This is a genomic window from Paenibacillus sp. 22594 (genome assembly GCF_052044425.1).
Classification (GTDB): domain Bacteria; phylum Bacillota; class Bacilli; order Paenibacillales; family Paenibacillaceae; genus Paenibacillus_AQ.
In genome coordinates this window covers 382,894-434,975 of sequence record NZ_JBQENA010000005.1, presented here as the reverse complement: position 1 = coordinate 434,975, position 52,082 = coordinate 382,894, and the positions used below count along the sequence as shown (strand labels likewise).

Sequence of the window (52,082 nt, the reverse complement as noted above, 5' to 3'; positions counted from 1 at the left end):
GTTGGAGATGTCAGTATGGTCTTGCGAATCGCAATTACAGGAAGAGGTAATACTCCTGATCTATACGAGGTTATTCAGGTATTGGGACATTCGAAAGTAAGATCACGGTTAAAAATATAAGGATACCTTCATGTATTACAACAATATCATTATATGGAGATGTGAAGATGAGCTTAGCAACGATTATTATTCCCTCACATGACAGAGCTATGTTTTTGGATAATACATTAGCAGGGTTTTTATTGCAGACAGAACAAGATTTTGAAGTAATAGTTTCTGATAATGCTAGCACAGACTGTACAAAAAATGTCATTGATAAATATGTAGATAAATTAAAAATTAAATATCTGTATCATCATGAAAAGGGGGCTGCCGCAGCGAGAAATAAAGCTGTTGATATCGCTGAAGGCAAGTATTGCATACACATAGACAGCGATAGAATTCCTTGTCCAGTTTTTATTGAAGAACATATTAAAACCATTCAAACTAAACCGGGGACTGTTAGCATTGGATTTAAGCCGCTTATTTTGTCTAGATTCAGTAGAAACCTAAGAATATCCTATCCAGTAATGCTTGATTATCTTAAAAAAAACCCTTCTCTTCAAGAAGCAATCTTAACAAAAGAAGAATTCTCGATTTTTGATGCGGAGCATTTAATAAGTGATTTTAATGAAACAATTGAAAAAGCATATCTTTCCGAAACCCGTGACAATTATCAAGATGTAATAAATGTGTACTCCGAAAATCTTGTAAACTTTCACTTTCCGTGGATTTTGGCAACTACCGGAAATATGGGATATGAGAGAGAATTGGTTTCTAATATAGTGTTTGATGAAAAGTATTTAGGCTGGGGACTGGAAGATACGGATTTTTCATATCAACTTTATTTAAGCAACCATCAATTTATCTTCAATAAAAAAGCAATAAATTATCATCAAGCCCATGAACGTGGTGAAAATGAAAGTAAGGAACTAGCCCGGAATTTCTCTTATTTTCTAGAAAAGTATCCGACAATTGAAATTTTCCTATTTCTGAGATATTTTAAAGATCAGATCACCCTTTTTGAAGCAAATGAAATAATGGGTCAATTCTTCGAAAATAAAAACCCTCTTTTAATGAACGATTATATTGCATTAATGAAGGCTTTGCTTAAGGGATAAGCTGAATATCATTACAGATTACGCATTATAAATTGAAAATAGAATCAAAAAATGTTCAATAATGGTTCGCTAAAGACACGCCTCATCTATGTTTAGGTGTATTTATTCATCGGGAATCTTTGACCACACTTTGTGCCCATTATTGTTACAGAAATCAACGGCTTGTGCCAAGACAAACTATGCCAAAAGAAAAAAAGTGAATTACAACTCACATTCATTTTCAAATAAACTGTCCAGGAATAAAATTAGCGTCCACAAGAAGACCAAAGACTGGAGAAGATCGATTCTTTCCTCGATCGAATTCCCAGTCTTTTTGTCGTTGCGGCAGAACATAAATCTGGATTTTTAGCCTGTTTCTCGAATGATTGGACTTGTCGTACAAAGCCACTCCGGGAATAAGGCGGTTATTTCTGTCGATAGGGAGATTAGCGAAATAGTTCCTCTTTACTTGTGCTTTCACTGGCTTTCTCTGTTTGTATTTACTCGTTATGACTTTCCCGTTACTGTCCGATTCACAGCAATTTAATGATGTTATCAAAAGCTTGCCCCAGAGTGTAATGGATGCATTCGGAATCCAAGGGAATTTGACCAATGCAGTGGAATATATGGCTATGATTTTTTACAATTCTATCTACCTGTATTAACTGATGGCGTACACGATTCTGACAGCTTGCCAGTTAGTCAGTAGATTTGTAGATCGAGGATCAATGGCTTTTCTATTATCGACCCCAGTAACGAGAAGAAAGGTGATTAATGCTCAAGCAGCAGTTCTTGTAACCGGGCTTGTTGTATTGTGTCTATTCACCTATCTTGGAGGGTATTTCGGAGTACTTTCATTCGTTAATAACGGTGCATTTGATCTAGGTGTTTTTACGGAATCTAATAGTCCTGCTGATATTTCTTTTCATTGGATCTTATTCTTTCTTGTTCTCCTGTATATTCGATGAAGAGAAGACAGCCCTTGGAGCAGGTTTTGGGGTTACGCTATTATTCTATGGACTTGATATGGTCAGCAAATTGTCTGGGAATCTGTCATGGCTCAAATATTTACAACTCCCAACACAGCATTTTTGGGATCGGAATTCCAATAATCGTAATACCACTCCACCGTTTTTCTGATTCCTTCTTCAAGAGAAGTTTCTGCAGACCAATTGAGTATAGATCTTGCTTTTTCCGGTGAGAGGTGCTGGTGCAAGATTTCACTGTTTATTTGATGTTCGTACAGCGGTTCGATATGTTCAAGATTCGTGGCACGCTGAATGATTTCGATAACTTTTTTAATGTCCCACAACTTGCCTGTTCCAAAATTAAAAACGTCACCTTCTCCTTCTTTATCAACATAATCGTACATAGCCATGTAAGCGGCAATCAAGTCTTGAATATACAAGAAATCTCTCATGTATATTCCGTTTGAAGGGATTCTAATAACTGGGGGTAGTTTTGCATATAGCCGTTGTACGGTGCCGGGAATTAACCGACGATAATTCAAGTCGCCGCCTCCATAAATATTGCCGAAACGGCCTATTGCTATAGGCAAATTAAAGCTATGTCTATAACTTTGTGAAATAAGATCGGAACAAGACTTAGATACATCGTAGGGATTTCTGCCTTGGATAGGCAAATTTTCATCATAGGGGAGAATGGCACTGTCACCGTATACCTTGTCACTGGACGCGACTATTATTTTCGATATCTGGTATTGGTGAACACGGCAAACCTCTAGTAGATTATAGGTGCCCTTTACATTTGTTTCAAAAGTTTGCCATGGGATCTGGTAGGCCAAATCTTGAAGGGAAACGGCAGCGAGGTGAAAGACAGTGTTTATTTTTCCGTCTGTAATTGCACGTTCAATCAAGTTGTAGTCGGCAATAGAACCATAATAGCAACGAATCTCCTTGTCCAATCCCAGTTGTGCAAACTGGCTCCGCGGGTTGAACTCGCTCAAGATAGTGGTTACTTCTGCACCTTGATCAACGAGATGATGAGTTAGCCAGGCGCCTACAAATCCGGAAGCCCCTGTGACTAAAGCCCGGCAATCCGATAAAGAGTATTTCATTGTTAGAACCTCCCAAGTGTTATTGATAAGTCAAGAACGGGGGGTGAAATATCCATTTTTGTAGATAATATACCTCTTGCTAAGTAATTACAATATTTTTTTGAACCAATTAAATTCCATACATAGCCCAAAAGCGTATTGCTATTTCTAGGAAAATATGTATACAATAGCGACGAAATCAAATATGCCCTGGAGCTCACTTATAGGGATGTACAGCAACGGCAAATTCTCCGATGAGACTGAGTTCAACTGAGGTGGAATGAATGAAATTACAGTGAATAATGGAACTATAAATTTATAATCTGGAGATAAACAACGAGGATTAGTTTTAGCTTTCTGAGAGGTATTGTTAAAATGCCGAGTTTTATTGCCCTAGTCTTCACCATAACCATGTTAGGAATCAATGTTTCAGCAACCAATCCCTTTTTGTCTCTTTATTGTATTCAGCAGACGGGTATGAGCCCTTTGTCGTATGGTGTCCTGATGTCAATTACAATGATCTGCGGATTAATTATCAGTACAATAATCGGAAAAGCATCCGATTACAAATGCTTTATTCGCTTGGCTGGATCGCTGGGCCTTCAATCGGTTCACTGTTGGTCAACAAGTATAATTTTCATTCTCTTTTCCTTATAGTTGCAACTACTTATGTCTTTGTAAGCCTGTTAGCTTTAATTCTATTTCGTGGCGATAAAAAAACAATAACTGAAAAAGAAGTAAAGCAACCTGTTCATCTGGGGATATTTGTAAAGCAGCCGCAAATCTCCTCTGTTCTAAGCACATTTGTGCTGCTAAGCATTGCCTCTTCCATGAGTACTATCGTTTTGCCATTGTTTTTTTCAACTACTCTGCATGGTAATAACCAGCGGTTAGGTATAATCAGCTTCCCCGGAAAGCGATTCCCAAGTCTTACGTTTGTGTAGTAACGCTCCTGCGTATTGTGTCATAAGTCAGCACGTCCTGTGACCAAGGTATTCTTGGTGAACAGGGCGTTTTTTATTTATATATGGAATGTATATGTTTCATGCACTAAATGGTCTATTAATTTCTCGCTGTAACGAACGGATACCCGAAAGCGATACGTAGTATCGCTGCTTCGGAAGCATAAGCATTTAGTAGGAGAATAAAACTGTTTCCACTTGTATATTAAATTTTAACTTTGACATTCAAAGTAATCCCATATATTATAGCTAATATAATTAAAAATGATAATCATTATCACTACAACGATAACGATTATCAGGGATGCGGCTTTGATTACTATACATACAGGGGGATTTACAAAGTGAACAAAAGGTTATTGAGCTTAGTTATGCTTATAGTTGTCGTACTGGTTGCAGCAGGCTGTGGATCCAACAACACGAATAATTCAGCAGCTGATGGAGGAGCAGCCAACAATGCAGCCGCTACCAATGCTGGGGCTACCAATGCGCCAAGTGAAGCCGCAGCCGGACCGATTGTAGTTAAGGATTCCAAAGGTGAGGTAACTCTAGACAAACCTGCGCAAAAAGTTGTAGTACTGGAATGGACATTCACGGAAGATGTGATTGCGCTCGGTGTACAGCCGGTGGGCAATGCGGACAACGGAAACTATAAACTGTATGTGACCTCTGAAGCACCACTCGATGCTAGTGTAACTGATGTGGGCACACGCGGAGAACCGAATCTGGAGACGATTGCTGCCTTGAAGCCGGACTTGATTATTGCCAATACCGATAGCCACGAAGCCATCTATGAACAATTGAAGGGCATTGCGCCAACGCTGATTTTTGGTCTGTATCCGCCCGAAGGGCAAGGCGATCAATATACACAGATGGAAGATATCTTCAAAAACATTGCAGCAGCTCTAGGCAAAACAGCGGAAGGCGATAAGGTGCTCGCAGATTTGGATGCACATTATACAGATGCAAAGACCAAGCTGGCCGCAGCAGGCAAGGAAGGCTTGAATTATGTACTGACCCAGGCATACAGCTATCAGAATGCAGCGACGATGCGTCTTTTTACAGACAACTCCCTTGCTGTACAAACATTGGACCGGATTGGCCTGAAGAACGATTGGAAATCGGAAAAATTCGAGGCTTACGGATTCAGTACATCAACAGTTGAAGCTTTGCCGGCGGTTCAGGACACGAATCTCCTCTATATCGTCCAGAAGGATGATGATATTTTCTCGAATGAGCTGAAGGACAATTCCGTCTGGAAGGGCCTCAATTTTGTAAAAGAAAAACGCACCTACGGATTGGATAGCACCACATGGGTCTTCGGCGGTCCGGTATCCTCCAAAGTCCTTGTGGATCAAGTAGTAAATACATTGACGAAATGAGCAATTTGATGAATACCACAACGGGCAAAAGAAACTCACCCGGGATGATCTGGCGGCTGATTGGAATATTTGGGGGCGGCTTTGCCGCCCTCTTCGTTGTATTTATGCTCAGCCTCTGCTTTGGGGAGGCCAAGATCCCGGCAGCTACCGTATGGGATGGCCTGCTGCACCGCCAGGATATGATGGAGCATAATCTGCTCTGGGATATCCGGATGCCGCGTACAGTAATTGGTATTTTGGCCGGGGCCGCCCTTGCTGCGGCTGGTGCTTTACTGCAGACGATAACGAAAAACCCGCTCGCCTCCTCAGATACACTCGGGATCAATGCCGGGGCTTACTTTATGGTTGTGCTGGGCATGGTTGCTTTTCCGGCTATGCAGCAACAGTATCCATTACTGCTGGCGGCAGCGGGGGGATTGCTGGCAGCACTCGCTGCCTATGTCCTGAGCGGAGGACGTAAGGCCACACCTGTCCGCCTGGCTTTATCAGGTATGATCGTGTCCATGGTGCTCGGAGCGTTCACATCGGCTCTTCATATTTTCTTCCAAACGGAAACACAAAATTTATTTTTGTGGGGTTCAGGCTCTTTAATTCAGCTGGACTGGGACGGGGTGCGGTATGCCTGGCCTTTTGTCATTATACTTCTAGGAATTTCGGTGCTTGCAGCAAGGCAGTTCGATGCGCTTGAACTGGATGAATCTACCGCCCGTTCACTCGGTCAGCGGGTAGGCTTAACCCGGGCGGTGGGCCTTGGCATATCGGTGCTTATGGCCGCGATTGTGGTCAGTGTGGTTGGACCCATTGGCTTCGTCGGACTGGTCGCCCCCCATCTGGTCCGGCTTAGCGGGATCCGCAAGCATCGTCTGCTCATTCCCGCAAGTGCACTCTGGGGAGCACTGCTTATTACAACAGCAGATACTCTGGCCCGTATGGTGCGGAGCAATCTGGGGGAAATGCCTGTCGGTGCAGTGATGGCGATTATTGGAGCACCGTGGCTCATTTGGCTTGTGCTCACCAAGATGAAAAATATATCCGGTTCAGGCGCTGGTCAGGCATCGATGAATATAGGAGGGGCAGCGCTGCGTGTGCGTTTTGCTCCGACTGCGATATTTATGACCCTGCTGCTCGTCCTGACCATCCTTGTAAGCCTGTCACTTGGGGGAACCAGAATCCCAGTTTCTGATTTGCTGGAAAGTCTGGTGGGCGGAGGAGATCAAGCGTATTCCGTCCTGCTCCATTTACGGCTTCCCCGTACACTCGTGGCCGCTTGCGGCGGTATAGCATTGGCCATCAGCGGTGTTTTAATTCAAAGTGCTGTGCGAAATCCGCTCGCGGATGCCTCTATTATCGGGGTAACCTCTGGTGCAGGCTTTGGTGCACTAGCCGTGCTGGTGGTGTGGCCGGGACTCTCCATATTGGCCCTACCGGTTGCTGCTATAGCGGGTGGTGTTATCGCTGCAGCCTTTGTATTTACGCTGGCTTGGCGCAAATCCTTGAATCCTTCTGTTCTGATCCTGCTCGGAATCGCAGTCTCTGCCATCGGTTCAGCAGGAATACAAGCCATGATCGTCAAAGCAAGTCTGTGGAACAGTGCGGCTTTTATCTGGTTGACTGGTTCTACATATGGCCGGAGCTGGCAGCAATTTAATAGTCTATTTGTACTGCTGCTTGTACTTGTTCCTATAGCATACTATTTGGGCAGGAAGTTTGATTTGCTGGCCTTTGGTGATGAAAGTTCGACAGGCTTTGGGCTGCCGGTTCGCGGAACGAGGCTGTGGGCGATGATTATCGGTGTTTTGCTTGCTGCAGGAGCTGTTGCAAGCGTAGGAACGATCGGTTTTCTCGGACTCATGGCGCCGCATGCGGTGCGGATGATGATCGGGCATCACACCAGACGCTCCATTATTTTGTCAGGACTGCTTGGCGGCTTGCTGCTTGTCGTTGCTGATACGGTTGGGAGAACGGTCATCGCGCCGACAGAAATTCCGTCAGGCCTGATCATTATGCTGATCGGAGCACCGTATTTCCTGTTTCTGATGTACCGGTCGCTTGTTCATAAGTAAAGAAAAGAGCTGTCCGCGCACCAGACCTTATTCTATCCGGTAACGCGGCAGCTCTACAATAACGGAAGTGCCTTTGGTGAACTCACTCTCGATCCGTAACGTCCCGCCGTGCAGTTCGACAATTTCTTTGCAGATCGCAAGGCCGAGTCCGCTTCCCGATTGGCGTGATTTTCCTTTGAAGAATTTGGTCCCCAGCTTCTCCAGGTCGTCTTCTTCAATGCCTTCTCCGTTATCGGCAACGGTAATGATAATATGTGCTTCATTGGAAATGGCAGAGAGCCGGATTTCCCCTTGAGCCGGAGTGAATTTGAAGGCGTTGTCCAGCAAATTGACAAATACCTGCTTCAGGCGGTTGAAATCCCCGTCTACGGGCAACGGCTCATCCGGGATATCGGCATACAGGCGGATCTGTTTGGTGGACCCCCGGTATCTGAACTGCAGCAGCAAATCCTCCAGCAGCCCCCGCAGATCATAAGGTGTAAGCGTAAGCTTCATCTCACCAGCCTGAAACTTGGAGAAATCCAGCAGGTCCTCTACAAGTCCGATCAGGCGGTCCGTTTCACCGGTCATAACCTCAAGCCCCTGAAGCGTTTCTTCTGTTTCCGATAAATCCCCCACAAGCAGCGTTTCGCCCCAGCCCTTAATGGAAGTAAGAGGAGTGCGCAGCTCATGCGTGACGGAGGAGATGAAGTCGTATTTGATTTTTTCGCTTTTGACCATTTCCTCTGCCATGTAATTGAGAGTAACGGCCAGGGTGCCGACTTCATCGTCGTGCTGCTTGGTCGCTCTAACGGCAAAGTTGCCGGTAGCCATTTCTTTGGCGACAGTGGTCAACTGCTGAATCGGACCTACAATTCGTTTGGCGATAATGACACTCAGCAGGAAGCCGAAGGCAATGACCAGCAGTCCCACCCAGGCAGCGTTGATGAGTATCTTTACAATCACACTGTATAAAGGTTCTGCCGAGACAGAATAACGCAGTACGCCAATATTCGCTCCGGATTCTTTCAAGGCAATGGAAATGGCCAGAATCCGTTCTCCATTGCCCGGCGTCAGGCTCTGATAAGTCCCTTTGCCGCTGGCCAGAGCCGCTTTGACGTCGGGAGTGTCAATCCGCTCGGAGCTTGCGAAGCCGAAGGAATTGATAATCACATTTCCTTCCGGACTCAGTACTTCAACCTTGCTGCTCTCGTCTGGCGAGAGGTTCTCCAGTATATATCTGGCCCGTTCATTGATGGAGTAGCCCTCCAGATATTTATTGAAAAAGGTGGCAGAGGTTGTCGCCCGCGACGTTAGTGTCTCCATGGCGCTGCCCAGATAATAATAATGGACAGCCACAATAAATACCCCCTCCAGCAGGAGGACAATCAGGAGCAGAACAAGTGTGATATAGACTATTAGGCGGGACCGGATTCCCTTCAGCACGGTTGTACCCTCCATAAATAGCCGAATCCCCATACCGTTTCGAGGTATTGGGGTCCGGAAGCTTCCTGTTCGATCTTCTGGCGGATCCGGCTGATATTAACGTCTACAATCTTAAGCTCACCCATGAAATACTGACCCCACACGGAGGTCAGTATTTCATCACGGTTGACAGCTTTGCCCGGCTGCTCCATGAGCAGCTTCACAATGGAGTATTCCGTAGGGGTGAGGGGGATATCGATTGAATTCTTCAGTAATTTGCGTTCATCCAGCAGCAGTGTGAAGGGGGCCAGCTCAATATGGTTCTGTGGCAGGGGAGGCTCCTCCGGATACATGCGCCGGTACAGCGCCCGGACCCGTGCTGTGAGCTCAACGGGGCTGAACGGTTTCACAACATAATCGTCAGCGCCGGACTCTAGTCCCATAACCTTGTCAACCTCCTGGCTTTTGGCGGTCAGCATGATGATACCAAGCCGGGGAAACTGCCTGCGCAGTTCATCACACACTTGGAAGCCGCTGATTCCGGGAAGCATCAGGTCCACAATGGCAATATCGAAGTTTCTCTGTTCTCCGGCAATTGTCAGGGCTTCTTCGCCTGTGGCGGCTTCAACAACCTCCAAGCCCGCACGCTTCAAATTGATGCGCAGCAGATCGCGTATGGGCTTCTCATCTTCCAGTACGAGCACCTTCATGACTCCACTCCTTGTTATGGCCGGGGCTTCTGCGGCGTGCCGGCCAGCTGCTGTACTTCCTCCAGGGTCAGCTTCAGCTGCTCATACTCCTGGGATGCAGGTCCAGTCAGCTTGCTGCCTGCATTCGGTGATGGCAGCACGGCAACGAGCACCGTAGGCTCTGTTTCATCACTTGTATCTTGCAATTCGTATAGCAGCTTGTAGGAAGCCTTTGCCCCAATCAGCTCTGCTTCTGCCTTCTGCCAATCTTTCCGTGTCAGCAGGCGCAGCTCCAGCAGAGGGGCCTTTTCCCCGGAATTTGCGTTCTTGTAGATAAAGTTTATATGCTCCCATGGAGCAGGAGATTCCCTCGTAGGATCCAGCAGGTATTTGCCGGTCCAGGACCCTGGAATATGGAAATTGAATCCCCACCGGTCGAATTGCTCCTGCACGAGCTTAAGTCCTGTTTGGCCGTCCCATTGATAATATTTGGTGATAAAAGGAGTAGCCAGCGGCGCGAAGTTCTCTGAACCGGTTGGAGGGACAAGGAAGCCGATTTCAACGATTCCGTCTCCGTTCACATCCTCGCTGTACAGCGGATAATCTTTGATAGACAAGCTGCCTTCACCAAGTAAGCTGTCCGGTCCAGGAGCCCGGGGCTTCAGTACAAGGTTCTTGCTGCCCTCAAGTGCCGAATGCTGATAATCATCTGTTGCAAGTATATCAGTAAAAGCTCCATTCGCCCAAGTCAGGAGAGAGGTATAGGAAGCATGTGCGCCAACTGCAGCATCGATAATCAGTGCGTTTGCTGTAGGAGAGGCCTTGGCATACATCATTTGGATGACCGTTCCGCTAATCTTTTGGTCGGATAAACTCTGCTGCTTGCCTCCGTGTAGCCGTAATAACTGGAGACGGGATAGCGGCTGGTTATCTGTATCGACTGTGGACTGGAGCAAAGCGATATCCGTCTTCCCTTCGTTTGTCATATCCCCAACTGCCAGATAGTCATAAGGCTGCTTCAGAATCTCCGATAACTGGCCGCCGCTAAGACTATAGACTGACAACTCTCTGCTTAGGCCTTGACCCCCACTGAATCCTAACAGTACATCCGGCGCTCCGTCCGCTGTGACATCCGCATACTTTACATAGTCCAGCTCGCTGCCGACTCCGGTAATGTTGGTCAGCTTTTTCCATTCACCACCCGTCTTGGAAAGTACCAGGGTGTTGATTTCGTAGTCGGTTTTATCTGTTTTGTAAAAGGCCAGGATTTCTTCCTGCCCATCCTTGTCGAGATCCTGCAGCTGGATGGCACTGCTGGATTCGGAATGAACAGGTACGGTCAAGTGGGAGCCTGCAGGCAGGAAAGGCTGGACAATGCTTGTTATTGTTCCGTCTGCGTTTCCCTGGGAAGGAGCCTTAAGCAGGTCACTGGGAGTTTTCATTTCACTGCAGCCTGCCACCAGAACAGTGAATCCAAGAAGAGCGCTTAGCGCTGATTTTTTCATAACGTATAATCTCCTTTGTTAGGTCTGAGGCTAGTATATCCCAGGCCCTTCGCAAAGTAGTATCAAAATGGTAAAGGCTGCCTAACCTTCATTGTACACCCGCCTGTAACTCTGGGACCCTTGTCCATAATATTTCTTAAACGTTCTGCAGAAGTAGCTCGAATCGGCAAAGCCTTGCTAGCTCGGCTACGTTCAGGCGGCTGCCTCTTCGAGCTGTTAGTACGCAGGAAAAAATTCCTTATAATGAAAAAATAATAAAGTAAAAGAAGGAAAATACTTCCTTGTGTCGAAATTTGATAAGGGGAGGTGATTTCATGGCATATTATGCTGTTGAGGCTTTTGAAGCTCAAAATATTACGGAACTCAGTGATATGATCGATGAATTCATATCGGCAATGGTACAGGGGCAGCTTATAGATATCAAATATCAAGTGGTTCCCACTGCTGTAACAACAAATTCTGAGCACGGTGTTGGCTCAGATAGCAAGTACACGGCTCTGGTCATCTTTACAAAATAATAGACCATCCTGTAAATAAGCCGCCTCAGTTATGAATATAACTGAGGCGGCTTATTTATATGGATCAGCGGGGAAGCCCCTTCGTCTAAGCAATCGAAGCGTGGGGCTGGTACAGACTATTTTGACGAAGCGGAACGAGCTGTTTATAATTAATCGATAGATCAGCGCACCGGATAAGGGGACCCGAAATGGATATACATAATGAGGAATTAGGCTACATGATGTGGAGATTGACGAATAATTGGCAAAAGCTGATGAAGCAGAAGCTTCAGGAGGTGGACCTGACACATGTTCAGTTTGCTTTGCTGCGTTCATGCCATTCAATTAACGAACGGGGCGGTTCGGCTGGTGCCACACAGGTTCAGATTGCCCACGAATCCTACATGGACCCAATGATGGCATCAGAGGTACTGCGGACATTGGAGAAAAAAGGCTATGTCAACCGCGTGCCGCATCCCCAGGATACCCGGGCGAAACTGATCCGGCTTACGGAGCCGGGTGAAAATGTGATGGAACGGGCGAACCAAATTGTGCTGGAAGCGGATAAGACGTTTTTTTCGAAGCTGGGACCGGAGCTGGAAGGATTCATTAAACAATTGAGGCTGTTGATTGGATGAGCTGTAACCGGAAATGTCTTGACTCTAAATAATAAGTGAACATATAATAAATGAACATATTAAATATAAAGCTATATGGATAGGAAACTGGAGAGGAGCCCGTTTGTTAATGAATGAAGCAACACAAATTAAGGTTAAGTATAAGGTTATTCCCGTGCTCGTATCCTTGCTGCTGGGAGGATTCATCGGTCTGCTTAGTGAGACTATGATGAATGTGGCACTGCCCGTGCTGATGGAAAAATGGGGTCTTACAGCATCTACAGCGCAGTGGATTACAACAGGATATATCCTGGTGGTCAGTATTATTATGCCGGTTTCGGCGCTGCTTCTGCAGTGGTTTACGACCCGCCAGCTCTTCGGAACAGCGATTACACTGTTCATTGCAGGTACGCTCGCTGCGGGTTTTGCACCCGGATTTGAAATTCTGCTTGTGGGACGTCTCATTCAGGCGGCAGGAACCGCGATCCTGATGCCGGTCATTTTCAACACGGTACTAACGATTATTCCGCCAGCCAAAAGAGGGGCAGCGATGGGGATGGTCGGACTTGTCATGATGGTTGCACCTGCGCTTGGGCCCACCGTATCGGGACTGATTATAGATAAACTAAGCTGGCAATGGATGTTCTGGGGACTTATTCCGTTCCTCATTATCGACCTGGTAGTTGGACTGCTTAATATTGAGAATGTCGGCAAAATTACTAAACCGAAAATGGATGTCTTATCGTTAATCCTGTCGACAATTGCCTTTGGAGGAATCGTGTATGGACTCAGCAGTGCGGGTGAAGGCGAAGGCGGCTGGGGCAGCCCGGTAGTTATTGCGTCACTCGGGGCCGGAATGGTGGCACTCGTACTGTTCATCTGGCGTCAACTGACGATGAAGCAGCCGGTTATGAATCTGCGTGCATTCAAATATCCGATGTTCACGGCAGGTGCATTATTTATTGTTATCGGCTTTCTTACCATCTTCTCAACCTCGTATCTGCTGCCGATCTTTATGCAGGGTTCCCTGGCATTATCTGCTCTGTACGCCGGACTTCTGATGCTGCCTGCAGGGCTTATCAATGCGATTCTGTCCCCAATCATTGGGCGCAGCTTTGACAAAGCGGGTCCAAGGGTACTTGTCATTCCCGGTGTGATTATCCTCTGCGCAGCGATGTGGATGTTCACAGGAATCAGTATAAATACACCGATCTACCAGATTGTGTTACTGCATTGCTGTATGACCGTGGGAATCGCACTTACCTTGATGCCTGCCCAGACGAATGGCCTGAACCAGCTGCCCCGCGAACTGCATCCGCATGGTACAGCCATTATGAATACACTGCAGCAGCTTGCCAGTGCAGTCGGCACAGCTCTGATTGTAAGTGTGATGACCTCTGGTCAGAAGGATTATCTGCTTGCTCACACTGAAGCCACAGGACAGGAGCTTGCGGCTAACAGTCTGGCGGCAGGCGTGCATAATGCATTTATTCTGGCGGCAGCTATTACTGTATTCGGGCTCTTTGCCGGGTTCTTTGTCCGGCGGAGTATTATTCCGGGCCACCATCAGTCAGCGGAGGCGGCAACCGGAACGAAGAAGAAAGCAGCCGTCTAAACCGTCTGGTTCAGCCTCAGCTTTATTGCCTTACTTTAACTAGGAGCTTCGAGAACGATCTAAACATGCAGGGGCTGTCCAAAGTCATCAATTGACGGGGCAGCCTCTTTGTTGAACGGAAAAGAAGCGAAACCGTCATTGACATAGAAGTGTATAATAAGGAACTGAGATTATTATTTATTTTCAAGGGTAATATAACTTTAAAAAGTGATGGGTGAGGTTGATGATGTCTTCGGTAAAAAGATTTCTAATTGGACGGCCGCTGAAATCGGAACAGCTCGGCGAGCAGAAACTGAACAAAACCAAAGCGCTGGCGATTCTCTCTTCGGATGCTTTATCTTCGGTCGCTTACGGTCCTGAGCAAATTCTCCTGGTGCTGGTGACTCTCAGCGCTGCGGCATTCTGGTATTCAATCCCTATCGCGGCAGGGGTCCTCGTACTGCTGCTGGCTCTGATTTTATCTTACCGGCAGATTATTTTTGCTTATCCCCATGGTGGCGGAGCTTATGTGGTGTCTAAGGAAAACCTGGGGAAGTATCCGGGGCTTGTGGCCGGCGGCTCGCTGCTTGTGGACTACATATTAACGGTAGCTGTCAGCGTCTCGGCGGGAACAGATGCAATTACATCGGCTTTTCCAAGCCTGCATCCGTACAATGTAGTGATTGCCATTGTTTTTGTACTGCTTATTACCACCCTGAATCTGCGCGGGGTTACGGAATCGGCGTCCTTCCTGGCCTATCCGGTATATTTGTTCGTGCTTGCTTTATTTATCCTGATCGGTCTGGGTGTGTTCCATATTTTGACCGGCAGCGTGCCTTCCAATCTGCATACGCCTCTCGGCACACCGATAGCAGGAATCAGCCTGTTTCTGCTGCTGAAGGCCTTTTCTTCAGGAAGCTCGGCACTCACCGGGGTGGAGGCCATTTCCAATGCCATCCCCAACTTCAAGGCGCCTGCACCGAACAATGCAGCCAAAACATTGGTCGCTATGGGCTCACTGCTCGCAGTGTTATTTACAGGGATCGTATTCTTGGCGTATTACTACGGGATTACTCCTCAAGAGGATGCGACGGTAGTCTCAATTATCGCTGAACAGGTTTTTGGCCGGAACTTTATGTACTACTTTGTCCAGGGAACGACCGCTCTGATTCTGGTTCTGGCGGCCAATACCGGATATTCCGCATTTCCGCTGCTGGCCGTGAATTTGGCCAAGGATAAGTTCATTCCGCGTATGTTCACGGTCCGCGGGGACCGGCTGGGCTATTCTAACGGCATTCTTATACTGGGACTGCTGTCGATCCTGCTGATTATTGCTTTTGAAGGCCGGACCGAGCACCTGATTCCGCTGTATGCGGTGGGGGTGTTCATTCCGTTCACCCTCTCCCAGAGCGGAATGATGGTCAAATGGATCAGACAGAAGCCTCCAGGCTGGATGACCAAGTTCATCATCAATACAACCGGTGCGTTGATCAGCTTCATCGTTACGATGATGTTCTTCCTGACCAAATTTGCGCAGGTCTGGCCCGTTCTAATCTTTTTGCCGCTGATTATTCTGCTGTTCTACCGGATTCACAAGCATTATGAGGCTGTAGCGGATCAGCTCCGGATCTCTACCTGTGAGGCGGAGCCGCTGGCGATTGAAGGGAATATCATCATCCTGCCAGTTGCAGGAATCACTCATGTGGTGGAGAACTCGCTTCGCTACGCCAAATCACTTGGTGCCGAACAGATTATTGCGGTACATGTCCCGTTTGAACGGGAGGATGATGCGATATTTGAAGAAAAGTGGAAGAAATTCCATCCTGAAATCCGGCTGGTGACGCTGTATTCACCGTACCGCAGCATCATTCACCCGCTGACCAAGTTTATCGACACGGTCCAGCGCAAGGCGAGCGAATCGAAATATCAGGTGACGGTAATCGTGCCCCAGTTCATTCCAAAGAAAGGCTGGCACAATGTTCTGCATAACCAATCCAGCCTGCTACTCCGTGCGCATCTGCTGTACCGGCGGGATGTAATTATTACAACCGTGCCTTATCATTTGAAGAAATAACGGTAGTTCTATATTGTGGCTTAAATAGTATACACAATGCCCCCTGCCACCGGAATCATAACCGGAAGCAGGGGGTATTGCTGCGGATTGCAGAACTGTCCCAGCAGTGTGGGCATATGGTACACTCGGTCTATCGGCCTTTGAGGGCAAGGCTTGTTTTTAGGTAATAGCTTATGCTACAGGAATGGGGGAACGGCATTGAAGTGGAGAACATTGAGCATCCTGGGACTTGTGCTCCTAATGCTTGTTCTGGTGACGGGCTGCGCCAATGGGACGGCACATGTCACGGTGAAGAAGGACGGAGGCATGGATATTGCATTCAATCTCAAGCTGGATTCGCGTGTGGAGTCGCTGGCAGGCGGTACCATTGAGGATCTGCTTCGCAGCAGACTGCAGGCGGCAGGGATTGAACTGCACAAAACAAAAGTCGGCAAATCCACGGAATATCAATTTCTGAAATCCTACGCCTCCATACAGGATATGAAGCTGAATGCGGGAAGCCTTGATATTGTGGACACACAAGTAGATACCGAAAACAAGTGGCTGTACACCCGGTATGACGTGGTGGCCCAGTCCAAGCTGAACGCTTATTCTGATGAGATTCTAGACGCGCTTGAAACGCTGAGTGTACCCAAGTCGCTGGTCCGGTTGTTCATGCATAGCCAAGCAATGGCGTTCAAACTAACGCTGCCATACAATCTCTATGGTCCTAACAATGCTGACGAGCAGGATGGGAATACACTGACCTGGCACATCACCATGGCCGATTCCGAGCCGATGCGTCTGGTGGTGTATGTGCCGGACATCAGGAATATTGTGCTTGCCGGAGGTGCAGTTATTGTGCTGCTGGCGGCTGGAGTCCTTCTTTTCATCAGAAGAAGAAAATTGCGCAAGCCCAATGCCTAAACATCCTCCAATGCCTAAACATCCTCCAACGCCCAAAAAGCCGTGGTCCCAAGGAGCCTTCTCCTTCTGGGCCGCGGCTTTTTGAGAATAGTATGCCGGAATTCATAGGCTATATGCTATACATTCTTCCGTCAATAATCATCCGGCACCACCCGCTGCCTTGCGCCGGCATTCTCACGGTACTGGCCGGGGGTCATCCCTTCCTGCTTGCGGAACGAGCGGATGAAATTCTGCGAATTATTGTAACGCAGCCGGGCGGCGATATCCTTGATCGGCATGTCGGTCTCCTCCAGCCATTTCTTCGCCATCTTGAACCGGTACATGGCGAGGTATTCACTGAAGTAATACTGCGTCTCCTTGCGGAACACGCTGCTGATATAGTTGGCATTATAGTGCAGCCGGGAGGCACATTCCTCCAGGGTGAGGTCCTTGTCATAATCATGCTGGACGATATCGATCAGCTTCTCCGAGATATTATGGTACTGGGCATTCTGCCTGCTGCCAAAGATGCGGATCATCGGCTGGATGACCACCGTCCAGAACCAGTCCTCAATCTCGGCCACGATGTGGATATCCGTCAGCTCCTCGAATAACGAGCCGTTCACCGGATGAATCTGGCTCAGGCTGATCCCTGACTCCTGCATCATAATCAGGAGATTGTTGAGTAGGCGTGTCAGGGGAATCTGGCATTCCTGCGGGGATAGCCCCGGTGAGAAAATACAGCTGAACACCGTGTGCAGCAGGTCCTTTGCCTTCTCAGTATCCGCCAGCTTAATCGCGTCCATCAGGTCATTTTCCTTATGGGTGGGATAGCTCAGATTGAGATAATGGTTGCCGGAGTTGATATTTTCGTATTGAATAATGATGCCTTTACCCAGTGTGATCCGGTGTTTCAAGGCTTCGAGGCCTTCCTTGTACGCAATCGACATTTTATCGAAGGCATGGAAGGGCAGGCTGAGTCCGATACTGGCTTCCAGCTTCAGATAGTTGTTGATCTTTTGCTGCAGCGATTCGGTTAGTGAATAGAGTGTTTTGTGAAAAGACTCCGCATCGCTGTCTGCGCTCCCAATCAGTGTCACGACCGTATGGTCCATAATGACCGGGGCCAGCCGGTTACTGGAGGGGACCAGCTCTTCGATCATATTATGCACGGCGAACAGCAGCAGGCTGAGGTCTTTTTTCTGATAGCTGTTCTCCTCGGAGAAGTCGATGCTGGTCGTAATCACGGCCATGGTCTGCCATTCCTCCAGCTGGGGCTGGTATCCGAATTGCTCCAGCTCCTCAAGCAGCTCCCGCTTCTTGATATTCCCCTGAAAAGCCTTGATCAGGACAAAGGTGCGCACCTGCTGGATATGCTGGGCAACCTCCTTCTCGAGCTGGGACTTGGACTGGAACAGATGATGCACCTGTTCGCCGATGATCTGAAACTCATTCGTATGCCGTTTTCGGATATCGGGCCTACGCTGGCCCATCTGGTTCAGCAGACGTTCTATGGGTGTGTACATTTTGCGGGAGCCGAGCCAGGCCAGCAGAACGGAGAGCAGCAGCATCAGGGTACATACATATACGGTGTAGGTTCCGATTTTGTTAGACTCTTTGGTCAAACTTGCGATTGAAGTCACCGAAAGATAGATCCAGCCGTTTTGCTGGGAACGCGTATAGGTGATGGAATAATCCTTTTTGTCCATTACGGTCTCGAACTGCCCCGATGGGCTGGCGGCGCTGGAAATTTGCGCGAAATCCTTGAAGCCGCTGGCTGCAGCCGGCTGGCCGATCAGGCTGCGGTCCGGGTGCAGCAGAATCCGTCCGGAGCTGTCCAGAATGATAATGCTGTCCAGTGGCTGCAGATCGGAATTGATGAAATCCTGCAGGCTGCAGGCCGGAATATTGGCAATCGCCAGCCCGTATTTCTGCAGCTTGGTAGTGGGCAGCTTCTTGATCAGGCTGATGCTGTATTCGCACCCTGTGACGTTAATGCTCTCCTCGCTGTAGAACAGGGAAGCGGGATTCAGCACCCAGGAAGTTTCGTCAGGCAGATTAATCAGGTTGGTCAGCTGCTCGTAATTCTCGTATTCATTCAGACGGTAGAGCCCGGAATTTTTGATCATCCAGTTCTGCCGCTGGTTCAACAGGATCACATCCTCCAGCTTCGTATCAAAAGATTGCATATTGCGAATTTCTGTACGTATGTCATTATATAAAATGAAATCGGTTACATTTAATGGGTTGTTCAGAGCCTTTTTCAGTACGGAGGAGTTCACGACCTGATTTAAGGTTTGATTGACAGTAGCCAGCTTATGCTCTACATTTGATGTAATTTGTAAAATAAGTTCCATTTTGTTACGGTTAACATTTTTTTGAATTTCGCTGGAGGATGTGAAGTAAGAAAAAGAACCAATGAACAGCACAGGTAATGTGCTGAGGACAAAGGCGAAAATAGTTAATTTGTTCAGGAAGCTTAATTGTTTCAATAGATTCAGCACCTTTACATGAAGTAGAAGCAGTCGCCTGTCTTCAGTGTATGCATCACGAAGGATAATAACAATAATCATCTGGTGCCGCAATAATCATTTTCTCTATTTATCCCTATCAAATGCAATTTGTACATCTATTAGGAATGAAATGTATAATTTATAGGCCAGGAGGATACATGGATGTTCAGACCGGACTTGGGGTGCAGGGCTGCCCGATATAGCTGTGTGCTTGTTCTGCTTGTGATGATGATTATGTTAAGCGCTTGCAGCGGGGAGGATGCTGCAGGCAGCGGCTCCGGCGGAGAGGTTCCGTCGATTTCCATCCTGGCACCGCTCCATTTTCCCCAAACCCCTGCCAAGGACATCGTTGCGGAAATTGAGAAGCTGGCCGGTGTCCGGCTGGAGATTACCTGGGTTCCGGAGGGCGTCTATACCGACAAAATGAATACGGCGATGGCGACCGGTTCCCTGGGCAAGGTCACTTTTGTCAAGGTCACGGATTATAATCTGGTCAAAAATGCAATCCGCTCGGGGGCCTTCTGGGAGATTGGTCCCTATCTTAAGGATTTTCCGAATCTGAAGCAGCTGGACCCCTCGATTCTGAATCAGACTGCTGTGGACGGGAAGTTCTACGGTCTGTACACGGAGCGCCCATCCTCCAGACAAGGAATTATCATCCGCAAGGATTGGCTCGATCATCTCCATTTGAACAAACCGCAGACGCTGGAGGAGCTGTATAACGTCATCAAGGAGTTCACCTATAATGACCCCGACGGCAATGGTAAACCGGATACGCTCGGCCTGGTTGACCGCAATGATCTGGTGTATGGAGTGTTCAAGACGCTAAGCTCCTATTTCGGCACACCGAATAACTGGAAGCTGGTGAACGGCCGGTTCATCCCTGAATTTGAGACGCCTGAATATATGGATACGATGAACTTTATGAAGCAATTGTACAATGAAAAGATGATGAATCAGGATTTCGCCCTGACCAGCAAGGAGGTGCAGCGGGATAAGTTCATACGGGGCAGCGCTGGCATGTTCATAGGGAGTATGACCGATGTGCAGCGTCTCTCGATTGAGGCCCAGGCCATCAATCCCGCCGCCGAGCTGACCTTAATTAACCGGATACAAGGGCCGGATGGCTATAAGGTATGGTCCATTCCCAACTACAACGGACTCTATCTCTTTTCCAAAAAGGCCATTGCCACGGAGAAGGAGCTGAAGGAAGTACTCGGATTTTTTGACCGCACGATGGATAAGGATGTGGCCAATCTGATGAAATACGGATTTGAAGGGCGGCATTATCAGCTGGAGGACGGCAAAGTGATTCTCCCGGAGGAAACCTCGCAGCTGCGTGTGAATGAGGTGAGCCCGCTCTACTCCCTGATGATCGCGGATATCGGCAACAAGAACATTATGGAGGTGGCGCAAAAAGAGCAGCTGACCGCTCTCGCCGACCAGCTTAGCGAAGACAATGAGCACTTCCTGGTCGATGATCCGACCGTCAGCCTCAGCTCGCCAACCTTTGATGAAAAGAATACCGAGCTTTCGGCCATTATCGTGGATGCCACCTACAATTATATCCTGGGCAATATCTCCGCCGAAGGCTTCCGCCAGGAGGTAGAGAAGTGGAAGGCAGGCGGCGGCAATCTGATTATTCAGGAGTATGGGGAGGCTGCTGCTGCTGAACTCCATTCGAACTTTTTTCCGTGACATATTACAGGGAGGCAAAGCCCCAAAGGCAAGCTTTCTCGTTATTTTCATGTTTGTCGTCAGTTTTCTTTGTGCTTGTATTGCTGATGACCATCATCTACACCCTGTACAGGTGCCATACTATATTGATATATTCGCCCCTTCTCTTTGCGGTAGAAATATCTATTGTCTTTATCATCATTGAAAATAACAGTTGTACTTACCAATGGGGCCTTTCCAACTTGTGTATATATTTTATTTATATCTATTTTTGTGTAACCTCTTTGGTTAAATAAGTAAGATTGAATTTCTTGATTCATTTTATTTTTATACATTTGGAGGCTTATTGTAGCTCCTAATACAAGTAATATAATTATTGAAACGAATGAAGTTATTATTTTTTTTGTCATAAAACCATCCCTTATTTCAAAAAAACAGATGTTTATTTACATAAAAATGGAATAAACTATATTGTACATATTAACATATTAGTTAATAAAATGGATCGAATTTCAAGAGTTTGTCTGTCCATTCTGTTTCTGCCAGGAATAAGCTTGCTTCCTGCCCCCGCCGCAGATTGATGTGGCGGTTTTTTTCTGCTCTTCCTCCCTGCATTGAACTTAAAACCACCCGCAAGGGAGGTGGGAGTGGCGAGGGGAAGTTTGGAACTGTAGGAGCGTGAGCGTCCGCCTTTGTCTCCGGATGTTATCCGCTGAAAGCGAATATAATCCAAAACATCTGGAGACAACAGCGGCCGAAAGTCTAAACATTCCCCGCAGCCACGCCCGCCACCTCCCACGCCCGTCCAGCTTTCAGTTCAATGCTCCCGTTACCACGATAATCATTTTCCCAGAACCCCCGCAGAAAGGCCCCTTTATGAGCAAATGATTGTATTCGTAACCTCCTGGACGCTGTAATGTGAGGCTTGTAACCAATACAAGTTAAACGGAGGTCAAATTGGCATGAACAAAAAATCCTTCACCCTGCTCCTGTCTGCACTGCTCACGTTCAGCATGTTGACAGCGTGTTCAGGAAACAACAACAAGAATAACGAAGCATCCCCGAGCAATGCGGGCACCAGCGGCGGAACAGACACCGCAACGAAGGCACCGGAGCCGGAGAAACCGACAGAGATCAAGATTATGCTTCCACTGAACACGTCAGAGACTCCACCGGATACGATTAAGACGGAAGTGGAGAAGTTAACGAATACGAAGCTCACCTATCAGTTCTACCCGGCGGATACGTATGAAGAGAAACTGAACTCCTCGTTCGCTACGGGCTCCCTGCCGCAGGTTACGTATTTGAAGAACCAGACCACTTTCCTCCAGATGAAAGAGTCGATCAAGGACGGGCAGTTCTGGGAGATCGGACCACTCTTAAGCGAGTTCCCGAATCTCAATAAGCTGAAACCTGAAATCCTGAACAATACCAAGGTGGACGGCAAGCTGTATACCCTGTACATTGGACGGCCGCTGGCACGCCAGGGCATCATTTACCGCAAAGACTGGGCCGACAAGCTGGGCCTGAAGCCGCCGGCGAATGTGGATGAGCTGTTTGCCATGGCCAAGGCGTTCACGGAGCAGGACCCGGACGGCAACGGCAACAAAGATACCATAGGTATCGTGGACCGTAACGAACTGGTCTATGGTGCATTCAAAACCGTATCCTCCTGGTTCGGCACACCGAACAACTGGGGAGAGAAGGATGGACAGCTGGAGCCGGAATTTACGTTCCCGCAGTATTTCGACACGATGGATTTCTTCAAAAAAGCCCGCGATGCTGGCTACATGAACCAGGATTTCGCGGCAACCAGTAAAACCGATGCTGTAAAAATGTTCGTCAGCGGCAAAGCGGGGATGTATATCGGCGGCTCGATGCAGGATATTGATACCTTGAACAAAGACCTGATTAAGAATTTCCCGGATGCCGTGCTGGATACGCACAGTATGGTTGCCGGACCGGACGGAAAGTTCGCGCAATGGATGATTCCGGGCTATAACAATGTCGTGTTGTTCCCGAAATCTGCAGTCAAGGATGAGGGTGAACTGAAGAAGATTCTGGCGTTCTATGACAAGATGATGACTCCTGAGGTTGCCAACCTGATGTACTGGGGCATTGAAGGGACCCACTACACTGTCGTAGACGGCAGAGCCAAACCTGCCGATGACAAAGAGCTGATCGAGCGCGAGGTTAAGGGCTACAAGGACAGTGTGATTGGTGAAACGGAGACAAATGGCATGTACCAAAGCTTGAATGTCCTGCCAGGCCGAATCCACGCTGAAGAATTGCTGCTGGAGAATGTGAAGGTAGGTGTGGCAGATCCTACGGCTGCACTGGATTCACCTACCTATACTTCCAAGGGCGTAGAGCTTCAGCAGATCATTACAGATGCGACTTACAAATATATGTACGGACAAATCGACAAGGCCGGATTCGAAAAAGAAGTGCAGGCCTGGAAAGACCGCGGCGGCCAGAAAATTATTGAAGAATACAATGCTGTGTATAAGAAATAGGCAGCAGTTTTTTAGTAAGTGAATACAAATGAAGCTGAAAAGGCTGCTAACAACGGTAGTTCAGCAGTCTTTTTGGATTCTCTTGGCGCGCCGGCAGTCAGGCACCAATTATGAAGCAGAAAGGAAGAGTATTATGCAGGAAGTCTCCGCTCAGCCTGGTGTGGTTCCCGAGCTGAAGCCCAAGAGCTACAAGAGCAGCAGTGAGCTCAAAAAACGTCTGTGGAGAAACAAATTGCTCTACGTCATGCTGATTCCGGGCGTTCTGTACTTTGTGGTTTTTAAATACTTGCCGATGTACGGTTTGATCATCTCGTTTCAGGATTACAAGCCTTACCAGGGGATAACAGGAAGTGAATGGGTGGGGCTGAAGCATTTCCACCGGTTATTTTCAGAGCCGGATTTCCTTAATATCCTCGGGAACACCTTGATTTTGTTCGGAATGAATATTTTATTTTACTTTCCGGTTCCGATTATCCTGGCGTTAATGTTGAATGAACTGAGAGGCAGCTTTTTCAAAAGAACCTTTCAGACGCTCATCTATTTGCCCCATTTTATGTCCTGGGTTATCGTTGTTTCGATTTCTTTTGTCATGGTTACGATGGATGGCGGGATTATCAACGAGCTGCTGGCCTATTTCGGTTTCGAAAAGATCAATTTCCTGCTGAATCCCGGCTGGTTCAGGCCGATGTATATCCTTCAAGTTATTTGGCGGGAAGCGGGCTGGGGAACGATTATTTATCTGGCTTCGATTGCGGCTATCGACCCCGGGCTCTATGAAGCTGCACGCATGGACGGTGCCGGACGGCTCAGACAAATCTGGCATATTACCCTCCCGGCGATCCGCGGCGTCATCATTACATTGCTTATTCTGAAAATTGGTTCCGTGCTCGATCTTGGATTTGAACATGTGTATCTGATGCTGAACTCCATGAATCGAGAGGTTGCGGAAATTATTGATACGTATGTGTACACGGCAGGACTCAGACAAGGGCAGTTCAGCTATAGTACGGCTATCGGATTCTTCAAATCCGTGATCGGACTGATTATGGTTATGTCGGTCAACAAATTGTCCAAGAAAATGGGCGAAGAAGGCGTTTATTGAGAACCAGCGGGAGGAATTGAAATGGTAGAAGATCGCACGATCGGCGGAAGAATCTTTTCTGCTGTGAACTTTACACTGCTTGCCCTCATTACCCTGATCACCGTGCTGCCGTTTGTGCACGTGGTTGCCGGCTCATTCACTACAAGTGCTGAGATTGCAGCCAACAAGTTTGTGCTGATTCCCAAGGTGTGGAGCCTTGAAGCGTATAAGTTCATTTTCTCGACGGACACGATTTTTAGAGCAATGGGTGTCTCTATAGGGGTTACACTCGTTGGCACACTGTTCAGTATGTTCATCACTGCCCTTATGGCCTATGGCCTCTCCAGAAGGGATCTGGACGGGCGCAATGTCTTCAACTTTCTCGTAGTGTTCACGATGCTGTTCCATGGCGGAATGATTCCCACCTTCCTGGTGGTGAAGGAGCTGGGTCTGATCGACTCGTATGCGGCCCTGATTCTGCCTTCGGCGATTAGTGCATTCAATATGATTATCCTGAAAAACTTCTTTCAGAATATCCCAGAAGGTCTTGAAGAATCGGCTAAAATCGACGGCTGCAACGACTTCGGCATCCTGTTCCGGATTGTACTGCCCTTGTCCTTGCCGGCGATTGCAACGATTTCCCTGTTCTATGCTGTTACTTACTGGAACACCTACATGACTGCGATCCTATATCTGGATAATAGTGCGAAATGGCCTATTCAGGTGCTGCTCCGGCAAATCGTGGTGCTCGCGAGCGGGATGGACTACAGTTCCTCACTGGATGCGACCAATCCGCCGCCGGATCAGACGATTAAGATGGCGGTTATCGTGGTAGCCACGTTGCCGATTCTGATGGTCTATCCGTTCCTGCAGAAGCATTTTGCCAAGGGAGCTATGCTGGGATCGATGAAGGGTTAGTAAGAGGTGCGGAGGGGAGATTTGGAACTGCAGGAGTGTTACTTATATAGTGGAAGGGGTATGGAGATGATAGGCAGTCTGCCGGCAACACCTATGGAATGGGCACAACAGGCCTGTGATTCTTTAATGGATACTTATAAAGCAGGAGAGCTGCCTCCAGCCCACCGCTGGCATTACCATCAGGGTGTGTTTCTGTGCGGTATGGAACTATTGTGGGAAGCTGTCCAGGAGGACCGCTATATTGAATATATTCAGCAATACGTCGATGATCTGGTGGATGAGAACGGCAATTTGTATTTTGCCCGGGACGAGCTGGATGCGGTTCAGGCTGGATTGCTGCTGTTCACGCTGTATGAGCGGACCGGCCAGCCGAAGTACAAGATTGCCGCCGATAAGCTGCGCAATCTGCTGCTGACGCTGAACCGGACCTCGGAAGGCGGATACTGGCACAAGGATAAATATCCGAACCAAATGTGGCTGGATGGACTGTATATGGCCGGAGTATTCTCCCTTAAATATGCCAATGCCTATGGCGAAACCAGCCTGCGTGAAACCGTATTGCATCAGGAGCGGCTGATGCGGAGGCATATGAAGGATGAGACCACGGGGCTCCTGTACCATGCCTGGGATGAGAGCAAGCGGATGCCCTGGGCGAACCCGCAAACCGGCTGCTCCCCGGAATTCTGGAGCCGGTCGCTGGGCTGGTACGGCCTCGCCGTCTCGCAGTTTCTGGATCTGCTTCCTGCCGGCGATCCGGGTAGAGCGGAGCTCGCTGCCGAACTGGGCAGCTTCGTCGAAGCTCTCATCCGGTATCAGGATGGGGAGAGCGGACTGTGGTATCAGGTGGTCGATAAAGGCGACCAGCCGGATAACTGGCTGGAGACCTCGGGCTCCTGTCTGTTCGTCTATACGATTGCCAAGGCTGTGAAGCACGGCATCGCTCCACCCGGAGCATTGGCTGCTGCCCGCAAGGGGTATGAGGGCTTGATCCGGGTGCTGCAGCAGGACGAAGAGGGCAGGCTGATTCTGCCCGACATCTGCATCGGCACATCGGCGGGCGATTACGAGAACTACGTCACCCGCCCGAAGGTCAGCAATGATCTGCATGGCGTCGGCGCACTGGTTATGGCGTGTGTGGAGATGCAGTCTTTGTATGACGTGGCGGGGGGCGAGGGCTGAACGGGGGAAGGCCCGAAGAACTTCGTGAAGCAGAGGTAATGGGCTGACGGTGATTTTAAACTTCCAGTCAAACAAGCCTGGACGATACAACGGCAGAAACGCCGTTGTTGGAGCGCCGCGGGAGGAAAGTAGACGATACAACGGCAGAAACGCCGTAGATTTCATGGAAGGAGTGTAGCGGATGTTTAATATAGTCGATTATGGAGCTCTGCCGGACAATGGCGAACCCGCCACAAGCGCGATTGCGGCTGCGATTGCAGCGGCGGGTGAGGCGGGCGGAGGGATGGTGTATGTCCCGGCGGGCACTTTTTTGACCGGGGCAGTCCAGCTCCGCAGTAATATTGAATTGCACTTAAGTCCGGGGGCAGTGCTGTCATTCAGCACCCTACCGCAGGACTTTCCGGCAGTGGAGTCCAGATGGGAGGGCGTGAAGCGGGAGGTGCATTCCCCCTGCATCTACGGTAAGGATTTGGTCAACATCTCCATTACCGGTAGCGGTACCATTAACGGCAACGGTACTCCGTGGTGGGAGAAGCACAGGAATCATCCGGAGCAGCTTGATCATCCGCGCCCGACGTTAATCGGTCTCAGCGGTTGCCGGAGGGTTACCATCAAAGATGTGTCGCTGATGAATTCACCGAGCTGGACAGTGAATCCTATCGGCTGCAGCAATGTGACGATTGACAATGTATCCATCCTGAACCCCGCAGACTCGCCGAATACGGATGGAATCAACCCCGAATCCTGCTCGGGTATTCATATCAGTAACTGCCACATTGATGTGGGCGATGACTGCATCGCGATCAAAGCGGGCACCGAAGACACACTGGAGCGTATTCCCTGCGAGAACATTACCATCACCAACTGCACGATGGTCCACGGACATGGGGCGGTTGTGCTTGGCAGTGAGATGAGCGGCGACATCCGTAATGTGACAATCAGCAATTGTGTGTTCAAGCAGACCGACCGTGGAATCCGCATGAAATCCAGACGCGGGAGGGGTGGGATTATCGAAGATATCCGAATCAGCAATATTGTGATGGAGGACGTCATTTGCCCTTTTACGCTCAACCTGTATTATTTCTGCGGACCGCGCGGCAAGGAGAAATACGTCTGGGACAAAAATCCCTATCCCGTTACCGCTGAAACGCCTTGTTTTCGCCGGATTCATTATGCCAATATTACAGCCCGGAATGTCCATGCTGCTGCGGGGTTCCTGTATGGACTTGCGGAGCAGCATGTCTCGGAGATTACATTCACGAACGTGGATATCTCAATGGCGAAGAATGCGGTACCAGGAGCTCCGGATATGATGACAGGGCTTGAGCCGATGAAGGGCCGGGGCTTTTATCTGGGATATGTACGGGATGTGCAATTCCACCAGGTGACGGTTGAGAATCACGAAGGCCCCGCTTTCTACATTGAGAACGGGGAAGAGGTCGAGCTTATGAACTGCCGGTCCAAAAACACCGTCAAACCGGAAAAGCTGATCGAGCGGGTTACGGTTGAGCCGGTCAACAGTTAAGTGAAAAGTATTTATATGGAACTGTGGCCCGTTTGGGGGCTGCGGTTCTTTTTGCTGCTTAAGTTCAAAGGGAAAAGGTAATAGATAGTAATAGATAATGGAGAGCTTGCTTTTGCCGTGTTTGTTCGGGAAAACGTTTTGCAATATAGAACGCTTGAGGCTATAATTAGTACCAAGTACTAATATCAGATACTAAATTATGGGGTGATACTTTTGAAAGGTGCCAAAATTACCGCAATCGGTGCTTATGTTCCGGCCCGGAGACTTACGAATAGCGATCTGGAGCAGATAGTGGATACCGATAATGAGTGGATTGTCCAGCGGACCGGAATCCGTGAACGCCGAATTAGCCGTGAAGATGAATACACCAGTGATTTATGTGCAGCCGCTGTGCTGGATCTGATGAAACGTTACGGCAAAAGCGTGCAAGATGTCGATATGATTCTCGTGGCCACAAGCACGCCTGATTTTCCTTTTCCTTCGGTTGCATCCATTCTGCAGAACCGCCTGGGGATTCAGCCTACAGCCGGAGCAATGGACATGAGTGCTGCCTGCGCCGGATTTGTCTATGCGCTGCATACAGCACATGCCTATGTGGCTTCCGGTCTGCACCGCAAGGTGCTGGTTCTTGGGGCGGATGCGTTATCTAAAATTACAGACTATACCGACCGGAGCACCTGTATCCTTTTTGGTGACGGGGCTGGGGCTGTACTGGTGGAGAGCGATGAACAAATGGATGGCTTCGCCGGGTTCCATCTGGGCAGTGACGGCAGCGGGGCGCATCATGTATACCGCACAGGCCTGTCGCACAGGGTGAATGAGATAGATCTAATAGACACTGGCAAGCTGGTGCAAAATGGCCGTGAAGTGTTCCGCTGGGCGGTGCGTACCGTGCCTCAGGGTGTGCAGCAGGTGCTGGACCATGCCGGAATCAGCCTGGACCAGGTGGACTGGTTCATTCCGCACAGCGCCAATTTGCGGATGATTGAACCGATCTGTGAGCGGTTGAATTATCCTTTTGAGCAGGCATTATACAGTCTTGAATATTTCGGGAATACTTCAGCCGCCAGCATTCCGCTTGCCCTGGATCTTGGTATCCGTGAGGGTAAGGTCGTGAACGGCCAGCAGATTCTGCTGTATGGCTTTGGTGCGGGGCTAACGCATGCTGGTCAATTGGTGAAGCTGGCACTGGCCCCCGAGGTCTCGCCTCCCACTCCTCTCTAACCGAAAAATGACGCCCAAAACCAGAAAAACAGTGCCTTGAACCCTTACATCAAATAAGGGATTATATTATCGAAAGTGTTTCGATTAGTGTTGTCTGTTTAAGAAAGTAAAAGTTTCGCCGGAGGGGGGACTGCTGAGAGTACTGAGAGGTTGCTACAGATTGCTAAGATCGCCATTGGTAGCTGACGTTGCTGAAGATACAGTGTGAGGGTGCTGCATAAGTACTTTAGCTGCTTGGATACTTAAGGGCCTTCAAAGGAAAGCGAGTATGCTGGTGAGGCTCACCGTTTAAAGTAAGCTGACGTCAAGGGTTCACCAGCTCGCGGCAGGCTTGCTTTCGGGTTAGCCGGTCAAACGGCTGCCGCAGGATTCGCGGACGATCAGTGCCGGTTCGACGACAAAGGAACCGCCGTCCGATTGATTGTTGATGAGGTCGAAGAGCATATGTGCCGCGAGTACGCCGAGGCGTTCTTTGTTCTGGCGGATGGTGGTCAGTGTGGGGCTGGTGTATTTGCAGGCTTCGATGTCATCGCAGCCGATGATGGCCACATCCTCGGGGATCCGCAGGCCCTGTTCTTTCAAGGCCCGGATCGCACCCAGGGCGAGCAGATCGGAGGCGGCGAAGACCGCTTTTGGCAAGCTTCCGGTCTTCAGCAGCTGCTGCATCGCCGCGTAGCCGCTGGATTCAAAGAAGTCGTCCCCATGCACGAACCACTTCCGGTTCAGGGTCAGGCCGAAGCTTTCAATCGCCCTCACGTATCCGGCTTCCCGCTGGTTGGAGATCTCCGAATCTGCCGTACTTCCGATGAACCCAAGCTCTCTGTGGCCGAGCAGATAGAAGTGCTCTACCACCTTGGAGGCGATCTGAAAATTGTCCGACATCACAAATCCGGACTTTGTGCCTGTCAGTTCCAGGTCTACGCCGATGCAGGGGATGCTGCTCTTATCGAGATCGCGGATCGCCGGCTCCATCTTTTGCCCGGAGATAATGACGCAGCCGTCGACATTAAAATGCAGACAACGGGAGTAATAATCTCCGCTGCTAATGAACTTCTCGTTGGAGAAGAAGATCAGATCGTAGCCCAGCACACCCATCTGTTTCTTGAAGGAATTCAGCACCTCCACAAAAAATGGATGCGTAAATTCAACGTTAAGCTCACCGGCAAAAATAACCCCGATCAGGTTGGACTTTTTGGTGGCAAGTGTCTTGGCGGAGTTGGAGGGGGAGTACCCGGTCTGCTCGATAATTTCCATGACCCTTTTTTTTGTTTTTTCGGAAACATCGCTGTAATTATTCATGATTTTCGAAACGGTAGAGACGGAGACACCCGCCATTTCAGCGATTTTTTTAATATTCATTTGCATGGAAATCCAACCTCCGCTTATCCGTGCATTCAGTCCAAAAGACTGCTACGCCGCGCTTATTCATGAATTTAAGTCTATTCAACTTGCCGTAGCAAGTCAAACGGTTATTGTATGAGAAGTACGCGGGCTGGCATGGATTGCACGGATTAGAGTGTGTTGGTGCGGGTATTTTCGAAACCGATTTCGATTTTCGCGCGAATGAACAATAGGACTTCGGGGAGGAATAAAAAGGATGAAGAAAAAGGTATCCGGTCTGCTTGCTGCCATGGTTCTGGCCTCAGGGCTTTTGTCACCGCTGGGTAGCGGCGGGGGCCGCGCAGAAGCTGCCTCCGGTCAGACGGCAGAGAATGATTCAGCTTTGCAGACAAACCGCGTAACGGCAGCGGAGGGAAATCCATCCGGCTACGATATATTGAAAGCGTTTACTGATGTGCCGGCGGGTAGCTGGGCAGCCCGTGGGGTTCAGCGCTGGAGCGGGAATGGAGTTGTCAGCGGCTATGGGGACGGCACGTTCCGGCCCAATGCTCCGGTGACGAAAGCGGAATTTGCCGTGATGATCAACCGCATCTTTAACTACACCGTGGAAGCTGCCACCCTCCCTGCTGATGTACCTGCATCTGCATGGTACAGGAGCGATATTGCCAAAGGCATCGCGGCAGGCTACTTAAGCACGGGCAAGGACAATCATCTGTCACCCGCAGCTCCGTTAACGCGTGCCGAAGCGGCCGTGGCTTTGCAGAAGATTTTCAAGCTGGAAGCGGGAGGGCAAACGGCTTACACCGATTTGAGCGGAGTGGACAGCGAGGTAGGGGAAGCAGCGGCGGCACTTGCGGCCGCGGGATATATTAAGGGCTATCCGGGCAGCTTGTTCAAGCCGGAGGGAAGAATATCCCGTGCGGAGCTCGCAGTCCTTGCAGATCGGATGGTGCCGGGGCTGCTGCGCTCTAAAGGGGAAGTTACACTTGGAAAGGTGCAAGGAAATGTGGTGCTGAACCAAGCCGGGATCACACTAAAAGACACCGTGATTGAGGGGAATCTCTACCTCACAGAGGGAATTGGTGAAGGTAATGCCCTGCTTGAAGGGGTAAAAGTGACGGGCACAACCTTTATCCGCGGCGGCGGTGAGCATAGCGTAGGTCTCCAGAACAGTGAGATAGGCAGAGTGCAGGCTGCCAAGCCTGATGGGAAAATCCGCATTTATGCCAGCGGCACCACCTCGGTTGGAACGGTGCAGCTGAATTCGGGAGCTACGCTTGAGGAGAATGGACTGACAGGAGCGGGCTTCACAGATGTGGAAATCATAAACGGTGTAAAGGCAGCAGCGTTAAAAGGCAGCTTCTCTGCTGTCTCCACAGCAGGATCAGTTAATGGCGGCCTTAGACTGATGCTCTCCGGCAAGGTAAGCAAGCTAACCCTGGGCAGTCCGAGCCAGGTTATGCTGGCAGATGATGCCCGGGTCGCAGAGCTGCTGCTTGCCGCGACTGCCAAGGGCACTTCCCTTCAGGGAAGCGGCACCTTCGGCGCTGTCTTGAACAACGCTGAAGGCGTTACCGCCGGCGGCGTTCCGCTGAAGCAGGGCAGCAGCGGTACAGTTACCTTAACGCCAGCCGCGACTCAGGGACCGGCCGGGTCATCCGGCACGGTCACGCCAACCGCAACGGCTACACCGGCCGCAACGGCTACGCCGACCGCGACAGCCACACCAACGGCTAAGCCAACTCCAACTCCTGCGGCCGATCCTTGGACGCTGGTGTGGAATGACGAGTTCAACGACAATACCATAGACCCGGCGAAGTGGACCTATGACCTCGGGGACGGCACGGCAGTCGGCAATCCGGGCTGGGGCAACAATGAGCTGGAATGGTACACCAATGAAGCGAAAAATGTGAAGGAAGCGGACGGGAAGCTGATCATTACGGCCCGTAAAGAAGCACAGGGAGGCAAGGAATACACCTCCTCCCGGATCAAAACGAAGAATTTGTTCAGCAAGAAATACGGTAAATTCGAAATCCGGGCTAAAGCGCCTGTAGGCAAAGGCTACTGGCCGGCGATCTGGATGCTGCCGGAGAACTATGTCTACGGTTCATGGGCGGCCTCCGGAGAAATCGATATTATGGAAAGCTGGGGCAGCCGGCCAGGCACGGTCGCGGGTACGATCCATTACGGCGCCCAGTGGCCTGACAATGTATATTCAGGCAAGGAATATGTATTGCCGGGGAACTCAACGATTGAGCAGTTCCACACCTATTCCATGGAATGGGAGCCGGGGGAAATCCGCTGGTATGTGGACGGCGTACTGTATTCCACCAAAAATGACTGGTATAGCCTAAGTAACGGCCAGCCGGCGAACAACGCTTATCCGGCACCGTTCAACCAGGAGTTTCATCTGCTGATGAACCTGGCGGTGGGTGGAAATTTCGACGGCAACCCTACAGCGGAGACGGTATTTCCGCAGACCATGGAAATCGATTACGTCAGAGTCTACGAGTTGACAGGCCGCCCTTACCGCGAGCCGGTACCGGTCACGATTGCGAAGGAGCCGTATCTTGAAGGTTCACTGCCGCCGCTTGCAGATGGCAACCTGATTCATAACAACGGATTCACCGAGCAGACGGGGGGCGATGCCGGAATGGGCATCCCGAATACCGCCCATTGGGTGCTGTATAAGGAAGCCGGAGCGGAAGCGGCGGTATCGCTTGATCCGATTGGCGGGAAGAATTACCTTAAGGTGAATATAACCAGCCCTGGGGGCAATTCATATTCCATTCAGCCACAGGCCATAGTGTCGCTGGCCAAGGGAAGAACCTACAAGCTCAGCTTCGACGCGAAGACGGATACTTCGCGGAATATCAGCGTCCGGCTGACGGGCGGAGAATCCCGTGGTTATCAGGCCTATTCACCATCTCTTAAGGCCGAGCTGACTTCATCGCTGAAGCATTTCGAAACCATGTTCCAGATGAAGGAGAACTCCGACATTGCCGCCCGGGTAGAATTCAACTTGGGTACTAATGCTTCCCCGGTGTGGTTCGGCAACGCGCGGCTCGAAGAGATCGACAGTATTCCATTCGATCATGACCGGGCCAAAACGCCGCTGGGCAGCGGCAACCATCTGTACAACGGCACTTTTGATCTGGGCGAGCCGAACCGGCTCAGCTACTGGCATGCCGAAGCCGCCGGAGGAGCAGCGGTCAGCCCGAAGGTGGACGATGCAGGCCGCTTAAACCTGCAGATCAGCGGTTCTGGCAGTGGGGACTCCGATGTCCGTCTGCTGCAGAAAGGGATATTCCTGGTGCAGGATCAGGATTATAAGCTTACCTTTGACGCGGAGGTGCCTTCCCCGCGCACTGCAGTAATTGAGCTGCAGGGCAGAGATGGCACGGTCTACGCTTCTAAGACAATCCCTCTGAAGAATGGGGCCCAGCAGGTGGAGGCTGTATTCCCTGATCTCGCCGGAGCAACCGATACGCTGGGACAATTTGTACTCCATCTTGGCGGAGCCGCAGGCACCATCCAGCTGGATAACTTCCTGCTGGTGCGGACCAGCTTCTACTATGATCCTTCGCTGGTTTATTACCCGCTGGTGAACGGGGATTTCAGCTTCGGCTTTAACAGCTGGGAGCGGCTGCTGACGGAGCAGGGCGGAGCAAGCAACGCTGCGGTTACGAACGGGGCAGCTACATTTCAGATTACCAATACAGGAAGCCAACCCTACTCGGTGATGCTGTTCCAGAATGGGCTGAAGGTTGCCAGTGGTCTGGATTACGTCCTTGAATTCGATGCGAGTTCAAGTGTTGCCCGGAAAATTAGTATCACTGCGGAGAATGCTTCGTATCAGCCTTCTTTTGCCCAGATCGTGAAGGTTACACCGGATACCGCACACTACAGATTCGAATTCCGTCAAGGGATTAACGATACCCTGTCCCTGAAATTCCTGCTGGGCAAGGTGGATGGTGTGAGTGTCGCGCAGGCGCATGAGCTGGTGATCGACAATGTGAAATTGGAGATCAAGAATGCGCCGGCCAAGCCGCAGGAGTTGCTCGGAGACAGCACGAACAATCGGGTATCCCAGCCGGTAGAACTGACTTTCACTGAGAATGCAGCCTGGCGGAGCAGCATCAAGACGGTGAAGGTGAACGGCACTGCGCTTGCGGTGGGGCAGTACACCGTAGAAGCAGGCAAAATTACGATAGCCGCAGCTGCTTTCCCGGCTGAAGGCAGCTATATCATTTCGGTGGAAGCGGATGGCTATGTCAGTGCTGCCGTATCCCAGACTATTTTGGCGAATGACAACAATCTGGTCGTGAACGGTTCATTTGCCAGCGGTAAAAGCGGATGGTCTACCTGGTCCGGGGAAGGCGGGGTATCTTCGTTTAACGTCAATGAGGGTGTTGCGGAGATAGGGATTTCTGTTGCCGGAACGGCCGCCTGGCATACGCAGTTTTTCCAGGAGGGCATTCCGCTCCAGGCCGGCAAGACCTATGAGCTCAGCTTCAAAGCCAAGTCGACCGTTCCAAGACAAATTATCGTGGAGTACAGCGGCACCTCTGCTGCAGCGTCGCAGGCGAAGTTCGAGGTTTCCGCGACCTGGGCGACCTACAGCGCGCAATTTACCGTGGATAACAATAGCCCGCTGAAGCTGAATTACCTGATCGGTGCGGCCATGGGAGACGACAAGACGGCGAATAGCACACCGCATACGCTCTCCTTTGACGACATCAGGGTTACAGAAGTGGATGGCGGGGGTGGTGCACCTGTGCAACCCGCCAGCGGTACGCTGGATAATGGAGTCTTTGATGCGGCAAAAGGCCTCTCTGGATGGACACAATACTTCGATGGCACCGGTTCTGCTGCTGCGGTGAACGGAGAACTGTCTGTTGCGTTGACGGGTACGGGAACAGCCAACTATAGTGCCCAGGTGGATTATGCCAATTTGAAGCTGGTGCAGGGCAAGACGTATACGCTGAGTTTTGAAGCCCGCTCCGATGTGGACCGTTTGATTGAAGTTGCTGTGGAGCATAAGGGCGGGGATTACACGAAATATTTACCGGCAAAAGCTGTCGCATTGACGGGCAGCATGAGCACTTACAGCTACACTTTCACCATGGCGGGCAGCACGGATGCCGGAGCGCATCTGGTCTTCCTCATGGGTCTGATTGCAGGCAACAGTGACAGCACCAACAGTGCGATACAGGCAGGCCATCATATTTTCATCGATAATGTAAGCTTGGCAGAGGTTCTGTAAGGGGCATAATTATTCCATAAACGTCAAACAGCCGAAGTCCTGTGATTCAGGATCTCGGCTGTTTATTTGCGTGGATATGAGGGATATGATGCAGAATGCCCTAAGATTCTTTAGGAATCAGTTCGAAAATTTTGCCGGTTTCCAGTGCTTCAATCAGCTTCAGCAGCCAGCGGTAATATTTAATCGCTTCTTCAATCTTGACTTCATCGGTACGTAGCAGCTGCTCCATAGCCGGTTCATCTGCATACTCACTCTTCATAAGCTGGATTTCGTGAAGCGATTTGCCGAGTGCGGTCATATTTCCTTCGACGGCTTTTCTCCATTTAATAGAGAAGTAGTCGCTGAAATTCTGATGCCAGTCAGGAACAACCTCGAATAGATCCTTGCGGGTCCCTTTTCCCCATACCTTGTCGATCATCTTCAGATCCAGCAGGGTGCGCACCCCTGTACTCATGGATGTCTTGCTCATTCCCATCGTCCGGCTTAGCTCGTCCAGTGTTACAGGACCCTGATTGAAGTACATATAACCGTATAAATGCCCAATGGACAGTGTAATACCGTACAAATCCATATTTTTGCCGATGGAATCAATAACGCGTTCCCGGGCTTTGCTGATTCGCTCTGCTTGTTCGGGCGCAAGCCCTTCTAAATCCTTCATAAAGGTCCCTCCTGAGGTGTAGGCTAATGACTGCAAACCTCTATTGTGTATTGTAATCAAATCCCTGTCCATAAGTAAAGAATTCGTCAGGAACGGGATTTGCCGTTAAACAGAGTATTCTATACATAAAGTACGTAAAGTTAAAACTGTACACTAAATTTTAAGTGTATATGAACTTTGCGTCGCTTTTCACATGTCAGGTACACTTGTTCGAGTGAAGCAAGCCAGAAAATTTGCTAGCCGGAAGAAGGAGGCCACCATGGCAATTATTGAGGTGAAGCAGTTAACCAAGGTGTTTGGTCATGATGCGGGACGGGCTCTTCCATTATTAGAACAAGGATGGTCTAAAGAGAAAATCGCCCAGGAAGCCAAGCTGACGGTTGGTGTCAACAAGGCGGATTTCCGCATCGAAGAAGGAGAAATATTTGTCATTATGGGATTGTCGGGTAGCGGCAAATCCACACTAGTCCGGTTATTGAACCGTTTGATAGAGCCCACAGGGGGACAGGTGCTTTTTAAAGGCATAGATGTTGTCAAAATGAATCCTGAGCAGCTGCGCCAGTTCCGCCGCAAGAATATCGGAATGGTGTTCCAGAAGTTCGCATTGTTCCCGCACCGCAGCGTGCTGGCAAATGCTGAATACGGTCTTGAAGTGCAAGGGGTAGAGAAAAAAGAAAGAACCCGGCTTGCCATGGAAGCTCTGCAGCTCGTAGGCCTAAAAGGCTGGGAGCATCACCGACCTGATCAGCTCAGCGGTGGCATGCAGCAGCGGGTGGGCCTTGCACGCGGACTTGCAAATGATCCGGATATTCTGCTGATGGATGAGGCCTTCAGTGCGCTGGACCCGCTGATCCGCAAGGATATGCAGCAGGAACTGCTGGAGCTGCAGTCCAAGATGAAGAAGACGATAGTATTCATTACGCATGATCTGGATGAGGCCCTGCGCATTGGTGACCGCATCGCCCTGATGAAGGATGGCGTGATTGTGCAGATCGGCACGCCGGAAGAGATTCTGATCCAGCCTGCCAATAAATATGTAGAACGATTTGTTGAGGATGTCGACTTGTCCAAGGTGCTGACCGCAGCCCATGTGATGCGCCAGCCGGAAATGATCCGGCCCGAGCGCGGTCCGCGCGTTGCGCTGCAATTGATGCGGGACAGCGGCGTGTCCAGCCTGTATGTAGCTGACAAAGAAATGAAGCTGCAGGGTGTGGTCACGGCGGAGGATGCAGCGCAGGCGCTCAAGGAGAACAAGTCCATCCTTGAGGTGATGCGCCGGGAGATTCCGCGTGTATCTCCGGATACACTGCTGAATGATCTGTTTGAACTCATGTCTGAGACGCACCTGCCAGTGGCTGTTGTAGATGAGGGCAACAAGCTCAAGGGCATTGTGATTAAAGGGGCTGTATTGTCTGCACTGGCAGGCAATGCGGTTCCGGAAGGAGATGGAATTCGGTGAATATTCCTAAGTTGCCTCTGGGCAAAGCAGTCGAATGGCTGGAGAACTGGCTGACCACTTATCTGGGTCCCTTGTTCGACTTCATTCATATGGTTATCGGCGGAATGGTGGGCGGCATCGAGACGGCCCTTACTATTCTTCCAGCCCTAGTTCTAATTGTGATCATTACGGCACTGGCCTATTGGATTGGCAAATGGCGTATGGCGCTCTTTGCCCTTGCCGGACTGCTGCTGATCGACAATCTCGGTCTTTGGGGACCGTCAATGCAGTCCCTTGCACTTGTGCTGACGGCCTCGGTGCTGGCGGTGCTGATCGGCGTACCGCTTGGCGTGCTTTGCGCGCAGAGTAACGGAGTGCAGAATACAGTGACCCCGGTACTGGACTTCATGCAGACCATGCCGGCGTTTGTCTATCTGCTGCCTGCAGTATCTTTCTTTTCACTCGGTGTGGTTCCCGGTGTGATTGCTTCCATTATTTTTGCCATACCGCCTACCATCCGCCTGACTAATCTGGGCATCCGTCAGGTTTCCCCGGAACTGGTGGAAGCCGCAGATGCGTTCGGCTCAACAGCGGGCCAGAAGCTGTATAAGCTGCAGCTGCCGATTGCGCTGCCGACTATTATGGCTGGTGTTAACCAGACCATCATGCTCTCGTTGTCGATGGTCGTGATCTCGTCAATGATCGGAGCGCAGGGCGTAGGCGCCTATGTATACCGGGCTGTGTCACAAGCCAAGACGGGTGCGGGCTTTGAAGCAGGGATTGCCATCGTGATTATCGCGATTCTGCTTGACCGCATGACACAAAAACTGGTTAAACCCAAAAACGGATAGGAGTGTTATTCATATGAAGAAAAAAACATGGGGTATACTTATGCTGACTATAATAGTAGCAGTCGTTACTGGCTGTGTGTCCAATTCATCGAAGGGTAATCCAACCGTAAAGCTGGCCTATGTGGCCTGGGATTCGGAAATTGCCAGCACGAACGTGGTCAAAGAGGTGCTGGAGTCCAAGCTGGGAGCCACAGTGGAAATGCTGCAGGTCGATGCCGGCCCGATGTGGGCGGGAATTGCAGACGGCAGTGCCGATGGCATGGTAGCCGCCTGGCTGCCGGGTACACACGCCTCTTATCTGGAGAAATACGGGAAGGACATCGAGGATTTGGGTCCTAATCTTGAAGGGACCAAAACCGGGCTTGCTGTTCCGGCTTATATGAACATAAAGTCTATTGAGGATCTGAAGAATACCGAGGTGGCGAAGTCCCTGAACCACCAGATTATCGGGATTGAGCCGGGTGCCGGTATCATGACCTCGAGTCAAAAAGCGGTAGACGCCTACGGACTGAGCGAATATACCCTGCTGGAGAGCTCTTCGGCCGCGATGGCGCAGGAGCTGCAAAAGGCTTATGCGGACAATCAGCCGATTGTCGTCACCGGCTGGACGCCGCATTGGATGTTCGCCAATATGGACCTGAAGTACCTGGAAGACCCGCAGGGTATCTATGGCGGAACTGAGCAGATTCACACCATGGTCCGCAAAGGCCTGAAGGAGGACATGCCGGCAGTCTACCGGTTCCTGGACCAGTTTCAATGGACAGCTGAGGATATGGCACAGGTAATGGTGGATATCCAGGGAGGCAGGTCACCGGAGGACGCGGCGAAGGTCTGGGTTTCCGAACATGAGAATCAAGTGAACAGCTGGATAGCCGGGATCGAATAACCGTTCTTTTGAATCTGCGGAATTTTGCAGCAGCTAAAAATGTATGCTATGATGTATGGAACATAAGGCTACAATTTTGTAACTTGTACGCTAAGATTCTGTTCCTACATATAATATATGCACTAAGCAGATTCATTTATTAGACACCCCGTAAGGGGTGTTTTTCTTGAAATATAAGAATTTCTATGATTCACGTCGGTCCAAGGATGTAAGAAAGGAGGCTGCTCCATGACAGAGACCATTAATGCCTGGATCGATTGGCTGCTGCAAACACTCGGACTCAGCGGACCGTATATCCTGTTCGTCACCATTCCGCTAGCGGTACTGCAGAGTCTGTTCGGATTTTTCCCCCTGGCGATCCTTATTGTCCTTCATGTGTCTGTATTTAATGTAATCGGAGGAATGGTCATCAGTTGGCTGGCCTGCAATTTAGGGGCAATCCTCACCTACTTCCTCTTTCGGCGGTTTCTCTTCGACTGGTTCGACCGGAAATGGCGCTCCAAGCTGAAGCGGTATGACAAGTGGCAGCGCTACCTGGACCGCTATGGTATCTGGACACTGGTGCTGCTGCGGACGGTCCCGGTCGTGCCCAGTAATATTATTAACTTCATGTCGGCGGTGTCGCCGATTAAAGTACCGGCTTTTATCTGGGGGACGGTTCTTGGCAATCTTTCTTATATCTGGCTGTTCGGAACGATCAGTTCAACACTTGTTGTACCCAGAGAGGAATGGAACGGATTCCTGACTTGGTATGGAGTATTTGTCGTTGTTCTTATTGCTATCTTTATCCGCCGCCACTGGGGACATCTGCAGGAGGATAAGCGGAGCCGGATGGAATAGCGATCGTGGCAAAATAATGAGGAATGTTTCTTACGGGAATGTACCCGGGGAACATTCTTCTTTTTTTTACCGTTCCCGAATAGCCTATAGTAACCGGAGGCGGCTTGACCTCCGGGAAGGCGGGGAGGGACAGAGGGGATGGGCAGAATTAAAAAATGGGGGAGCCGAAGCGCAAGAGTCCCGGGTTTGCGGCGGCTGCGGCTACCCAAGCTCAGCTGGGACGGCATTCCGAGAGCCGCGGGACGAAGCCCGGCGTTCAAGGCCAGGCCAGCGAAGGATGGAATCCCAAGACTTGCAGGCGCAAGTCGGGCATTCCGGGCCAAGCCCTCCAAAGCGGGCGGCCGGCTGTCCGTTCAAGGGATACGGTATGGAGAGCCGAAGCGCAGCAATCTTCTTCGTCTGCCGGGCCGGATGAAGAGAAGGAATACGGCCTCTGTTTCGAAGGGACCGAGTCAGAAACCGCGTAATCGGGGCAGATTCTGGATTATTTTCAGTCTGGTGCTTATTCTGTCGGTCATGCAGAGCCTGCGTTATGTGGAAAAGCATTTGCGGCCGCCTATTCTTCATTTGGCACAAATCCGTGTGAAGCAGATTGCCACGGAATCGATCAATAAGGCGATCACCTCTCAAGTAGCCGACAAGGGAAACGCCGAAGCACTGATTGACTGGAAAACGGACAAGAACGGTAAAATATCAGGCTTCATGCTTAATTATAAGGAGCATATGCGCATTACCTCACAGGCGGCAGAGGTGATACAATCCACGTTGAAGGAGCTGCACAATCAGACGGAGCATATTCCGCTCGGCCAGGCATTGGGAAGCTCGCTAATTGCTTCCTACGGTCCGAATGTGCCGGTCAAGATCGAACCGCAAGGTGCGGTGAAGGTGGAGCTGAACACCCGCCAGCAGGATGCCGGAATTAATATGATTCTGGTCGAGGTCTATATTCATATCGTCACAGAAGTGGCAGTCATTATCCCGTTCGATGTAGAACCCCAGGTTGTGGATACGGAAATTCCCGTTTCCTATCTGATGGTGGTGGGCGATGTCCCGATGTACTACTACGATAACCAGGGTCAGCCAGTCGGAGAGAACGGCAGCAACGCGCCTGGAATTGCCATCCCCGCTCCTTCCACAGGCGGGAGCCAGCCAGGACCATCGGTACCAAGCGGAGACAACCCAGGAAATAACAGTTCCACAGGCGAAACTGACGATTCTACGAATTCCGGAACACAGAATACCAGCCCTACGGGAGATGAGACAGGCAGCGGCATCGGTGCACCCGGCAGTCCGTGAAATCATTCCGGATTCGTTCCGCCTGAAAGTTTATCTTAAATGAGAGGGATATACCAGACATTTGGCTCATACACTTTAGGCAGCATCATTTTTACCTAAATGGAGAGTGAGCCCTGATGACATATGAAACTAATTATTCTGCCAGCATAGAACGTCTGGCGGGCAGATATAGGTACTTGGAGCAGGAAGGATTGCTTCCACTACCGTTGAAAGACGGCGTAACTCTGGTGGTCCAGCTGCGTCATGCCGGGTGGGCTGCGGAATGCCTGAATCTTCTTCAGCAGCATTCCGGTGCTTCCGTTACATTGATTGGTGTTGCCATGGATCGGGATTTCCTGCTGCCGCCCTTGGCGGAGGCTTTTTCGGGGGTGACCTTTATTCCGTATGAATCCGGAAATCATGGGGTGAACGAAGCCCTGGCTTATGCCGTGACCCCTTATGTCGCGCTGATTGAAGATACGGTGATGGTATCTCCGGGCTGGATTGGCCATCTGCTGTGGCCTTCAATCGATGATCCGGCTGTCCAGGTCATTGCGCCCCGCTCCTCTACAGAACTTGGGGAGGGGAGGGAGCAGCTGCATTTTGGCACCGATCTGGAATTGTCCGCTTATGTCAGCCATACCCTGGGACGACAGCAGGGTGGCTGGCATGAGGTGGAGGTGCTGGGCGGCTCCTGCCTGATCTTCACGCGGGAACTGCTGCTGCGGATCGGCGGGTTCGATCCGGGACTTGTCCGGCGGCAGCTGATGGTGGCCGACTGGTGCCTCCGGGCCCGGCAGCTGGGGATTCGTCTTGCGCTGAGTGATGCCGTGTACGTTCATTCGCTCCATCCTCTAGAAGCGGATCACGGGGGCAAGCAGGAAGGAGAGCAGGCCTACCTGGCCAAATGGGGACTGGATGCCAGTGCAGTGAAGATGGATACAGATGCGGGTATTCTTCCGGTGCCTGCGGATGTATCCATTTTGCTGCCAAGACCCGGGATACCGCTTGGGAGATCAGCGGTTGCCCCGGTTCCGCTCGTTACAGCGGTCGTCTTTTCCGATGGATTACTTACTTCCGGGCAGTCTCTTAGATCCCGGCAGCGGCTGCAGGACCAGCAGAGCTACGGCAATATCCGCTGGGTCTGGGTCAGGGACATCCGCAGTGAAGCTCTCCCGGAAGTTGCTGTGCGGGAGCAGGATGCCGTCATTGCCGTTCAAGGCGAGAAATCCTGGCTTCATGCGCTGGAGAACATCTCCGCCCTATACGGGAACGAGATTGTAGTGTATCTCTCTGCTTCCGCTGATTATGACACTCACTATGTGGAGCGGATTGCCGGGGCTGTCCGGCATGGTTCAGCCGACCTCGTGGTCAGCCGGACGGGTTCGGCAATGGAGGAGCCTGCATCTGATCATGGATGGCCTGGTCCGACCGCGAAGAAGCTTCCACTGGAACGGATTGCACACAGGAGTGGAATAGTCCCGGGCCGCATCACCAGGGGGGAGCCCCCTTACAGTCTTCTGCTTGCGCCCGGGTCTTCCCTGGCTATAGGGTATATAGGCGGTCCGCCTGAGCTCAATGCCAGCAACATGCAGGCAGGCGGGGAGGTATGCTTATGAACTATTTGATTCTCAGCCGCGTCTCCTGGGAAGAGTATCCATATAAAAGACTGCTGGATCTTTTGCCGGAGCGGGCAGACATCTGCTTTGCCGGAGGGATGACGCCTGAGCAGCAAGCCTGTAGCGGAATCCGGCCGGTGGCCATGACGGAGTTGAATACTTTGGATGGCGGGAGTTTTACTCTGCTTGTCTCTTCCCCCTATTGGCTGCCCGATGTGCTGGCCCTGCAGCCGGCCTACACAGTGGCTCTGCTGGAGCCGTGTCCGGAAGGCGAGAACGAGATCATGTGGGAAAAATATAGCTCACTGCTTGCCGCCCGAGCTGACCTGGTAGGCACGGTTTCGGAACGGTTATACCTCGAGCAAAATCTGTGCAGACCGAAGGTGGTCTATCTCAGCGGAGATTATCCGTTGTCCTGCGGGCTGCACCGGCGGGGAGAACGGCTGTTTTTTCTGTCCGACTATGAGGAGGTTTGGACGCGTGCGCTTACCGGATTGTGGCAGCCGGCCTGCACCGGGGCAGGGGACTGGCTTGCCATTCAGCGCCGGCTAAGGGCAGACTTCTACGTGTCCATGTGCGGGAAGATGCCTCATCAGCCTACGGTGCATTATTTGGCCGCCACCTATCTATATTTGTTGGGAGATGAAGCCGCCGAGCGATATTTGGCGAAATCTTTTGAACTCATGCTGCTGCATGATTATACCGATTGCCTTCACTCGCACTACCGTTTCTTCTCTGCCATTGAGGCCAAGAAGGGCAATCTGGCGCTGGCGGTTGCCCAGTACGAAATCACGGCATTTACCGAGGAGGAAAGAAGTACAGCCGTGCAGATGAGAAGGTGGCTGGACAGTGGAGACTCCGGACTGCTTCAGGCGGAACTTTACCGCGTGAATGAGGACGTCGCGGAGGCGATCCGCGTTCTGGAGAACTTGCCCTGCCCTGAAGCGCAGCCGCTGCTGCTGCAGAATTATATCGCCTCCTTCCAGTGGGAAAAAGCGCTGCAGCTTCAACGTCTATCGGCGCTCAGCAGCAGCGAGGCAGGAGCCGTCCCGCTGCCTGGCGGTGCAGTACTGCAGGGTGGCGGGACGCCGCCCGCAAGTACGGCCCTGCTGGCAGGGACCGGAATTCCCTCCTACGGCGGTGCTCAACTTCCGGTCATTGAAGGTACGATGCATCTGCTGCATGGCAGAAGACATGCGGCGATCCGCAGCTTTCTGCGGGTGGCAGGCGCGGGCGGAGAGGCGCGGACATTATTCGCCGAGATGGCCGACCTGGAGGAAGCAGTAGGACGATTGAAGGGGGGAGCCGATGATGAGCAAGGATAAGCCGCTGCGCAAAACCTCCGGAAATCGTCTTACCGCTATGATGCAGGTAAGGAATGAGAGCGGACGTTATCTGGAACAAGTGCTTGAGGAACTGAGCGGTTTTGTGGACGATATTGTCATTGTCGATGACGCCAGCACGGATGGCACCGCACGGCTGTGCCATTCATTTGCCAAGGTGACAAAGCTGGTGACACTGGAAGGCTCACTGTTCAACCGGGAGTGGGAGCTGCGGCGGACGCTCTGGGAGCTGGCGGTGTCAACGGACCCCGACTGGCTGCTGTCCGTGGATGCTGATGAATTCTATGAAGAAGAGGCCAAACGGGAAATGCGCCGCCTGATTGATCAGGATGCTTACGACTCTGTGGCGTTCCGGCTGCATGACTTTTGGGGCGGTACGACGCATTACCGTGAAGATGAGCACTGGAACATTCATATGAAGCATACCCGGACGCTGGTCCGGTATCTGCCGCAGTTTTATTATTTTACACCACAAATGAATCACCATGTCCCCCGTCTGCCGCTGTCTTACGCTGTTTTGCCTTCTTTCTTCGCTGAGCTGCGTGTGAAGCACTACGGCTGGGCGCTGCCGCCTGAAGCCCTCAGGCAAAAATATGAACGCTACATGGCGCTGGACCCCGAGGGGAAATGGGGCAGCCTGGAGCAATACCGCTCTATTTTGGACGACAACCCCAATTTGGTGGAGTGGCAGGACAGGCAGGAGCACGAAAGACCGGAATAGGTGCAGCGGAGAATAAGTTGCAGGAAGCAGCGGATTGGCCGATTGCTCTTGCAGGAAATGCCGTGGAATCATTTCACCTCATCAACAGCCGTCGCGGAGAGCCGTTCTGACGAGCAGCAGCCAGGGAATGCTTCCCCGGGGATTCTTGGCGGGAAAAGCTTCTGCCGCCAGCAGCAGCTTATGATAGCTGAGGCCCAAGGCTGCTGCAGCGCTTCCCGATTGCTGCAGCGCCTTCCCTGCAGCCGGATCAAGCTGTGGCACTCTCCCGCAGGAATCGGCTACAGCTGCATAGAGCAGCCATTCTGCTGCACAGGGTGTGCCGCCATATTGCTGCGCACGACCACTGTATATAGAGCACCATTGCTCCCTGAAGGGAGCAGGTGCTTGCAGCAGTCCGCGCAGCAGCGGCTGAGGCAGGTGGCACCACTGGAACTGAGAAGGAGGCGTGTTCCTGTATAGCTTCAGCAGGCTGCTCCAGGCCCCGGCCTGAAGCAGCAGCTGTACAGCGTAGGACAGGCCGGGAAAAGATAACGGCTGGGCCGCCGCCGGACCGGCCGGATGATCCGCATGGCCTGCCAGTTTCGCTGCCGGATCACCGGAGTGATCCGTATGGCTCTGCTGCGGCCATGTCGCATCGCCGCCACCGGATTCCAGCCCTATCCGGTGGTGTACCTCCGCGAGGCCTGGCCTGAGAGGGGCCAGACGCGCGAGCCATTCCCCTGCAGCGGCGGCGTCGCCGGTGCGGCAGGCCCAGGCCCACAGATAGCCGTGTACCCACGGCTGCTCCGGGCCTTCATGCAGCAGCTGCTCCAGCGGAGCCGCAGCAGCTGCATCCAGCATCTGCGTGTGCCGGAACAGTTCCGGCAGCACACGCAGGATGGCTTGCACCGGAGCCGGCAGCTGAGGTGCAGCGGTCAATACCTGCAGCCATTCCCAGGCATGGGCATTCAGTGCTGCAGGGATACATCTGCCCAGCAGCTCTGAAGGCATGGCCTGAAGGGTCTGCCAGGTCAAGGTAGTCAGGCGCTGTTCCTCTCCTGCCAGCAGGCAGAGGGGAACAAGCTCTGCCCAAGCAGCAGCGCAGCCGGCATCATAGCCTATCGCCTGCTCCCAACAATCCGCCGCTTCCTCATAGCGGAGCAGCCGCTCACAGACCAGGCCCAGCACCAGGCAGGTCCGGCTGGTCCCGCTGCCGGAGGAGGAGGGATATTTCTGCGAGGTGTCTCCGCTCTGCAGGGCTATTTTCAGCAGGTGGTAAGGCTTCTGCAATTCTCCTTCTTCCAGGAGCAGAACAGCGTAGCTCTCCAGCAGATCCGTGAAATCGGGAAATTGGCGGAGCCCGGCTTCATAGATGGCTTTGGCCTCTTTAGTGCGTCCGCTGGCCTGCAGGGCATAAGCCGTTTTCATATAAATATCGGCAAGATATCCGGAGCCCGCAGGGGCTGTCTTCAGCAAAGGAAGCAGAAGTTCAGCGGCAGTCCCATACGCTCCTTGCTGGTAATGTTCGGTCGCCAGCGCGTACTGAAGGGGGATACTCGCCGGATCATACTGCAGTGCGTTTTGGATCAATTCCAGATTGCGGGCTGTTTTGTTCTTGCGGCGCAGCTCCTCATCCAGGTAGCCGTAATGCAAGACAGGAAGCGCTGCTGCGTAGGCGATGTTTCCGTCCGGCAGCGCCCAGATGCTGCTTGCAGCTTCTTCATGGATACTCCCCTGGAAGACAATGCGTTCATCGTTGCGGAACAGCCGGCAGACATTATCCGTGACATAGTCCCCCCTATCCGCTTCTCCTACATAATGGATAAAAGGCAGGAAATAGCCGTCCACCTGCTCTGCGCCGAGCAATTCATTCAGGACACCAGCCTGCCAGCCGTCTGCAGCCTCGTCGGCGTCAAGCACAAGAATCCAGGAACAGGAGGACTGCCGCAGTGTCCGGTTCCGGGCTTTGGCGAAATCCCCCTCCCAGGGAATTTCAATCACCTGTGCCCCGAGGCTCAGGGCAATCTCCATGCTGTTGTCGGTAGACCCCGTGTCAGCAATGATGATCTCCGACACCAATCCTGCAACCGAAGCCAGGCAGCGTTCCAGATGCTGTGCTTCATTTTTGACGATCATACACAGGGATACATCCGGGGTAGACATCTTCACACCTGCTCTCTCTAGTCTGTCACCCGTGGAAGCGGGAGCAATAGACGCGCTCTGCCAGCCGCGGGGTGCATGGGTGCCGAAGGGGCGAACGAGGCCAGCGCGACGTCAGCCAGCAGAATCCAGGTCCGGCTGCGCTGATATGCCGGGTGTGCGGTCATGCCTGCGCTGCCCGCGGCCATGTCCGAAGCCAGACCCAGCAGGCCGGCCAGATCCTCACCGTTTATGCTTTTGGCAGAAGCGGCAATGGTTTTTTGCAGCGACTGGACGCAGGCGCAGCTGTCATTCGCGGCCCCCGGGTCCATTTGCCCAAGGGCACTCTTTTCCAGCCGTGCCGCAGCTGCTTCGAAGCAGCCTTCATTCAACAGCAGAACGGCAAGCTTCCGGTGCTCCGCTGCAACTCCGGGAACATGCAGATCCAGCCAACCGTTCAGCTCGTTCTCCCGGCCCGCGCATTTCAGCGTGCGCACCAGCCGTGCAATCAGCGGCCAAGGCGCTGGATGAAGCTGGGCGGCTCTGGTATAGCAGGCAGCCGCTTCGCAGTCTTCGCCAATCTCCTGGCAGAGCTGCCCCAGCAAAGCCAGCGTTACATACGTCCCGCAGCCGGATTCCGTGTGATAGCCCGGTGGTGAAACGCCGATATCCAGCGCTTGCCGAAGCGCGGCTTTGGCTTCCATATAAGCTGCCGACTGCAGCAGCAGTACGCCTTTTAGGTGATGAAGGTCCGGGTAGTCGGGAAATAACGAAATCCCCCGCTCACAGGCTGCAAGCGCCTCCTGCACATTGCCTTTGACCGCCTGGCAGCGGATTTCGTACTTATACAGGAGATGGACATAGCTTGTATCCGGCTCCACCCGTTCAAGCGAAGTACGGATATGCTCAAGCGCAGGGTCATACTCCCCGAGCCGCATATATTCGACAGCCATATTAAAATGATGAAAAGCATCCCCGGGATTCAGCTTCAGCTGCTCCTTCAGCAGCTCGACATTGCGGCGGATCTTATCCTTTTTGGCCACCACGCCATTGGCATAGCCGTAATGATGAATCATCACAGTGCTCAAATGCATGGAGGCGGCAGGGGTTTCCTGCACGATAACCGAGGCGATTTGTTCATGAATGATCCCGCTGAAGCGGTAATTCGGGCGGTTGCGAAACATCCGCAATATCGGATTCACGGTAATCGTCTGTGAGGAGCGGGACGTTCCTGAGTGATTATGAATCCGCAGAAAAAATGCCTCATACTCCGTATGTTCCGCGCACAGCAGCAGCTCGCCCCTGCTGCCTTGATCCAGCTCCTCGTCTGCATCCAGCACCAGAATCCAGTGTCCCTGAGCCTGCTTCAGGCCGGCGTTGCGGGCAGCGGCAAAATCACCGCTCCAGGGAAAGGCCACAACCTTTGCCCCGAAGCTTCGGGCAATTTGAACGGTAGAGTCCGTTGATCCGGTGTCAACCACTACGATTTCGTCAGCCACACCACGTACGCTTGCCAGGCACTGTGCCAGATTATCTGCCTCATTCTTGACGATCATGCAGAGGGAAATGCGGTGTTTTGGTGTGCTCATTTTGCGGCTCCCCCCTGAATGTTCTGATTAGCACTCCACTGTGTATGCCAGGCAGTACGGTTCAGCACGGCGATGGCCTGATGGATCGCAGCGATGTCCTCTTGCAAAGGTCCCTGGGTATAAATCTCCGGGAAGCGGGCTTCAGCTCCTTCGAGCTCCTGCTTGGCCAGATGAAGGTAGCTCAGCGACAGCCCAATGCGGGAAGGGCTATCCGCTGGTGCTGTGGCAAGCATGTGCCGGAACCACTCAGCAGCCTCCCCATAATGGCCTTGATCAAAGAGCATCTCTGCGAGATAAAAAGAAACCTTCCCCCGCGTTTGCCCGCCGGCGGCCAGGGTAATCAAAAGCTCCCCTGCGGCCTCCAGCTGGCCCGCCTCATACAGAGCCTCGGCAAGTTCGGCCCGGTGTTCTGGAAACAGCCCGGCCAGTTCGGCAGCCAGCCCGAAGCTGCGCAGTTTAACCGCTTCCTGGATCAGCTCCGTGACCACCAGGGAATACTCACCGGCATCGTCTGGCGCAGCCGGAGCTGTAGCTTGGCGCGCCAACTTTTCACCAATAAGCAATAGCCCGGACCGCAAGGGCTCCGGCGCATCCGGAAATCCGTACGATTCTGTATGTTGTCTGTCTTCCTGCCACCGGCAGATGGCATGAATTATCCATAACCGCCTCGTCATATCCCTGTCTCTGTCTGTTTCCTGCTTCAACAGAGGAAGAGCCTCCCGCAGAGCAGTCCCTGCTTCCTGCAGCTGTCCGGTAATCATCCATGCGGAGACTATAGCAGGCAATGTCTCCCATTCCAGCGGAAAACCCGCACGCGGCAATCCGGCAATAGCCTCATAAGCATGGACGGATTCCAGTGCACGGATTACCGCACTTCTCCCGGCTGGCTGCTCTGTACCCGCAAGCTGGATCAACAGCGTGGAAATCTCCGGATCCGGCACATTCAGGCGCTGGAAGGCTAGAGCTATTCCCTGAAGTGCTGGACCATACATTGAATGATGCTGAAGGGCACGGTGAAACCACCGGGCCGCATCCTCCGTGTGTCCAAGCTGAAGAGAGTTCTCTCCCAGACGGGTCAGCGGGCGGAAGTTGTTCATGCCTTTCTCAGAAACATATTTTCCACTGAGGGCAGCTTCTTGACTTAGCGCAGCTTCCGATCCCGCCGCTGCGCGCTCATAGGACTGGCAAGCACGTTCGATCAGCCCCTGGCTCTCCCAGGATTGCCCCTGGATGAAATGCAAATCCGGGTAATCACTGTAGCGCCGCAATTCCCGTGCCAGCAGGGCATCAATCCCCTTCATGTTATTCATGGCCAGATAGATTTTACCTAAATCGCGGATCATCGAAGGACGGTAAGACACCTGAAGCGGAGCTTGCTGGATGGTATGGCAGAGCAGCTCTGCCGCTTCCTCCAGCCGTCCGTTCTGACAGCAGGTGACCGCCAGATTATAGCTGTAAAAAGGATTGTCTGGCTCTTTCCCCAGCGCAAGGCGCAGCAATTGCTCGTTGCGGCTGACTTTATTCCTCTGGGCCATGAGGCCCGGTAAATATCCCAGGTGGGTGATTTCGATATTGCTGCTGTGAATGACGGAAGCACCGTGCGTGCCGATAATGGAGGCGTCCAGCCCTTCATGGATGATTCCGTCGAATCTGAACCCTTTTCCATTGCGGAACAGACGGATTACGCTGTGCGTCAGCCGCTCCTCAGGAGAGCTTCCCAGCCAATTTTCTATGTTAACCGTATAAGCCATGGCTGAAGTGTTCTGGAGCATATCGGTAATTTCCCCGAGCGGTGTCTTCAATATTTCATCGGCATCTATAACAAGGATCCAATCCGTTTGCGCATGGGACAGCCCGGTGTTGCGCGCTTCCGAGAAATTATGGTTCCAATTCATTCGGTATACCTTGGCTCCGTATCCTTCAGCGACGCTCAAGGAATCATCGGTTGAACCCGTATCTACAATAACAATTTCATCCGCAGCGCCGGACAGGCTGTCCAGGCATTGGGGGAGAAGGGCTGCTTCATTGCGAATGATGAGATGTACACCGAGGGTGGGCTTTTTCACGGGTGTTCCTCCTTGGAGAGTCAGTTTCCCCACAGTTCTGTGATGCACGATGGGAGTGTTGTCCGGTAAAGGCAGACAGAACAAAGAGTACATGGGCTACCCATGCACTCTTTATCATTACATACTATGACCGATAGATAACTTACGTTCCCTGAGCATCGAAGATGACATTGATCGTAGATGCTGAACCCGGTGTTGACGATTGATAGGACAGCCGGGTGTACTTGAGGAACCGGGATGGAACAAGGACATCCACAGATCCGGCAGGAAGCGGATTGTTACCGGTTGTGTCGACAAAATAATTGGTTCCGTCCGCACTTACCTCCACCTGTGTATTTACAGGATTAGCCCCGGTATTCACGATGAAATAAGAATAAGTGCCCAGCACGCTTGTCGTGTTCGCAGGCAGAGGCGTAAGCGCATCGGCTGTTGTGATGCCGGTAGTAGCCTGTTCAATGAAGCTGCGCTGGGAAATCGAGGTTACGCTGCTGAGTGTACCGGCAGTAATCGTAGCCCCGAGCACGCTGGTAATCGTACCGTTTAAGAGGTTGGTGACCGTACCCGCCGATGA

At 51.3% G+C, this 52,082-nt stretch carries 39 protein-coding genes and 1 pseudogene; 27 read left to right on the top strand and 13 right to left on the bottom strand.

Features of this window, described 5'->3' with window-relative positions; all coding sequences use genetic code 11:
* The first annotated feature begins 15 nt into the window (after positions 1-15).
* From ACTJKB_RS19230 to ACTJKB_RS19220, 3 genes are all read left to right on the top strand, one after another.
* Positions 16-120 carry a hypothetical protein gene (locus tag ACTJKB_RS19230; protein ID WP_440836010.1) on the top strand — a complete coding sequence of 35 codons (105 nt, stop codon included), beginning with the start codon at positions 16-18 and terminating at the stop codon, positions 118-120.
* A 47-nt stretch (positions 121-167) separates the two neighbouring features.
* Positions 168-1,160, top strand: coding sequence for a glycosyltransferase (locus tag ACTJKB_RS19225; RefSeq protein ID WP_440836003.1), 993 nt, complete (start codon positions 168-170; stop codon positions 1,158-1,160).
* A 647-nt stretch (positions 1,161-1,807) separates the two neighbouring features.
* Complete coding sequence (locus tag ACTJKB_RS19220) at positions 1,808-2,107, top strand: ABC transporter permease subunit (protein WP_440836002.1); 300 nt, start codon at positions 1,808-1,810, stop codon at positions 2,105-2,107.
* Positions 2,108-2,199: 92 nt separating this feature from the next.
* Here ACTJKB_RS19220 and ACTJKB_RS19215 read toward each other — a convergent pair whose 3' ends face one another.
* The gene (locus ACTJKB_RS19215; RefSeq protein ID WP_440836001.1) at positions 2,200-3,216 is read right to left on the bottom strand and encodes a GDP-mannose 4,6-dehydratase; all 1,017 of its coding nucleotides are present in this window, start codon (positions 3,214-3,216) and stop codon (positions 2,200-2,202) included.
* A gap of 548 nt (positions 3,217-3,764) precedes the next feature.
* Here ACTJKB_RS19215 and ACTJKB_RS19210 point away from each other — a divergent pair.
* The 3 genes from ACTJKB_RS19210 (at position 3,765) to ACTJKB_RS19200 (ending at position 7,602) form a co-directional block, all read left to right on the top strand.
* Positions 3,765-4,139: an MFS transporter gene (locus ACTJKB_RS19210; protein WP_440836000.1), complete on the top strand. Its 375-nt coding sequence runs from the start codon at positions 3,765-3,767 to the stop codon at positions 4,137-4,139.
* A gap of 362 nt (positions 4,140-4,501) precedes the next feature.
* On the top strand, positions 4,502-5,539 hold the full coding sequence (locus ACTJKB_RS19205) for an ABC transporter substrate-binding protein (RefSeq protein WP_440835999.1): 1,038 nt from the start codon (positions 4,502-4,504) through the stop codon (positions 5,537-5,539).
* A gap of 8 nt (positions 5,540-5,547) precedes the next feature.
* On the top strand, positions 5,548-7,602 hold the full coding sequence (locus ACTJKB_RS19200) for an iron ABC transporter permease (protein ID WP_440835998.1): 2,055 nt from the start codon (positions 5,548-5,550) through the stop codon (positions 7,600-7,602).
* 27 nt (positions 7,603-7,629) lie between these two features.
* Here the strand turns inward: ACTJKB_RS19200 and ACTJKB_RS19195 are convergent, their stop codons facing one another.
* The 4 genes and pseudogenes from ACTJKB_RS19195 to ACTJKB_RS19180 form a co-directional block, all read right to left on the bottom strand.
* The gene (locus tag ACTJKB_RS19195) at positions 7,630-9,027 is read right to left on the bottom strand and encodes a sensor histidine kinase (RefSeq protein WP_440835997.1); all 1,398 of its coding nucleotides are present in this window, start codon (positions 9,025-9,027) and stop codon (positions 7,630-7,632) included.
* Entirely contained in the window at positions 9,021-9,716 is a 696-nt protein-coding gene (locus ACTJKB_RS19190) for a response regulator transcription factor (protein WP_440835996.1), read from the bottom strand. The genes ACTJKB_RS19195 and ACTJKB_RS19190 overlap by 7 nt, the downstream gene beginning before the upstream one ends.
* Positions 9,717-9,730: 14 nt before the next feature.
* Positions 9,731-11,200, bottom strand: a complete 1,470-nt coding sequence (locus ACTJKB_RS19185; RefSeq protein ID WP_440835995.1) for a VCBS repeat-containing protein — start codon at positions 11,198-11,200, stop codon at positions 9,731-9,733.
* An 81-nt stretch (positions 11,201-11,281) separates the two neighbouring features.
* Positions 11,282-11,365, bottom strand: a pseudogene (locus ACTJKB_RS19180) (hypothetical protein); the annotation flags it as partial.
* A 149-nt stretch (positions 11,366-11,514) separates the two neighbouring features.
* Between ACTJKB_RS19180 and ACTJKB_RS19175 the strand changes: the two are divergent.
* The 5 genes from ACTJKB_RS19175 to ACTJKB_RS19155 all read left to right on the top strand — a co-directional run bounded on the left by ACTJKB_RS19175 (position 11,515) and on the right by ACTJKB_RS19155 (position 16,888).
* Positions 11,515-11,718: a sporulation protein Cse60 gene (locus tag ACTJKB_RS19175; RefSeq protein ID WP_440835994.1), complete on the top strand. Its 204-nt coding sequence runs from the start codon at positions 11,515-11,517 to the stop codon at positions 11,716-11,718.
* A 188-nt stretch (positions 11,719-11,906) separates the two neighbouring features.
* Positions 11,907-12,335: a MarR family winged helix-turn-helix transcriptional regulator gene (locus tag ACTJKB_RS19170; RefSeq protein ID WP_440835993.1), complete on the top strand. Its 429-nt coding sequence runs from the start codon at positions 11,907-11,909 to the stop codon at positions 12,333-12,335.
* A gap of 103 nt (positions 12,336-12,438) precedes the next feature.
* On the top strand, positions 12,439-13,929 hold the full coding sequence (locus ACTJKB_RS19165; protein ID WP_440835992.1) for an MDR family MFS transporter: 1,491 nt from the start codon (positions 12,439-12,441) through the stop codon (positions 13,927-13,929).
* A 223-nt stretch (positions 13,930-14,152) separates the two neighbouring features.
* On the top strand, positions 14,153-15,982 hold the full coding sequence (locus tag ACTJKB_RS19160) for an APC family permease (protein ID WP_440836009.1): 1,830 nt from the start codon (positions 14,153-14,155) through the stop codon (positions 15,980-15,982).
* A gap of 198 nt (positions 15,983-16,180) precedes the next feature.
* Positions 16,181-16,888 (top strand): hypothetical protein, encoded by a 708-nt coding sequence (locus tag ACTJKB_RS19155; protein ID WP_440835991.1) that lies wholly within the window; start codon positions 16,181-16,183, stop codon positions 16,886-16,888.
* Between the two features lie 131 nt (positions 16,889-17,019).
* Here the strand turns inward: ACTJKB_RS19155 and ACTJKB_RS19150 are convergent, their stop codons facing one another.
* The gene (locus ACTJKB_RS19150) at positions 17,020-19,359 is read right to left on the bottom strand and encodes an AraC family transcriptional regulator (protein ID WP_440835990.1); all 2,340 of its coding nucleotides are present in this window, start codon (positions 19,357-19,359) and stop codon (positions 17,020-17,022) included.
* A 183-nt stretch (positions 19,360-19,542) separates the two neighbouring features.
* Here ACTJKB_RS19150 and ACTJKB_RS19145 point away from each other — a divergent pair, with 183 nt between their 5' ends.
* Positions 19,543-21,078 carry an extracellular solute-binding protein gene (locus ACTJKB_RS19145; protein ID WP_440835989.1) on the top strand — a complete coding sequence of 512 codons (1,536 nt, stop codon included), beginning with the start codon at positions 19,543-19,545 and terminating at the stop codon, positions 21,076-21,078.
* A gap of 59 nt (positions 21,079-21,137) precedes the next feature.
* Here ACTJKB_RS19145 and ACTJKB_RS19140 read toward each other — a convergent pair whose 3' ends face one another.
* On the bottom strand, positions 21,138-21,467 hold the full coding sequence (locus ACTJKB_RS19140; protein ID WP_440835988.1) for a DUF3139 domain-containing protein: 330 nt from the start codon (positions 21,465-21,467) through the stop codon (positions 21,138-21,140).
* Positions 21,468-22,019: 552 nt separating this feature from the next.
* Between ACTJKB_RS19140 and ACTJKB_RS19135 the strand changes: the two genes are divergently transcribed.
* From ACTJKB_RS19135 to ACTJKB_RS19110, 6 genes are all read left to right on the top strand, one after another.
* Positions 22,020-23,573, top strand: a complete 1,554-nt coding sequence (locus ACTJKB_RS19135) for an extracellular solute-binding protein (RefSeq protein ID WP_440835987.1) — start codon at positions 22,020-22,022, stop codon at positions 23,571-23,573.
* Between the two features lie 133 nt (positions 23,574-23,706).
* Positions 23,707-24,675 (top strand): ABC transporter permease, encoded by a 969-nt coding sequence (locus ACTJKB_RS19130; RefSeq protein ID WP_440836008.1) that lies wholly within the window; start codon positions 23,707-23,709, stop codon positions 24,673-24,675.
* Between the two features lie 21 nt (positions 24,676-24,696).
* Positions 24,697-25,572: a carbohydrate ABC transporter permease gene (locus tag ACTJKB_RS19125; protein ID WP_440835986.1), complete on the top strand. Its 876-nt coding sequence runs from the start codon at positions 24,697-24,699 to the stop codon at positions 25,570-25,572.
* A gap of 66 nt (positions 25,573-25,638) precedes the next feature.
* Complete coding sequence (locus tag ACTJKB_RS19120; RefSeq protein WP_440835985.1) at positions 25,639-26,751, top strand: glycoside hydrolase family 88/105 protein; 1,113 nt, start codon at positions 25,639-25,641, stop codon at positions 26,749-26,751.
* Positions 26,752-26,932: 181 nt separating this feature from the next.
* Positions 26,933-28,276 carry a glycoside hydrolase family 28 protein gene (locus ACTJKB_RS19115; RefSeq protein WP_440835984.1) on the top strand — a complete coding sequence of 448 codons (1,344 nt, stop codon included), beginning with the start codon at positions 26,933-26,935 and terminating at the stop codon, positions 28,274-28,276.
* A 213-nt stretch (positions 28,277-28,489) separates the two neighbouring features.
* Complete coding sequence (locus tag ACTJKB_RS19110; protein ID WP_440835983.1) at positions 28,490-29,500, top strand: ketoacyl-ACP synthase III; 1,011 nt, start codon at positions 28,490-28,492, stop codon at positions 29,498-29,500.
* A gap of 342 nt (positions 29,501-29,842) precedes the next feature.
* Here the strand turns inward: ACTJKB_RS19110 and ACTJKB_RS19105 are convergent, their stop codons facing one another.
* Positions 29,843-30,859 (bottom strand): LacI family DNA-binding transcriptional regulator, encoded by a 1,017-nt coding sequence (locus tag ACTJKB_RS19105; RefSeq protein WP_440835982.1) that lies wholly within the window; start codon positions 30,857-30,859, stop codon positions 29,843-29,845.
* Positions 30,860-31,097: 238 nt separating this feature from the next.
* Here ACTJKB_RS19105 and ACTJKB_RS19100 point away from each other — a divergent pair, with 238 nt between their 5' ends.
* Positions 31,098-36,107, top strand: coding sequence for a carbohydrate binding domain-containing protein (locus ACTJKB_RS19100; RefSeq protein ID WP_440835981.1), 5,010 nt, complete (start codon positions 31,098-31,100; stop codon positions 36,105-36,107).
* A 100-nt stretch (positions 36,108-36,207) separates the two neighbouring features.
* On the opposite strand, the gene ACTJKB_RS19095 is transcribed toward ACTJKB_RS19100, so the two are convergent.
* The gene (locus tag ACTJKB_RS19095) at positions 36,208-36,765 is read right to left on the bottom strand and encodes a GbsR/MarR family transcriptional regulator (RefSeq protein WP_440835980.1); all 558 of its coding nucleotides are present in this window, start codon (positions 36,763-36,765) and stop codon (positions 36,208-36,210) included.
* Positions 36,766-37,024: 259 nt separating this feature from the next.
* On the opposite strand from ACTJKB_RS19095, the gene ACTJKB_RS19090 reads away from it, so the two are divergent.
* The 8 genes from ACTJKB_RS19090 (at position 37,025) to ACTJKB_RS19055 (ending at position 45,738) form a co-directional block, all read left to right on the top strand.
* Positions 37,025-38,224: a quaternary amine ABC transporter ATP-binding protein gene (locus ACTJKB_RS19090; protein WP_440835979.1), complete on the top strand. Its 1,200-nt coding sequence runs from the start codon at positions 37,025-37,027 to the stop codon at positions 38,222-38,224.
* Positions 38,221-39,054, top strand: a complete 834-nt coding sequence (locus ACTJKB_RS19085; protein ID WP_440835978.1) for an ABC transporter permease — start codon at positions 38,221-38,223, stop codon at positions 39,052-39,054. Before ACTJKB_RS19090 ends, ACTJKB_RS19085 begins: the two co-directional genes overlap by 4 nt.
* Positions 39,055-39,067: 13 nt before the next feature.
* A complete protein-coding gene (locus ACTJKB_RS19080) occupies positions 39,068-39,940 on the top strand; it encodes a glycine betaine ABC transporter substrate-binding protein (protein WP_440835977.1) in 873 nt (290 codons plus the stop codon).
* Positions 39,941-40,168: 228 nt separating this feature from the next.
* On the top strand, positions 40,169-40,780 hold the full coding sequence (locus tag ACTJKB_RS19075) for a TVP38/TMEM64 family protein (RefSeq protein WP_440835976.1): 612 nt from the start codon (positions 40,169-40,171) through the stop codon (positions 40,778-40,780).
* 138 nt (positions 40,781-40,918) lie between these two features.
* Positions 40,919-42,076: a sporulation protein YunB gene (gene yunB, locus ACTJKB_RS19070; RefSeq protein WP_440835975.1), complete on the top strand. Its 1,158-nt coding sequence runs from the start codon at positions 40,919-40,921 to the stop codon at positions 42,074-42,076.
* Positions 42,077-42,192: 116 nt separating this feature from the next.
* Positions 42,193-43,674, top strand: coding sequence for a hypothetical protein (locus tag ACTJKB_RS19065; RefSeq protein ID WP_440835974.1), 1,482 nt, complete (start codon positions 42,193-42,195; stop codon positions 43,672-43,674).
* Positions 43,671-44,999: a hypothetical protein gene (locus ACTJKB_RS19060; RefSeq protein WP_440835973.1), complete on the top strand. Its 1,329-nt coding sequence runs from the start codon at positions 43,671-43,673 to the stop codon at positions 44,997-44,999. The genes ACTJKB_RS19065 and ACTJKB_RS19060 overlap by 4 nt, the downstream gene beginning before the upstream one ends.
* Positions 44,986-45,738: a glycosyltransferase gene (locus tag ACTJKB_RS19055; RefSeq protein WP_440835972.1), complete on the top strand. Its 753-nt coding sequence runs from the start codon at positions 44,986-44,988 to the stop codon at positions 45,736-45,738. Before ACTJKB_RS19060 ends, ACTJKB_RS19055 begins: the two co-directional genes overlap by 14 nt.
* An 81-nt stretch (positions 45,739-45,819) precedes the next feature.
* Here ACTJKB_RS19055 and ACTJKB_RS19050 read toward each other — a convergent pair whose 3' ends face one another.
* From ACTJKB_RS19050 to ACTJKB_RS19035, 4 genes are all read right to left on the bottom strand, one after another.
* Positions 45,820-47,880: a tetratricopeptide repeat-containing glycosyltransferase family 2 protein gene (locus ACTJKB_RS19050; RefSeq protein ID WP_440835971.1), complete on the bottom strand. Its 2,061-nt coding sequence runs from the start codon at positions 47,878-47,880 to the stop codon at positions 45,820-45,822.
* 17 nt (positions 47,881-47,897) lie between these two features.
* Complete coding sequence (locus ACTJKB_RS19045; protein WP_440835970.1) at positions 47,898-49,445, bottom strand: glycosyltransferase; 1,548 nt, start codon at positions 49,443-49,445, stop codon at positions 47,898-47,900.
* On the bottom strand, positions 49,442-51,511 hold the full coding sequence (locus tag ACTJKB_RS19040; protein WP_440835969.1) for a glycosyltransferase: 2,070 nt from the start codon (positions 51,509-51,511) through the stop codon (positions 49,442-49,444). The genes ACTJKB_RS19045 and ACTJKB_RS19040 overlap by 4 nt, the downstream gene beginning before the upstream one ends.
* Positions 51,512-51,653: 142 nt before the next feature.
* A partial coding sequence (locus tag ACTJKB_RS19035; RefSeq protein ID WP_440835968.1) for a DUF6385 domain-containing protein occupies positions 51,654-52,082 on the bottom strand: 429 nt, incomplete at its 5' end.

Bases quoted from the DNA above. Each gene is read 5' to 3' on its own strand.
- ACTJKB_RS19120 (WP_440835985.1), top strand. From the start codon at position 25,639: ATGATAGGCAGTCTGCCGGCAACACCTATGGAATGGGCACAACAGGCC.
- ACTJKB_RS19220 (WP_440836002.1), top strand. From the start codon at position 1,808: ATGGCGTACACGATTCTGACAGCTTGCCAGTTAGTCAGTAGATTTGTA.
- ACTJKB_RS19135 (WP_440835987.1), top strand. From the start codon at position 22,020: ATGAACAAAAAATCCTTCACCCTGCTCCTGTCTGCACTGCTCACGTTC.
- yunB (WP_440835975.1), top strand. From the start codon at position 40,919: ATGGGCAGAATTAAAAAATGGGGGAGCCGAAGCGCAAGAGTCCCGGGT.
- ACTJKB_RS19090 (WP_440835979.1), top strand. From the start codon at position 37,025: ATGGCAATTATTGAGGTGAAGCAGTTAACCAAGGTGTTTGGTCATGAT.
- ACTJKB_RS19130 (WP_440836008.1), top strand. From the start codon at position 23,707: ATGCAGGAAGTCTCCGCTCAGCCTGGTGTGGTTCCCGAGCTGAAGCCC.
- ACTJKB_RS19115 (WP_440835984.1), top strand. From the start codon at position 26,933: ATGTTTAATATAGTCGATTATGGAGCTCTGCCGGACAATGGCGAACCC.
- ACTJKB_RS19190 (WP_440835996.1), bottom strand. From the start codon at position 9,716: ATGAAGGTGCTCGTACTGGAAGATGAGAAGCCCATACGCGATCTGCTG.
- ACTJKB_RS19215 (WP_440836001.1), bottom strand. From the start codon at position 3,216: ATGAAATACTCTTTATCGGATTGCCGGGCTTTAGTCACAGGGGCTTCC.
- ACTJKB_RS19185 (WP_440835995.1), bottom strand. From the start codon at position 11,200: ATGAAAAAATCAGCGCTAAGCGCTCTTCTTGGATTCACTGTTCTGGTG.
- ACTJKB_RS19080 (WP_440835977.1), top strand. From the start codon at position 39,068: ATGAAGAAAAAAACATGGGGTATACTTATGCTGACTATAATAGTAGCA.
- ACTJKB_RS19230 (WP_440836010.1), top strand. From the start codon at position 16: ATGGTCTTGCGAATCGCAATTACAGGAAGAGGTAATACTCCTGATCTA.
- ACTJKB_RS19060 (WP_440835973.1), top strand. From the start codon at position 43,671: ATGAACTATTTGATTCTCAGCCGCGTCTCCTGGGAAGAGTATCCATAT.
- ACTJKB_RS19175 (WP_440835994.1), top strand. From the start codon at position 11,515: ATGGCATATTATGCTGTTGAGGCTTTTGAAGCTCAAAATATTACGGAA.
- ACTJKB_RS19075 (WP_440835976.1), top strand. From the start codon at position 40,169: ATGACAGAGACCATTAATGCCTGGATCGATTGGCTGCTGCAAACACTC.
- ACTJKB_RS19100 (WP_440835981.1), top strand. From the start codon at position 31,098: ATGAAGAAAAAGGTATCCGGTCTGCTTGCTGCCATGGTTCTGGCCTCA.
- ACTJKB_RS19200 (WP_440835998.1), top strand. From the start codon at position 5,548: ATGAATACCACAACGGGCAAAAGAAACTCACCCGGGATGATCTGGCGG.
- ACTJKB_RS19170 (WP_440835993.1), top strand. From the start codon at position 11,907: ATGGATATACATAATGAGGAATTAGGCTACATGATGTGGAGATTGACG.
- ACTJKB_RS19140 (WP_440835988.1), bottom strand. From the start codon at position 21,467: ATGACAAAAAAAATAATAACTTCATTCGTTTCAATAATTATATTACTT.
- ACTJKB_RS19050 (WP_440835971.1), bottom strand. From the start codon at position 47,880: ATGTCTACCCCGGATGTATCCCTGTGTATGATCGTCAAAAATGAAGCA.
- ACTJKB_RS19160 (WP_440836009.1), top strand. From the start codon at position 14,153: ATGATGTCTTCGGTAAAAAGATTTCTAATTGGACGGCCGCTGAAATCG.
- ACTJKB_RS19125 (WP_440835986.1), top strand. From the start codon at position 24,697: ATGGTAGAAGATCGCACGATCGGCGGAAGAATCTTTTCTGCTGTGAAC.
- ACTJKB_RS19225 (WP_440836003.1), top strand. From the start codon at position 168: ATGAGCTTAGCAACGATTATTATTCCCTCACATGACAGAGCTATGTTT.
- ACTJKB_RS19105 (WP_440835982.1), bottom strand. From the start codon at position 30,859: ATGAATATTAAAAAAATCGCTGAAATGGCGGGTGTCTCCGTCTCTACC.
- ACTJKB_RS19210 (WP_440836000.1), top strand. From the start codon at position 3,765: ATGCTTTATTCGCTTGGCTGGATCGCTGGGCCTTCAATCGGTTCACTG.
- ACTJKB_RS19055 (WP_440835972.1), top strand. From the start codon at position 44,986: ATGAGCAAGGATAAGCCGCTGCGCAAAACCTCCGGAAATCGTCTTACC.
- ACTJKB_RS19095 (WP_440835980.1), bottom strand. From the start codon at position 36,765: ATGAAGGATTTAGAAGGGCTTGCGCCCGAACAAGCAGAGCGAATCAGC.
- ACTJKB_RS19145 (WP_440835989.1), top strand. From the start codon at position 19,543: ATGTTCAGACCGGACTTGGGGTGCAGGGCTGCCCGATATAGCTGTGTG.
- ACTJKB_RS19045 (WP_440835970.1), bottom strand. From the start codon at position 49,445: ATGAGCACACCAAAACACCGCATTTCCCTCTGCATGATCGTCAAGAAT.
- ACTJKB_RS19065 (WP_440835974.1), top strand. From the start codon at position 42,193: ATGACATATGAAACTAATTATTCTGCCAGCATAGAACGTCTGGCGGGC.